Below are 57671 nucleotides of genomic sequence, written 5' to 3' on the forward strand. Positions count from 1 at the left end.
TTCCCAAGGGCTCAAAAGTCTATTATCACGTTACGAAACTTTGCGTCATCAATCTTAATTGAACCGCCGTATACCGAACGGTACGTACGGTGGTGTGAGAGGTCGGGAGTTAATCACTCCCTCCTACTCGATTTATGGAATGCTTTTTGCGATTATCATATTTATGGACTATGCGCTCTATAGAATACGTTGAGCGCTCTATGCGAAATGTTAAGCGCTCTATGCGACACGCTAACCGCTCTATCGCACGTGTCGACCGCTCTATGCAGACGTTCAACCGCTCATACGCTTATTCCGTTCGACTCAATAATCCAGCATTCATTCCCGCCAGGCGCCCTGTCACCAGGGCGGCGGTAATATTATAGCCGCCCGTATAGCCGTGAATATCTAAAATCTCTCCACAGAAGAACAATCCGATTTTTTTACGTGATGCCATCGTCTTTGGTTCTACTTCTTTTACTGAAACGCCGCCGCCCGTAACGAATGCCTTCTCAATCGGTTGCGTGCCTGTAATATGTACAGGGAACGTCTTAAGAAGTTTTGCGAGTGTACGTATAGCCTCACGCTTAATATCTATGCCAATTTCGGTTTCCTCGATTTCCGCTTTCTTCAATAAAAATAGCAACCAACGTTCAGGTACGAGACCTTTCAATGAGGTTTTTACTTGTTTCTTAGGTTCGTCTTTTAAAATTTTTGCGATAGTTTGTGTCAATTGTTCTTCATGTTGATCAGGTAGTGAATCAATTTGCAGCAAGACAGGCTGTTTGCCGTTTTTCATCTGCTCTTTGACCACATATTGGCTGCAGCGTAAAATCGCTGGTCCACTTAATCCGAAATGGGTGAAGAGCATGTCCATCTGATGGGTAACAAGCGTTTTCCCTTTTTTATTCAATACAGACACTTTGACGTCACGTAACGCCAGACCTTGTAAATCTTTCGAGACAATAAATGGTTCGCGCGACAGTAACGGAACTTCTGTTGGATACAATGTCGTTACGGTATGGCCCGCCCGTTCAGCCCAAGGGTATCCGTCACCCGTGCTGCCTGTTTGTGGAACGGCTTTGCCTCCGACTGCAACGACTACTGCATGAGCACGTACTTCTTCACCGTCTTCTAACCGAACACCGAGAACCTTTTCATCATCCATTAATAATTTCTGTACTCGGCTTTCCAATCGTATGTCCACACCTAGTTCATCCATCTGGTTTAATAGGGCGTTGATGACATCTTTAGACTTATTTGAAACGGGAAACATCCGTCCGTGATCTTCTTCTTTTAACGGAACGCCAAGGCCTTCGAAGTAGTGGATGATATCCTGGTTGTTGAAGACAGAGAACGGTCCATATAAAAACTTTCCGTTTCCCGGAATATGTTTAATGATTTCTTCTTGTGACAGTCGATTTGTGACGTTACAGCGACCACCGCCTGAAATGGCTAGTTTATTGCCGAGTTTACGTCCTTTTTCAATCAATAAAACCCGCTTTTTTTGTTCGGCTGCTGCAATGGAGGCCATTAACCCTGAAGGTCCGCCACCAATTACGATTACATCATACATTGTAGAACCACTCTTTCATTTCATTTTGTCTTTCATTATACACCATATGGGCATCGTTGCTTTTTGATTTGGACTTGAGATAAAGATTGTGCAAAAGCGTGTCGAGGGGTAAACTATACAAGAATCTCTTTAGGAATGGAAGGAATCAATTATGGCATCAAATTTATTGAAAGGCACGGCCATTTTAACGATTGGCTTATTTTTATCGAAGGCACTCGGCTTACTCTATGTAATTCCGTTTTATGCAATCGTTGGAGAAAAGAGTGTCGGTCTCTATCAATATGCATACATACCTTACAATCTAGCACTGGCGGTCGCGGTATCCGGGGCTCCGCTCGCCATTTCAAAGTTTGTCTCTAAATACAATGCGTTAGGCGATTATGCGACCGGACGGAAATTAATGAAATCGGGCATGCTCGTCATGTCTTTAACGGGCCTGCTGTCATTTCTTGCGTTGTTCTTCCTAGCGAATCCGATTGCGGAACTCGTCATCAAAGATGAAGAACAGATTTTCACGGTTCAAGATATTGCAACTGTCATTCGTTGGGTCAGCTTTGCTTTGCTGGCAGTACCGTTACTTAGTATCGCCCGTGGATTTTTGCAAGGTTATCAAAAGTTCGAACCGACTTCTGTTTCCCAATTAATTGAACAGATTGTACGCATCATTGTTGTGCTTGTCGGAGCTTTTGTGGTCGTCAATGTACTGGATCTATCGCCGAAAATCGCTGTCCAGTTTGCCGTGTTTGCTGCGTTTATTGGAGCACTCGCCGGGTTATGGAGTCTTTACTATTACTGGAGAAAATATCAGGATGAATTTAATTATTTGTTATCGAATAGTCCGCCAGCGAGTTCGGTGTCGTTGAAACAAATTTATACGGAAGTCCTCGCGTACGTATTACCATTTGTATTGGTCGGAACGATTAATCCAATTTATCAATTCGTCGACATGATCACTTTCAACGGCGCTATGAAATCAATCGGCCTTTCAAGTGTATCTGATTTATATTTAACAAAGCTGAATTTTTTAACACATAAGATCGTGATGATTCCCGTGATGGTCGCAACTGGATTTTCTATGGCGCTCATCTCCATTATCACAAAGGATTATACGTCTAACAATCAAAAGGGCGTCACACGATCACTCGATCAAACGTATCAGATCATGCTGTTCTTGACGATTCCAATGGTGATTGGGTTAATTGTTTTAAACAGTGAAGTCTATCAATTCTTATATGAGTACGATGTAGCGGGAGCGAGTGTCTTGGCTTCCTACGCACCGGTAGCGATTCTATTTGCGATGTTCACCGTAACGGCTGCCATCTTGCAAGGAATTGATCATCATAAATGGATTGTCTTCACTTCATTGCTCGGATTGCTAGTGAAAATGCTCATCAACATTCCGCTGATTAAATTGTTTGAAGTGAACGGCGCAATTATCGCCACCGCCATTGGCTACTCGGTAGCAGTGTGTATCAATTTGTACGTCATTAAAAAAGCCTTGAATTATAAATCTGAAATGGTCATCAGACGCTTGTTTTTAATATTGGCTTTCAATGCAGTAATGTTTGCTGGTGTTTGGCTGACGAATAAAGGCTTGAATATGGCGCATATTCCAGTGGGACGTTGGCAAGCTTTGTTGTATGTCATGATAGGATCAGGTGTTGGAATGGTGATTTATGGATTCTTGGCTATCAAATCAGGACTAGCACAACAATTATTTGGAGATCGTCTAACACGTATGATGAGACGCTTTGGACTTGGAGGATAATTAAATGAGACTGGATAAATTATTATCAAATACAGGCTATGGTTCACGTAAAGAAGTTCGACAACTCTTGAAAAAAGGAATGATTCGGGTCAATGGGGCAGTGATGAAAGATCCTGCCCAGCACGTGGATCCAGATTCAGACGCGATTTCATTGCTAGGTGAAGAAGTCGTCTATAGAGAATTCATCTACTTGATGATGCATAAACCGCCCGGCGTCTTATCTGCGACGGAAGACAACCGTGATCAAACAGTCGTTGATTTGCTTGCAAGCGAAGATCGGCATTTCGAACCGTTTCCGGTAGGTCGCTTGGATAAAGACACAGAAGGATTATTGTTACTGACAAATGATGGGAAACTGGCGCATAATTTATTGTCACCGAAGAAAGAAGTGCCAAAAACGTATTATGCGAGAGTGGCTGGAATAGTAACAGAAGAAGATGCAGAAGCTTTTGCGCGCGGGGTGATTTTAGATGATGCCTATGAAACGAAGCCTGGCATTCTACACATATTGCATTCTGCTGAAGAGTCGGAGATTGAACTGACGATTACAGAAGGTAAGTTTCATCAAGTGAAGCGGATGTTTGAAGCGGTAGGGAAAAAAGTGGTGTATTTGAAGCGGTTAACGATGGGACCGCTTGAATTGGATCCAGAATTGGAACTAGGTGAATACCGTGAGTTAACAGAAGCGGAATTGCTACAACTAAAAGAAGTAGATCGTTCCAGGCAAAAAGGCTGATGCAAAAGCATCAGCCTTTTTGCGTTGTAAATTTGTATATAGGAGGCTACATCAGGAAGATAATTTCACTTTCTTGGACGTCGTCGTCCATTCGCCGCGGACTGAGCTCTTAATCAATTCATTGTACTCCAGAACATTTAAGTCACGTTGTGCAGTGCGGGGTGAAATATTGAATTCCTCCGCCACGGCCTCCGTTGTTACTTTTCCGTTATCCCGAATGAACAGATAGACATCTTTGATACGAATTAACATGCGATCGGTAGCTGGGTTCATTTAAGAAACCACTCCTTCATCTTCATATTTTCACGCCAACATTTCAAAGGAAGATTGTTGGGGTATTCTTTGATATTACCTTTCCTGATTCGCTCCTTTTATCTACGCTATGCCAGAATAATAAGTGAATGATTCTGACAATAGTAGTATAACGTATTTTATATAAAAGCGCACATGTTTTCGCTTATACTTTTGAATAAATTAGAATAAATAGTTTACTAGTTACCGAGTTAGCTGTTCTTAAGAGATGAATAGAAAAAATGGCTCTCACTCTAATAAGGTCTAATTGATTTTATGTCATAAACATGTGAAAATAGAAAAAGAGGAAACTGGCGGTAATTTGGCTTGAGGTTTCATATAGGAAGGGTGGCGGTTGTGTGATCTATTTCAAAGATGGGGAATACCTAACAGAAGATAAAATGAACGTCTCGGTGAATGACCGTGGGTATGTTTTTGGCGATGGCGTCTATGAAGTAATTAAAGTATATGATGGCGCATTGTACACAGCGAAAGAGCATTTGGAGAGATTACTTGAGAGTGCAGAAAAAATTCGTGTGAGCCTGTCGTATACTATCGATGAGCTACTCGAAATCGTACAAAGGCTACAGTCGGATAATCAAATATCTGTCGGACATATTTATATACAAGTCACTCGCGGTGTGGCGCCACGTGCGCATCATTTCCCGGAAGACAGTGTCCCTGTCATGATTGGCTATGCCGTAGAAAATGCACGTCCTATGCAATTTCTTCAACAAGGCGCTGCGATGAAGTCTGTTGAAGATATGCGTTGGCTTCGTTGTGATATTAAGAGTTTGAATCTCCTCGGCAATGTCATGGCGAAACAAGAGGCGTTTGATCATGGATGTCAAGAAGCGTTGTTCGTACGGGACGGGTTGGTACGTGAAGGCTCTTCTTCCAATGCGTTTGGTATTAAGGACGGTATCCTGTATACACATCCTGCTAACCATTTCATACTTAACGGAATTACTCGTCGTGTCGTGTTGCAAATAGCAGAGAAGTTAGCGATTCCAGTTAAAGAAGAAGAATTCACATTGCCACAAGCGTTAGAAATGGATGAATTTTTCTATACGTCTACGAATGCCGAAATCACACCGGTTATCACTATAGATCAGCAACCTATAGGACAAGGAGTTCCGGGGCCGTTGACGAGAAAGTTACAAGAAGCATTTGAGGGACAAATTCCGAAGTTAGTGGCGGCTGGTCATCATAAGGAAAGAGAATCAAATGGCCCAGCTAATTAAACTTGCGGATTATATTTCGCGGTACGAGAATGATCTAACCCGTTATCCGACACAATTCATCCGTCTGAAGCGCTACCAATGGAAACGTATTAAAAAACAATGGGAGCACGGTGTGGATATATATGCGGAGCAAGCGGCTACTTTTTCTAAGGATGTGGAAGTGCCTTCGAAATGGTATACGGTATTATTCAAAAAATGGCGTAAACAACCAGATGTGGAATTGACACAAGCGCCCGCTATTTCTGAACAAGCGGTAGAAGATCAAGAGAATGATTGGGATTTTCAAGCTTCTATTTCAAGTCAACCTTCGAATGTTGAACAGTTAAAAAAGGCTTATCGTGATCAATTGTTTCAATTCCAATTAAAGTGGGCTAGTTCTACATTGTATGACCGATCCCGTGTAGATCCAAAGTATTTCTCTGATCCATTGTTGAAGCAACTGACACTGCGTTTACCTGATAGCTTCTTGTTGCTTTATTATCCAATCGTCAAAGTCAATAAGGCACCTGTCGAGTTGGACATCATCTTATTAGCTCCTACTACATGCTATTGCATCACAGTGCTAGAAGATGAAAGAATGGCTGCGTACATAGGTAGTGGCGAAAGGTTTTGGCTGAAGAAGTTCGGTGAAGAACAAGCGAAGGTGCTGAATCCAACGATAGCGCTTAGTAGAATGGAGAAAGTAGTTTCATCATTTTTCAGAGCAGCGAAAGTGGAAATCCCGATCAAGAAGCTGATTGTATCGAGAAATGGCTATATTGACTATCCTGGTACTCCGTTTGAGGTTACAACCATTGATCGCAAAACATATGACCAATGGCTGACAAAGTTATGCAGTAATCCAAGTCCCATGAAACATACGCAATTTAAAGCCGCACAAGCAATATTGGATCATGCACAAACTACAGCGATGAGTCGGTTGTTTGATGCAGAAGAAATCATAGAAGAGCAATAGAAAAGAATTTACTGAAAAAGAGAGAGTGTACTGATTATGCGTTTACGAAATAAGCCTTGGGCTAAAGATTTCATGGCGGAGCATCCGGATGTATTGATTTTGGATCCGGAAGGCAAAAAGAAACGTTGGACTGAAGAATTCGGGAACGATGCGCCAATCCATATTGAAGTGGGTACAGGTAAAGGTCAATTTATCATTGGAATGGCATTAGCTAATCCGGAGATTAACTATATTGGCATCGAACATTTCGATAATGTCATTGTATCCGCCTTAGAGAAAGCGATTGAAGCGGAAAAACCTTCGAATCTACGTTTGATGCGTGTTAATGGAGAAGAGTTGGAATCCATTTTCGCGGATTCGGAAATTCATCGTGTCTATTTAAACTTTTCTGATCCATGGCCAAAAGATCGCCACGAAAAGCGTCGATTGACACATCCGAACTTTTTAGCGAAATATGAAGGTGTTTTGAAGACAAATGGAGAAATTCACTTTAAGACAGATAATCGTTCGCTGTTTGAATATTCTCTCGTTTCCATGACGAATTATGGGATGAAATTACTATCCGTTTCACTCGATTTACATGCAAACATGCCTGAAGACAATGTGTTAACCGAGTACGAAGAAAAGTTTTCAAGTAAAGGTCAGCCGATTTATCGTCTGGAAGCACAATATCAAAGCGAATTCTGATCGATAAGAGATTAAAAGCTGTTGGACATTGTACTTTTCTGCTGGAGCTCTAGGGCTCATTGGAAAAGTACAATGTCCATACAACAGTTACTAAAGGAATGTAGGGAGGAATTATTTTGGATCAACTAACTTTTCATGATATGAAACTAACGTGGTTAGACGGAGGCGTAAACTTTTTAGACGGAGGTGCGATGTTCGGTGTCGTTCCGAAGGCTCTATGGTCAAGGCGCTATGAAACAGATGAAAACAATTTAATTGAACTACGAACAGACCCCATCCTCATTCAATATCAAAATAAAAATTATTTAATTGATTCCGGTATCGGAAAAGGTAAGTTGGACGACAAGCAAAAGCGTAACTTGGGTGTCCGTGCCGAAACGCGTGTAGAGGAAAGTTTAGAAGAGCTTGGCATGACGCCTGATGATATTGATGTTGTGTTAATGTCCCATCTTCATAATGATCACGCGGCAGGTTTGACACAGTGGGATGATGATCAGCTGGTGTCTGTATTTAAAAATGCCAAGATCTATACTTCACAAGTTGAGTGGGATGAAATGAGAGAACCGAATATTCGCTCACGCAATACGTATTGGAAAGAAAACTGGGAGCCAATTCAAAGTCAAGTTGAGACGTTTGAAGAGGAGATTGAAGTAGCACCAGGTATTAAGATGATTCATACGGGCGGTCATAGTGACGGCCATTGTGTAATTAAGCTAGAGCAAGGCGGCGAGACGTTAATTCATATGGCGGATATTATGCCGACGCATGCACATACGAATCCTTTGTGGGTACTTGCGTATGATGACTATCCAATGGACTCGATTTTTGCAAAAGAGCGCTTAATGAAGGAAGCGCTTCCAAATGAGTATGGGTTTATTTTCTATCATGATGCGGTGTATCGCATGGCGAAGTTTAGTGAAGATGGGAAGACTATTGTAGATAGCTTGCCTCGTACTCGGTGAGAATCTGACGTTTGGGTTTAAGTACGAGGTAAAGTTCAAGTTATTGGTGAGCTAGAGGGCGCCGTTGATCTACGTTCCAGGCGGACGCTTTCCGCGGGCACGGCTTCAATCTCCTCGTCACTGCGTTCCTGCGGGGCTTTCAGCTCGTGCTGTTCCCGCAGGAGTCGCCGCCTGTAACGAAGATCAACTAGTATTGTTTTCTTTCTTTAGAACGCTGATTTTATAGTAGTGATTAGAGATAAAAGGCAAACCCTAAAATTCGTAGGGTTTGCCTTTTTGCTTAGGAAAATACTATTTGAATAAATAGTAATCCAGCCAAATACTACCTGAACTGCTTTTCTCACGAATCTTAGAGAAGCGTTATACGATTCGCACTCAACATGCATCCAAATAAAAAAGGCCATCGCAAGAAGTGGAAGCTTCTTGGATAGCCTCTTCGGTTAAATTAAGAAGTTGATTACTGACGAACTAGCTCAACGACAGTACCTGTTTTCGCATCGGCTGCGAATTCAAATTGCTCTAGCTTGCCGTCTTTCATGCGAGAAACGCCACCACGGTAAACATCCATAGAAATCACGTGATTTGTGTAAGGTTCTGGTTTCATAACAATCCACGAACCGTCGATTGGTCCTTCTTCTTTAAATGCATCTTTTACTTTTTTCAATACGTTATCAGCAGGTACTTCTTCATTGTAACGATTAAATGCCTCATTCACTACTACGCCTGCAGCAACACCAGTTAAAATTCCAGCTAAAAAGTCTTTTACTCTCATGGCTAATTGCAGCCTCCTTCGCAAATCTTTTCTTATAGTGTAACATAGTTTAAAAGTACATGGCGATTCAAAAGCGTTTCCAATTTTACTAATCGGCAGAATATGGCACTTTTGTGTAAAGTACATTCTTAACCTAATTAGTATTCATCTGTTTACTATGTGGATATACTACACATAGACAATAAAAAAGTGAGGGATTTAGATGAAAAAAGAAACATTGGAGTTATTTCGTACATTGACTGAACTTCCGGGAGCACCAGGTAATGAATACCGTGTCCGGGCTTTTATGCGCGAGCAGTTGGGACAGAACTCGGATGAGATAATTCAAGATGGTCTCGGTGGCGTGTTTGGTGTTCGGCACGGAAAAGAAGACGAGCCGAAAATTATGGTTGCTGGACATATGGATGAAGTCGGCTTTATGGTAACAGGTATTACAGATAACGGAATGCTTCGTTTTCAGCCGTTAGGAGGCTGGTGGAACCAAGTATTATTGGCACAACGAGTCCAGATCATCACGGAAGATGCGGAAATTCCCGGTGTGATCGGTTCGATTCCACCGCACTTGTTGAGTGACGCAGAGCGCAGCAAACCAATGGATATCAAAAACATGCTGATTGATGTTGGCGCTGACGACAAAGCAGATGCTGAGCGTTTCGGCATTCGTCCCGGTCAGCAAATCTTGCCGATTTGTCCGTTCACACCGATGGCTAATCCAAAAAAGATTATGGCCAAAGCATGGGATAACCGCTATGGTTGCGGTCTTGCCATAGAGCTTTTACAAGAAGTAAAAAATGAGACGTTGCCTAATACATTGTTTTCAGGTGCAACTGTTATGGAAGAAGTCGGCTTACGTGGCGCGCAAACGGCAGCACGTATGATAGATCCTGATCTATTCTTCGCACTCGATGCAAGTCCTGCAAATGATGCAAGTGGCGATAAAAAAGAATTTGGTCAATTGGGCCAAGGAACGTTGTTACGTATTATGGACCGCTCGATGATCACACACCGTGGTATGCGCGAATTCATTTTAGATACTGCTGAAACTCACAATATACCGTACCAATACTTTGTATCCCAAGGCGGTACGGATGCAGGGCAAGTACATGTAGCCAATAACGGCGTGCCAAGTGCTGTCATCGGTATTTGTTCTCGTTACATCCATACTGCGGCTTCCATTATCCACACAGATGATTATGCAGCAGCGAAAGAATTAATTACAAAACTAGTAAAAGCATGTGATAAAACAACTGTGGAAACTATTAAACAAAATTGCTAAACGACTAGAAATGAAATGAGGATGTGGAATGGAATTTGTTCTGGGCTCTGAAAATCAGGCGAAAAAACGTGCGGTAGTTCGGGTCGTTGAACGTTACGTGGAGAACAGTACCATTTCTTTTGCGTCCGTTCAGTCAGGCGTCAGCGCACAGCCGATGAGTGAGGAAGAAACGCGGCAAGGTGCCATCAATCGTTCGATCACTGCAGCAAAGAATGCTTTCGGTATAGGTTTAGAAGGCGGGGTTCATATGCTTTCCGGCACGATGTATCTCTGCAATTGGGGCGCCCTCACCACGCCGGAAGGCAAAATGTTTACTGCCGCGGGCGCACAAATCCCTTTACCGGACGAATTAGCTGATGAAATTCGCCGTGGCAAAGAGCTAGGTGATGCAGTGGATACCTATTTCAAAAAGCAAAATGTACGCACGTCAGAAGGGGCTATGGGTATGTTGACGGCACAACTTGTACCAAGGGATGCGTTATTTGAACATATCATGCAATTATTGATTGGCCAGCTCTTGTATAGCACGTCGCTACAAAGCTGACGATTGCAATAGCGTCGGGGTGCGATTAGAATAGGACTGATAGAAAATTGAACGAAAGTAGAGAAGGGGGGAACCTGAATGTTGCGAAGTGGAAAGGTTTTCTTGCTGTTGCTACTGGCTGTCGTGTTGGTAGGATGTAATCAGAAAGTGGAAGTCCGTACTGACGATGCATTTGTTTCAGCGAAAAAAGTATTTGAACTAAATAGCAAGAAACCAAATCAAACGGTGGGCGATATTGAATTCTATAAACCGCCAACTCTACGAATGGATAAAGAATCAACTTCCCAAAAGATTGTTTTAACTAAACGAAATGATTCATTTTATCTAACAGTTAATCCGAATGAAAAGAAAAATAGTCAAGTCTATTATGACGTACTGTTAACGGATGAACCGGATGATTTAGTAGGTGCACAAACATTTTCTAAAGATGAAGCATTTGGCTTTGTTGCGGTCATACAAAAAGGTGAGAAACAAGTAGAGTTAATCGCTAACGTAGGCGGAGCGAAAGTTGAAACTGTGACGGATGAAGAAAATACCAAAGCGTATTTAGAAATGATGATGGAAATTGCTCGTTCGGTTCAACATGACGACCAGTAAGTAATTTTGAGTAGTGAAGGAGAGGGTTAACGAATGGAAGCTGAAGATTTGGTAGAAGAACTAAAGAAACGCTTACCTAAAGAGAACTTTGATTGGCAATTTGACCGTCGGGCTGACAAATTGCGGATTGTCCACCATACTCTTCATAAAGGCATGGATATTTCATTACCTGAAATTCTATCCAAGTATGAACAGAAAAACGAACGTGCAATCGATGAAGTGGTGTATACCGTCCTAGAGACATTTCGCGCCATGGAGCAAGAACAGGCAAAAGGCTTCGCAGGAGAAAATACAATTTATCCTGTCATCCGTTCGACTTCATTTCCAACTGAAAGTTCCGCAGGACAAGCTTTCTTAACGAAAGAGCATACAGCCGAAACACGAATTTTCTATGCGCTAGATTTAGGAAACACGTATCGCCTGATTGATCAAGGGATGCTGTCCGATCTGCAGATGACAGAACAGGAAATTCAGGAAGTCGCAATGTTTAAAGTGAAGTCGTTACCGACAACGTATAAGCAAGATGTCGTCTCTGATAATATATTCTACTTCATCAACAATAACGATGGCTATGATGCGAGCAGAATATTGAATCAGCCATTTATGAGAGAAATGGAACAGAAAATACAAGGGCATATGGTCGTTTCCGTTCCTCACCAAGATGTGTTAATCATTGGAGATATACGGAATGAAACAGGCTATGACGTCGTGGCGCAGATCGCGATGCAGTTTTTCACAACAGGTGCCGTACCTGTTACATCATTGTCTTTCATTTATGAAGATGGTAAGCTTGAACCGATTTTCATTATGGCGAAAAATAGATTGGCAAGAAGGGATCAGAAAAAATGAATATATTTTATAATCCAGAAGGTGTTGGCGACGTATTGTTCGTTCAACTTACAACTGAAAGACCGGCAGCAATTATTGTTGAAAGAAAAAATAATGTCGCTTTGATTAAAAATGAAGAGACAGAAACTGTAATCGCGTTCAATTTATTTGATGCATCCAGTTATTTCACTGTTTCAACAGTAGGTCAAGTAGAACTGACAGAAGAGCTTGGCGAACAAATACAAGAAGCTTTAGAGAAAAATGACATTGCGTTAGAATTGGAATTGGACTTCACTCCGAAATTCGTTATAGGCTATGTTGCTGAAAAAGAAAAGCATCCAAATGCAGATAAATTGAACATTTGTCAGGTAGACGTAGGGGAGGAAACATTGCAAATCGTTTGTGGCGCCTCTAATGTGGAAGCTGGACAGAAAGTGGTCGTAGCAAAAGTAGGCGCTGTAATGCCTTCAGGTATGGTCATTCGTGATGCGGAACTTCGTGGAGTCGCTTCGTCTGGTATGATCTGTTCTGCTAAAGAACTCAATCTGCAAGATGCGCCCGACGCAAAAGGAATTCTCGTATTAGAAGATGATAAGAAAGTCGGAGAGGCTTTCGAAGGTACGTTGTAAATATATCCATAGGAAAAAGCTTTTGCATAAGCCTCATTAGGCTTGTAGCAAAAGCTTTTTTGTATTATTGTTACAAAGGGTTACAAATCATCATTTTATACAGAAAGAACATAGAACTGTTTGATTTCCTCCTAGGTAACCTGTTAAAATGAAATGATTGATATGAAAAGAGTGATATATTTGAGCTGGCTACGGAATATGAAAAGACGCCTTCAGCAAATGCAAGAAGGCACTGAAAAAAATAACCCATTATTTGAACAACCAACTACTGAAAATATTAATGATAAAAATAACCTAAACCAAAAACCAAACGAAGGTCTTGATGAAGATAAAAAAACAAACTTTCGGTTTCCGATAGTTTCTGACTACGAAATTTATGGATGGGAACCACAGATCCATCATGATGAATATACGAAAGACTATTTACTAGAAGATGAAGCAACAGAAGAAGCATTTGAAATACTTCCTTTGGAACAGAATGAACGTTGGCCAGGTCGTTATGAGCGAGGTGGAAATGTCTACCGTGCAGAAGCAAAAAGAGAATTTGCCCAAATCATTCCACCTACATCGAATCCATTGCCTCTACCGTTTACCGGAAGAAAGCAAGAACGTACAATGCACTCGGAGCCGCAACGGATTGAACCATATGAATCGCGACGTCCTGAACTAGAAGTACCATCTCGTCATCAAGAAGAACCTGTGAAAGTAGAGAGGCCTAAGATATTCAGAAAGCCATTTTCCCCTACGCACGTGCCTTCACCTATCTACGGATTGAACACTAGTTCTCCAATCAGTGAGGCTATGGAATCGGTCATAGAAAAGAAAGATGTGAAAGATCAAGAGTTACATGATCAATTTGAAGATCAAGACGAAGAATTGCCATTGTCCTTGATTTCCAACCAACAACCAAATAAAGCACCATTGTTTGCTAGTTCATCAGAAAAAAGACAGTCGGAGATGACCTCAGCGGAAGAACATACACAAGAAGTAGAAGAACCTAAATTGGAAGTATCTGAAGAACCTACGCAACTAGTGGAACAGACTGAAGAAATACAAGTGGAAGAGTCACTAGAAGTAACTATACACGACGATATACATGATGAAATCGAAGAAGCTGAAGTAACGATTGAGGAATCAGAAGAATCAAAAGAAGTCTTTGCACAAACGAGAAATATAGAGCAAGCGAAAACAGAAGTAGAAACAGAAGTAGAAATGTATGACGATGTTGCAACTGAAACAGAAGAAATTGTAGTAGATTCGGAAGCGCTTGTAACCGTTACGATAGAAGAAGAACAGGAAGAAGAACAAGAACAACAAGAAAAAGTAGAAATAGAATCCAATGAAGTAGAATTCGAAATGGATGATCAAGAGGGGCCAGTACAACCAGTTAAGAAAGAAAAAGTTGTGCCTTTTAATGTATTGATGCTTAAATCCGATAAAGAAAAATTAGCGGCTAGAGTAGAAGAACTCATTGCAGCTAATGCAGCGAAGAAAGAATTAGTAAAAGAAGCGTCAGTCGAAATCGATGCGGATCACCCTGTCGCGGAACAAACAGAATCGCTGGAATATACACAATCAGTACAGCTAGAACAACAGAAGAATAGTGTAGAAATGAACGTGGAAGAACAGGATTCCATTGAAGAACCAGAATCTATTGCAGTAGAATCTCACGTTGAAGTAACCGAAATGGTCGCTACAACTTCTGAAACGATTGTAGAAGAACCTGAAGAGGAAATCATCGAAGAAGAACCACCACATTACGGATTCCCGACGATGCAATATTTGGCACCTCCGGAAGAAGAAATCGTTGATGAAGAGTGGCTTGCGACGCAGTCCGCTACGTTAGAAGAAACTCTTTCGTATTTCGCTGTACAGGCGACGGTTGAACAAGCTGTGCAAGGTCCTGCCGTCACGATGTTTGAGTTAACGGTGATGCAGGGGACAAAAGTAAGTAAAATTCGAAATCTTACCGACGACTTAAAATTGGCGTTGGCGGCTAGAGATATTCGTATCCAAGCGCCGATTCCAGGTACAAGTATGATTGGTATTGAAATTCCGAATCGCAAAACACGTGCAGTTCGAATTTCAGAGGTTATTGATAGTGATTCATTTATGAAATCAGACTCGCCCCTTGAAGCTGTATTAGGGCTTAGTTTGACAGGGGAGCCGCAAACAATTGATCTACGGAAGATGCCACACGGAATGATTGCGGGTGCTACAGGCTCCGGTAAATCCGTTTGTATCAACTCTATACTGATCAGTTTGTTGTATAAAGCATCACATCATGATCTGAAACTATTGCTCATTGATCCGAAAATGGTGGAATTGGCACCATATAATGGCATTCCACACTTGTTAAGTCCGGTTATTACAGATGTAAAAGCGGCGACTGCGGCATTGAAATGGGCAGTTAATGAGATGGAAAGACGCTATGAACTATTCGCGCATTCCGGAGTACGTAATATTGAACGCTATAACGAAATGGTCATGGCATCACGACGTTTCTCTTTAAAGATGCCTTATATTTTAGTAGTGATTGATGAGTTAGCAGATTTAATGATGATGGCACCTGCGGATGTAGAAGTGTCGATCAGCCGAATCACTCAGAAAGCTAGGGCGTGTGGCATTCATCTAATCATCGCAACTCAGCGACCTTCTGTTGATGTCATTACCGGAACAATTAAAGCCAATATCCCAACTCGTATAGCATTCGCTGTGTCTTCACAAGTAGATTCAAGAACTATTTTAGATTCAGTAGGGGCAGATCGTTTACTTGGTAAGGGAGATATGCTGTATTTAGGCAATGGCCAATCGGCTCCTGTCCGTCTTCAGGGGACATTTGTCACGGATGATGAGATCGAGCGTATAATAGAACATGTTCGTAATGAAGCAGAACCAAATTACTTATTCGGCCAAGATGATTTGCTAGCAGCCGCGGTCCGAGAAGAGGAATCGGATCCATTATTTGAGCAAGCCTGCAACTTTGTCATTGAGCAGGGGAGTGCATCCACTTCGTCATTACAGCGCCATTTCAGCATCGGCTATAACCGGGCGGCAAAGTTAATCGACCGAATGGAAGCAAATCAATTTATATCTGAGCAAAGAGGGAGCAGACCGCGCGACGTCTTTTTGACTGAACAAGCATTTGAAAGCTTCATGAAATAATGAATGCATAGTTCCTATCTAAAGGTTTGGTCGAACGCATGGTATACTATGACAAGAAATAATCTTCTCGTCCATTTCGGGACAATTGAAGATAAAAAGTGGGATGAAAGAACTCCCGGGAGGTTTCAATATGACATTGTTACATTTTACTGGTATCAAAGGATCGGGAATGAGTTCCCTTGCCCAGTTGCTACATGACTCTTCGTATGAGGTTCAAGGTTCTGATGTGGAAAAGTACTTTTTCACTGAAGACCCCTTACATGAACGAAATATAAAAGTACTGCCATTTGATGAAAATAATATTCAGCCGGGCATGAAAGTGATTGCAGGAAACGCATTTAAAGATGATCATCCTGAATTACTACGGGCAGCAGAACTTGGTATAGAAGTTATTCGTTACCATGAGTTCTTAGGCGACTATATGGAACAATTTACTTCCATAGGTGTTACGGGTACACATGGCAAAACGTCTACAACGGGCTTGCTTGCGCATGTATTGGGTGGCTTTGCGCCAACTTCTTACCTAATAGGGGACGGTACAGGTAAAGGTACCGAGAATGCGGAGAACTTTGTATTTGAAGCGTGTGAATACAAACGACACTTTTTGGCCTACCATCCAGACTATGCCATCATGACGAATATTGATTTCGATCATCCGGATTATTTCACAAGTCTGGACGATATTTTGAGCGCTTTCGGACAAATGGCGAGTCAAGTAAAGAAGGCATTAATCGCTTGTGGTGACGACGACAATCTTCAGAAACTTCAATGTCAAGTTCCGATTGTCTATTATGGCTTGGATTCATCCAATGACTTTTACGCAGCAAATATTGAAAAAGATCAAAACGGCTGTTCGTTTGATGTGTTCATTCGAAATGAATTCTATCACCGTTTCACCATTGTATTAACAGGCGATCATGCTATTAGAAATGCGTTGAGTGTTATTACACTATGTCATTATGAAAATATTCCAGCTGACATTGTAAATGAACGCTTTGCGACGTTTACAGGCGTAAAAAGACGTTTTTCTGTCTTGGAAGTAGATGACCGTGTCATTGTGGATGATTATGCACATCATCCTACCGAAATCCGTGCAACATTGGATTCGGCACGTCAAAAATATCCGAATCGTGAAGTGATTGCGGTATTCCAACCGCATACATTCAGCAGAACAGCAGCGATGTTAGATCAATTTGCAGAAAGTCTGTCTGAAGCAGATCATGTGTACTTATGTGACATCTTTGGTTCTGCACGAGAGAAAGTCGGTAGTTTAACGATTCACGATTTGATAGATAAAATCCCTAATTCTCAACATTTGAAGATAGAAGATATGTCAGATTTAGCAGCGCATAAACATTCTGTCATTCTTTTTATGGGAGCCGGAGATATACAATTATATTTAAAACAATTTACTTCTGATATTACGAAAGAAGAAACAGCCTAATCTCTTTTATGAGAGGGCTGTTTCTCTTTTTTTTTAGGTTTTTTGGTTTCGATAAAGGATATCACCCAGTTATGTCGAACAGGAGTATAGGACGAAAAGTTTAGAAACTCTCAAAGAGGGGTAAAGTTTTCGTAAGAATATGCTCTAGGAGGATAACGTAAGTGATCAATTTACTTTACGTTGCAGCAGTGATTGCCGCAATCGCATTTCTTATTCTTTGTGTAAGTCTGGCTATGACACTGGGGTCGTTAAAGACATCTTTACAGAGTGTCTCGCATACAGTAGGTGACTTATCAAAGCAATTAGAGGGAGTGACAACAGAAAGTACACAACTTCTTCAAAAAACCAATCAGCTGGCCGAAGATTTACAAGGAAAAGCGGACAAGCTGAACACTGTGGTGGATGCGGTAAAAGGAGTAGGTGACTCGGTGAACACTCTCAATCAATCAGTTCATCGGATCTCGAGCTCAGTAACTACAAAAGCCGAACAAAACAGTGACAAAATCGCGCAAGTCGTACAGTGGGGAACCGTTGCAGTTAATCTATATGATCAAGTAAAAGAACGGCAACCTAAAACGTCCGCTGGTTGGACAGTATACAAATCGCGCTCCTAGTACAAGCATTTTCCTTTAAAACATACAAAAATAGTTAATTCACAGGAGGAAGAAAAAATGACAGAAAACAAACCGAACTATAACGACAACCAAGGTAACTACTCAAATACGTATGGCCAACCACAATATCCAGCGAACTACACGTATCGTTCAACTCATGATCTATATGATGAGGATAGCAACGGTACAGGTAGTTTCATTGCCGGCGCAATCATCGGTGGGGTAATCGGCGCTGCGACTGCATTGTTCTTAGCGCCGAAGACAGGCCGTGAAATGCGTGAAGATTTCACTACACAGGCTTCCCAATTAAAAGACAAGAGTATTGAATTGAGCTCAACGGCAAAAGATAAAGCGGTAGAGTTATCTAGCACAGCAAAAGACAAAGCAGTGGAATTTTCAAGTGCAGCAAAAGATTACACAGCTGACTTTACGGATACGGCAAAAGAAAAAACTGCAGCGTTCACTACAGCTGCAAAAGAGAAGACTTCTGAGTTGTCTCAAAACTTGCAAGAACAATCAGAACAGCTAGTTGACAAAGTGAAGTCTGTTAAATCAAAAACAAATGTTCCTATGGACGATGGTACTGTATCATCTGAAGGTGAAGAGGCAACTGATTATAAAAGTTCAAAAGAAAACAATGAAAAATCAGGGGAACTTTCAAAAGTAAAAGAAACAACAAACAAAAATGCAGATCAGGTTAAAACTGACAAATCTGCTAACCAAAAAAATGAGACTAAATCTCCTAATACAAATGCTTCTGCTAAAAAGAATACGAATCAATCTAAAGCTAACAACTCGTCTTCAAACAACAACAACAAAATTCATTCTAAATAATAGCGAAAACCTTCCTTCACGGGAAGGTTTTTTCTATGTGTACGATTAGTTAGAACAGCCATAAAGAAAAAGCTACGCCATGCGTTATTTCCGCACAGCGTAGCTTTTAAACAAATAGAATACGTAGTTGATCTCCACCGAATATCAATTCATTGAAGCCAATGGATTCGCCATTACGCATTAATTGATAAGCAGTGGTAGATTGAGACGGTAAGGAAAAATCAGTGAATGAAAATACATCACTGAATAGTATAGGAGAAGTGGGCAACGACTTGAACTCCACATGGTCGTTGGCTTGAACTTGGTAGTCAAGACTTGCTTGTTGTCCATTTACATAAACGGCAGTTCGTGGTTTTTTGATTGCCACAGGCTCATCATTAAATGTTACATCGGCACGCTCTTCTAGAACGATATCTAATTCTCTTGCTATTTCCTTTAAGGAAAGGGAGGCAGGTTGACGCGTTTCAATGATATCGTTTGCGTGAATTTGATAGTCAGCAGAGACTTCTTGTCCGTTTGCGATGTAGAGGGTCTCGCGTTTCTTTAGGCGGTGGGGAGTTCCGTTCCATGTCACAGTGAACGAATCTGTCCCTGAACGGATAGGAGACGTTAGTACGTTTTTTATTCGATTCGCCGGATTCACCGTCAGTTCATCCCGATCCGCAATCTCAGTATCCATTGTAACCGTCTTTCCATTGAGCAAAATTTCACCCGTAACTGTCTGCGTCACTCCGTCGAGCTGATAACGTATCGGTTCAGGCGCATCTACTAAGTCTCTGACAGTCGCTGTGGCGTCTGTGCCATCTTTACCAAACAATAGCTCTATGCGGTCATGATCGTTAACAGGATCCTTAGTGCTGGCTTCAGTGCCGTTTAATAGGATGGTTGTAGATGAGCCGTGCTCGCCAGGAAGTGTTCTCCATCGCCCGTTTACTTTGACAGTTAGTGCGAGTCCGGGTCTACCGTATAACTGACGAGCAGTAACGCGGGCGGCAAGCAATGTATCGCCCACTGTAAGCTCTTTTAGTTCAAATAATCGAATGGCTTGGTCGTTGACTGTTAAGGTAATGTAATGAATGGGAGCTCTTTGTGCTGCAATCGCAATACCGATTGGCGTTACGAGTGCAGGAGAAGCTTCGATTTGGTCTGAAAGTGTAACTCCTGAAAGCGCATCGAGACTTCGAATCGCCACGCGGTTCTCAGGAAGGTCTAGCTGCATACTCACTTCTTTCGTCAGAGTAGGAGTTAACCCACCACCTCCCACAATCATTACGGCTTGTGGGGAAGAGTTGAGATTCAATCGTTTGATTTCATTTGCGATCAACAGTGCTACATGTTTCACTGAAGGTTTAATTACATCAATTACTTCTTCTGAAGGGATTTCTTGTTCAAATCCTAAAATATCTTGAAATGTCAATATGTCTTGATTATGAATTTGTCGTTTCATTTGTTCAGCAATAGGAAAATCGAGCAAGTAATGTGCACTTAGCGCTTCGGTCATTTCGTCTCCCGCAACGGGTACCATGCCATATGCTGTCACGGTATTATCTCTAACAATCGCAATGTCTGATGTACCAGCTCCAATATCGACCAATGCGATATTCAATCTTCTCATGGAAGGGGGAACGAGCACATGAATAGCAGCGATTGGCTCGAGTGTTAAAGCCTCCATTTCCAAATCGGCACGCTTTAACGCGGCAAGTAAGGATTCTACAACGACTCGTGGTAAAAATGTAGCAATGACTTCTACAGTCGCTGATTTCCCTTTTTGATCAATCAGACTACCGATCTTTTCATCTTGTAATTTGTAGTATAAAACAGAATACCCTACGCAATAATAGTGATCATCCTCTTGTGATTGATGAGCGGATAGTAATATTTCTTGTGCATTTTGTACAGCGGCTAATTCCAATCGATTAATATCTTCATTGGACATTAATGTGCGATCTGAAATATCTACTGTCACAGTTCCTTCTGCTGTTTTCAATGAACGACCAGCTGCCGCAACACTGACGCGATGCAGAGGGCCATGAATGTGTTCCAGTTCTTCTTTTATTTCTTGAATTATAGACGCCACGCTTAAAATATTATGTATTTGTCCATCAATCATCGATCGCTCTTTATGTTCTTTAGAAATCAAGTCCACAATATGGAATGAATCGTTTTGTTCTTCTAGTACAATCCCTACAACGGTGCGAGTTCCGATGTCAAGAGCGAATAACTTAGTAGCCAGGATTTCCAACCTCTTTTCAAGTTTTTTTCTATGCGAAAATAGTGAATATATAATTATTCGATGAAATTGCGTGACTTTTCTAAGAGTATTCATTATACTAGGTCTATTATATAAAAATGTACCATAGATTCCGGTGTTAGAAAAGGAAGATATGTACGGGGAGGAGACAGGTATTATGAGCAAGCAAGATTTAGGTGAGTTGAGAGGCACTATCGATCAGTTGAACTTAGATATTCTAGAATTGATTAATGAACGTACAGGCGTTATCCAAGAAATTGGTAAGTTAAAAGAAAAGCAAGGTGTAAATAGATATGATCCGATTCGCGAACGCGAGATGCTCAACGTCTTAAAGAAGGCAAACCATGGCCCTTTACCAGACGGTATCCTTGAGCAGGTATTTAAATCTATTTTCATGTCGGCACTTGAAGTACAGCAAGATGAGCAGAAGAATGCATTGCTCGTATCCCGTACTAAAAAACCTGAAGACACGATTGTTGATGTAAACGGCCATAAAATCGGAGACGGACATCCATCTTTCGTATTTGGACCTTGTGCAGTAGAATCTTACGAACAGGTTTTGGCAGTAGCCAAGTCCATCAAAGCAAAAGGATTAACGATGATTCGTGGAGGAGCTTACAAACCACGTACATCTCCATATGATTTCCAAGGTTTAGGTCTTGAAGGCTTAAAAATTCTAAAGCGAGTTGCAGATGAAACTGGACTTTCTATCGTCACAGAAATCATTACACCATCGCACTTAGAGGAAGCACTCGAATATGTCGATGTGATTCAAATCGGTGCGCGTAACATGCAGAACTTTGAACTGTTAAAAGAAGCTGGAATGGTCAATAAGCCAGTCCTTCTAAAGCGCGGAATGTCTGCAACGATTTCTGAGTTCGTCAATGCAGCTGAATATATTATTTCTAAAGGTAATACGGAGATTATGCTATGTGAGCGAGGAATTCGTACATATGAGACGGCAACTCGTAACACGCTGGACATCTCTGCTGTTCCAATCTTGAAGCAAGAAACACATTTACCGGTATTCGTGGACGTTACACATTCCACTGGCCGTAAAGACTTATTGCTTCCAACAGCGAAAGCGGCAATTGCAGTAGGAGCAGACGGCGTTATGGCAGAGGTTCATCCGGATCCAGCCGTAGCATTATCGGATTCAGCGCAGCAAATGGATATTGAGCAGTTTGACAAGTTCTACGAAGAGATGACTCGCTTCATGAACACACACCAAACGATCTAAAACATCCAACACCGACCCTTTATTAGTAGAGGTCGGTGTTTTTCTGTATAGAATGACAGATTTCTACACAGAAAAACACAAAAATCCAGTAGAACACGGTATACTAGTAAAGAATAAAGACAGGAGGAGCAAAAATGGCTATCACTATTTACGATGTAGCAAGAGAAGCAAACGTATCGATGGCAACGGTTTCACGTGTAGTGAACGGCAATCAAAACGTGAAGCCGGCGACTCGCAAAAAAGTATTGGACTGTATTGAACGATTGGGGTACCGGCCAAATGCCGTCGCTCGTGGACTGGCTAGCAAGCGTACGACGACGATTGGAGTAATTGTCCCCGATATGTCCAAGAGTTACTATGCAGAACTATCCAGAGGGATTGCAGACGTTGCCACGATGTATGAGTACAATATTATCATTTCCAATTCGGACAAGAGTACCTCTCGAGAAGTGGAGTTGTTTGAAGATCATTTAGGCAAGCAAGTAGATGGATTGATCTTCATGAGTGATTCTATTTCACCTGAAGTACGAAAAGAAATGAAGACAGCGAACGTTCCGATCGTCTTGGCAGGAACATTGGATTTTGAAACCAATTTACCATCTGTCAATATTGATCATGAACAGGCCGCATATGAAGTAACAAAAAAATTGATCGACAATGGCCATAAGCGTATTGCATTTGTTTCGGGACCTTTTACGCGTGACATTAATCGTGTGTGCAAACGTGTTGGGTATATTCGTGCGTTGGAAGAAGCAGGGATGACGATCGATGAGTCATTGATCGTGGAAACCGACAATACGTATGATGATGCTTACGAGAGCTGGAATGTTCTAGGTAAGCTGTCTGATCCTCCAACGGCTGTCATGACAAGCAGTGACGAAGTTGCCGTGGGTATTATGAATGGTGTGCGTGATGCAAATCTTAGAATTCCTGAGGATGTGGAGATTATTTGTTTCCAGCACTCTATTCTTGCGCGTATTGTTCGTCCACAGTTGACCGCGATTGTGGTGCCTTTGTATGACCTCGGTGCCGTATCGATGCGTTTGTTAACGAAGTTAATGAACAAAGAAGAAGTAGAAGAGACAGAAGTTATTCTACCGTATTATTTGGAAGAGCGGCAATCGGTTAAGAAGTAGGTCGGAGTCGCTGCCTGTAACGTAAGTAATGCGTGTTTTGAATCAACAACACTCATACGTTGTTTTTAAAAAGGTATAAATGCAAAGAGCAACTTATCTGAGCGATAAGTTGCTTTTTATTATGATTTTCGGATGACGTGCAAAGCTCTCGTTAGCATTTGCTCATTTTTTTCATTGATGTCATATTTACGAGGAACTGGTTCATACAGATCTTCAGGATCTTCCCACGTCTCAATTAGTGAAACAGGTGACTCGGGTTGCCATTTATTTAGCCAGGCTTCTGGAAGTCGTCCAGTAGGTGTTGGGATGTCTTTCATAGTAAGCCATAGGTGCGACCACGCACGTGGTACTACGCGCCAGATGTCGTATCCGCCGCCGCCGATTGCAATCCATCTTCCGTCGCAGAATTCTTCCGCGATATCTTTTGCTAGTTTTGGAATTTCTTCGTAGATCTTCATGGTGCCATATAGATGCGTGAGTGGATCGAAGTAGTGTGCATCTGCTCCGTTTTGAGTAAGAATGACGTCGGGCTTAAAGTGTTCTGCCACTTCACGCAAGGCAGTCTTATAGATATGTAGGAACGATTCATCTTCCGTAAATGCGTCGATAGGGAAGTTGAATGAGGTGCCGTAACCCGCTCCATTTCCTCGTTCTGTCACATTGCCTGTCCCGGGAAACAAGTAGCGCCCTGTTTCATGGATAGAGAATGTACAAACATTCGGATCATCGTAAAACGTCCATTGCACGCCGTCGCCGTGATGCGCATCGGTATCCACATATAATACGCGAGCTCCATATTTTTGCTGTAAGTATTTAATGGCTACAGAACTATCGTTATAAATACAGAAGCCAGAAGCTTTCCCTTGGAAGCCGTGATGCAGGCCGCCGCCTAGGTTCAACGCATATCTTGAACGACCTTCCATTACTTCTTCAATCGCTGTAAGTGTACCGCCTACGAGCAATGCACTTGCTTCATGCATGCCAGTGAAGAAGGGTGTATCTTCCGTACCGATACCGTAAATACTACCGATATTTTCGCTGACATTACCTGTACTCGCCTTTTTGACGATTTCGATATACTTTGCGTCATGAGCGAGAAGCAATTCTTCGTCTGTGGCTGTGCGCGGAATGACGATTTCATGAGGCTCGATCGTATTCATTTCATCTAGTAAATCTTTTGTCAAAATGATTCGCTTTTGATTAAAAGGATGAGTATCCGAAAATTCATAGTTTAGTTGGTCAGGAGAAAAGATAAAACTCGCTTGTTTTTTCATACGCCCATCTCCGGTTCACTTGGCCATAGAACTTCGAATCCTTGCTTTTTCAATCCTTCGATGATCGGAAGGGGATTCATTCGTTTAATGCGGATAGCGAGAATTTTGTACTCTTCGTTATCTTGATAAGGATAGACAAGTACACTAAGCACGTTCGTATTGTGTTCGTGAAATACTTTAGATGCCTCATATAAAATACCGGGCGTGTTCGGCACGCGGATCTGAATGTGTGAACTGGGCTGATTGGCACCTGTTAACTCAATATAGTTATAGAGTAAATCTGTTTTCGTTAGAATGCCGACTAGCTGATAATTAGAAACAATGGGTAGGCAACCAATTTCATACGTATAAAACATTAGCGCAGCTTCCTCCGCAAAGTCCCGCGGATGGCCAATCAATAAGTCAGTTTTCATAATTTTATCAAGCGTGGTTTCATAAAGTGAAGGTTCCAATCTCTTCGAAATACTTGAAGGAGAAGCTTCTTTGACGTCACGGTCTGTAACGAGTCCTTCGATCTGCCCATCTTTCACGATGGGGATGTGGCGAATTCGTTTTTCTTTCATCAGTTGTACTGCATCTGCAATCGTATGTGTAGAATTAAGCGTAATCACGTCTGTTTTCATAATATCTTGTATTAGCATGATTATTCCTCACTTTCAGTAATTAACACGATTTTTGAAACGCACACGGTCAAAGCGTTCAATGGATTCTTGATCGACTCGTTTTCCGATTCTCGCCATTAGTGCATTGACAGGGTGGGAACAAATTTCAGGATCATCAGTGGAGAAGAATTCCAAGCCACCTGCACGCATCATTTTCTCCATCATTTTGCGATAATCCCATACTGTCAAACCAGTACCTTTTAAATCCCAATGCCAATAATATTCAGTCGTAATAATAATATAATCTTCCATCGCATCATCCAACATCGATAATTCCAGTAAGGATTTACCGATACGTGCGCCGCGATAAGCTGCAACTACTTCGACGGCGCCTAGTTCTATTAAATTGGCCATGTCTGCTTCATACCAGCGTTCGAGTGGATCGGGATAGAGAAACGTAACATACCCAACAATCCTATTATCGATTCTCGCTACGTTGATCCGACCTTCAGGAAACGCGGCGATTTTCACCAATGCTTCTTGTTGTTGTGTAGATGGACGAAATGCTTTCAGTCCTTCGTGAAATTCAAACGATGCCAGTCGTTCTGATGAAACAGGGCCTTCTATGACCAGTTCACCTTCGTTATGCGGGAATGTTCTGGAAAAGTAGGTCTTTTCATGTTTCACATAGTTCACCTCTTCCTAATATATCTACCCTTTGTACGCTCAAATACTCGCTGTGAGTTCGGTAATTGCTTCTCTGTGTTAAGTATACAATTTATAGTGAGGAAAAGTATATTATTATCATTAAATCACTGAATTGTCGGTAATTATCTATGTGTAGTAAAAAAAATGGTGAAGTTAGAAGGAAGAAGGGAGGAGGGGTTGTTATTCACTTTGATGAAATTCTTCATAAAAAGCCGGATGACAATTTAGAATGGTCATCCGGCTTGTTAGTTATTCTTTTGCTTCTGGAGCTGCATCCGGCTTTGGTTCCGGTGTCGCTTCAGGTTTAGTTTCGGGTGTAGGTTCTGGTGCAGTTTCTGGTTTTGCATCCGGTTTTGATTCAGACTTGGTATCCGGTTTTGCATCCGACTTTGCATCCGACTTCGTTTCTGGAGTTGTCGTACTTGGTTTAGCTCCAGTATTCGTATCTGATTTCGGCTCTGCTTTTGGTGCAGGTGCCGTATTGGTTACAGTGTTGGAAGGTCCCGAGAGTAAGCCAGTAATATCAACTGCGCGTACGTAATATGAACCATATCCGACTTTATACGATCTAGAAGCACCATCATGAACCGTACCGATTTTGGCACCGTTCTGATAAATGTAATAACCGATTACATCATTTGAAGACGAAGCAGTCCATGTAAGAACGGATCCATTTTGTCCTGTTGATACGGCTGCAGGTGGTACGTTGTCTGCAGGGAATGTGGATCCTGCAACAGTGCTTGCATATCCGCCACGACCTGCAAGCAGTTTGGAAGCATCTCCGCCTAAGCGTCCAAGCATCCGCTTACCATATTCAGAAGTTACGCCGATACCGCCGGACGTGACAAATTCACGAGGAGTAGAAGGTAATGCCTGATATAGTTTGCCATTCACTCGAACAGCTGCGGATGAAACGATACTGTCATCCACTTTCGTAGGAACCATCTTTTTAGAATTAAATAAATCTGATCTAACGAGTCCTGCCGATGCACAAGCAGCAGAAGGAGCAAGTCCTGAAATGCCACAGAATGAACGTGTTACGACGCCATTCGGGCGTTTAAACGTATCTCTTGCTTTAATGGTTTCTGGTATGACCGTATTGGCTACATTCATCAATTGTCCGTACAATCGTGCAGTCCGTTCTGATGGATGCATTTGACCGCTGTTGTAGCCGTGGTATAACGGCGTATTTCGATTTTTATAACCCATCCAAACACCAAGCGATACATTTGGATTATAGCCGACTAGCCAAGCATCTCCGTAATGCTGGGATGTCCCTGTCTTCGCAGCTAAATCGGGACGGAAATTCATTAAGCCAGGTAAACGTGCAGCTGTACCGTTACCTTTTAGTACATCACGCATCATATCGGTGATGATATAAGACGTTTCCGGACTAAACACTTCCACAGGTTCAGCTTTGTGTTCAAATACTATGTTACCTTTCATGTCTTCAATCCGTTCAATCATATACGATTCGATGAATTGACCACCGTTAGCGAATGTAGCGTAAGCATTTGTGTTTTCTTCTACAGTGACATCCATAGTACCTAATGATGCAGAAAGACCAATGCCTGCCTTATCGGTAGCATTTGCAAATTTCATTTTCTTTAGAAAATCAATAGGGTTTCTATCTATTATTTGGTCATATAGACGTATAGTAGATAAGTTTTGTGAACGTGCCAGAGATTCACGGGCTGGCAATACGCCGAACTCGCGGTCGAAATAGTTGCCGGGTGCGTAACTGCCTCTTCTAAACTTCACATCCACTAGTGGACTACCTGCACCAATTACACCGTATTCAATGGCAGGTGCATAAACCAGTAATGGTTTCATGGAAGATCCGTTTTGTCGGTAAGCTTGAGTAGAATGATTCAATGCTTCCAGTTCGTAATCACGTCCACCGACGAATGAAAGTACTTTCCCTGTATGGTTCTCGATCATCGACACACCGACTTGAACAGGATTTTCTTTCGTAATCATTTTACCTGATTCTTCATCCAGTGTTTCCGTAGTATACGTATAACCGTAGTACTGAAAGCTGTCAGCGACTTCATTCATTTTGTCATACAGCTCTTTGTTGATAGTAGAGTAGATACGATAGCCGTCTGTTCGCATGGAACGATCTGCCATGATTTCGTATTTTTCCTTAATCTTGGAATCTCCTTCAAAACGATCCGCGTCAATGCCATCTTTTTCAGCCAAAACTTCAGCTAAAATTTCAATTGTGCGATTTTGAATTTCCTGTGTGACATACGGATAACGTTCTGTAGCGCGACGTGAAGGTTGTCTGAAGTCTTTCGTCACATCATACGCAAGAGCTTCCTGATATTCCGCTTCCGAAATATAGCCTGCATCACGCATACGGAACAGTACGGTCTTCATCCGGTTTACACCATACATCAGCTTTTCGCGTTCCTTAATGCCTTGGTTCTTACTGTAGAAAGGCGTGTATGTATACGGTGCTTGTGGAATACCCGCAATATATGCAGCTTGCGGCAAACTTAAATCATTGGCTTTTATACCGAAAATCCCACGCGCGGCTGTTTCGATGCCTGCGATATTCTGCCCCATCACATCACGACCATAAGGAATGATATTCAAATAGGCTTCTAGAATCTCATCCTTCGTCATGAAGTGTTCCAAGCGCATAGCCAGCAAGATTTCTTTAGCTTTACGCTCATAAGAAACTTCGTTCGTCAAAATCTGGTTTTTCACTAACTGCTGAGTGAGTGTAGATCCACCCGTTTGACTGTCTGAGTTCGTAACATCTTGGAACACTCCGCGGAATATCGCTTTTGGCACGATGCCTTTATGCTCCTCAAAGTATTCATCCTCAGTAGCTAGCACGGCGTCCAGTGCATACTGTGAAACTTTATCCAGCGTAATTTGTCGGCGCTCGATGTCCGAGTTGATCTTGCCTAGATAAATACTGTCTGCAAAGTACATTTCAGATGTCTCTTCATAATTAAACACCTGATCCCGAAGTTCTTCTTTGGAACGTAACGGCTCTTTCGCAACAAGAGAAGCGAAATAACCTGCACCAACTGAACTCGCAAATACGGCCCCGATGACGGCGAAGATAATGAGTAATAAAAACAAGTTCCAAAGTACGCCGGTTCCGATGCGAAGTTTTTTGGCCCAAGGCTCTTTTTTCGCTTGTTCAAACTTATCTTCAAGTTGCTTAATTCTATTATTCTTTTCGTTGTTCAAAGTTTTCTCCCCCCAAAAATCTTACTCATTATATCACAGAATCAGAAGGAAATATGCAATAAATGTTGACTTTCATAGGAAGTTCGGTAAAATTGAACTCATACGAAATTACATGTCGAAAAAACCGAAGTAATGATAGTGAGTTCCGTTTAAGAGAGACAGCGGTTGGTGGAAGCTGTTCGGTGCACTATACATGAATTACAGTTTTGGAGTGTACGTTTTGCGCAACGTTACTAGCGCCTTAAAGCCGGAGAGTACTTACTCTCAAGCCGGGTGGTACCGCGTTATAATTAATCAACTAACGTCCCTGCATGATCATTTTTTGATCGTGTGGGGACTTTTTACGTTGAAAATAGGGGGATATAGAACATGTCGAATGAATTAATGGACGATTTACGTTGGAGAGGCTTGTTATACCAACAGACGAATGAAGAAGGTCTTGAGAAACTTCTAACAGACGAGAAGATTTCACTATACTGCGGAGTAGACCCAACCGCGGATAGTATGCACATCGGCCATATCGTACCGATGCTGACACTGCGTCGCTTCCAGTTACACGGACACCAGCCTATTCTATTAATTGGTGGCGCTACAGGAATGATCGGGGATCCATCTGGACGCTCTGAAGAACGCCAATTACAAACGACAGATCAAGTAGACGCGAATGTTCGTGGAATCAAAAAACAACTAGAGATGATTTTTGATTTCCAAACAGAAAATGGTGCGAAACTTGTAAACAATAATGATTGGATCGGTTCCATGTCATTGATCGAATTCTTGCGTGACTATGGCAAATTGCTAAGCGTCAATTACATGCTAGCAAAAGACAATGTTGCGTCTCGTTTAGATCAAGGAATTTCCTTCACGGAATTCTCATACATGTTGATGCAAGGTGCGGACTTCAACCACTTATATGATAACTATAATTGCCGTGTGCAAATTGGTGGATCAGATCAGTGGGGGAATATCACGACAGGCCTAGAAGTCATTCGCAAAAAGCATGACGAAGAAGTACAAGCATACGGATTTACGATTCCATTGGTAACAAAAGCAGATGGCACGAAATTCGGTAAATCTGCTGGCGGTGCGGTATGGCTCGATGCGAAGAAAACTTCTCCATATGAGTTCTACCAATTCTGGATCAATGCAGCAGACGCAGACGTTGTGAAGTATTTGAAAATCTTTACCTTCCTTAGCCGTGAAGAAATTGAAGCACTTGAAGTATCCGTACAACAAGAGCCACATTTACGTAAAGCACAGAAGACGTTAGCAGAAGAAATGACTCGTCTAATTCATGGTCAGGACGCACTTGATCAAGCATTACGCATTTCTGCAGCGCTATTTAGCGGAGATTTAAAAGCATTGACGGCTACTGAAATGAAAGATGCGTTTAAAGATGTGCCGACTGTCGAAATGGAAAAAGTCGATCAAAACATCGTGGATTTCATTGTGCAAGCAGGTGTATCTCCATCAAAACGCCAAGCTCGTGAAGACGTAACGAACGGTGCGATTTCCTTTAACGGAGAACGTATTACAGATACAGCGTTCACAGTAGGGGCAGAGCAACGTTTGGAAGACGCTTTTACCATTGTGAGACGTGGGAAAAAGAAATATAGTATGGTGAAGTTTGTTTAACTGGGAGTTAGTGAATTGAAAAAAGAGTATATGATGTACGCTATGACATTAGGGTTTCTTGGTTAGTATCAAGGATCGAAAATATGGTAAGTTTCGTAATTCATAATGGATGAAAAGGCATCTCTTCGGAGGTGTCTTTTTATATTAGAAATAACATACATAACTGATAGTGGGAATCATAAAAAGTGCCTATGTAAAACAGTCATATTCGTTTGAACGAACGAAGAAGTTGGTTACATAAGCACTGTAAAATAATACGTTTTTATTTAGTTAACAACTTTTTGATAATGCGAATATCTGTGTCGTGGTCGTTTAGTAAGCGCTGGGTTTTACGCATATCATCTGATTTTGCTTTGTTGTAAAAGATTTGTTCAGATAACGCATCAACTTTCTGATTGGGGACAATGGGGCTTATATCTAGTTCTGAAATTGCCTGTTTCATAAATTTTTGTTCCTCTTTGATAATAGAAATATCGGTCTTTAGTGTAGAAATATTTCGCTCCATATTGCTAACTTTGTCGACCAAGAGTTCAAGAAGTTCACGATCTGTCATAAAAACCCTCCTATTTTTTATATTTGTTTTTTATCTTACCATGTTTCTAATGACTTGTACAGAACGTACATTCCTATTTTTCTTTCTGAAGAAGTTATTTAGGAAACGACAACTGTGAATTGTTAAGAAAACACGAAAACTTAGTGCTCATATCCTCGCAAAAAAGGGTTTTCTTTCTTTATGTCGAATACTGTAAATAGAGGGAAGTGAGAAGTTTGAAAAAATACAGAGTACAATACCACTTTGCAGGCGCTGAAAGCATTTTAAGAACAGTTGAAGCAGCGAATCAAGAAGATGCTTTAGGAATCGCAACAAATTCTCGAAGCAATGATATTGTTTTTACCGATAGCAAAGGAACGTTATATTGTTTCTTTTATAGAGACGTACAATATGTTTCAGTTACGGAAGATAGAGCATAAACGGAAGAAATAATAATGCAGGACGTCCTTTCTCTAGGGACGTTCTTTTTGTTTGACTTATTTACTGATCATAATGAAGTCTTGCCTCCTAATATTTTGTAATAAAAAACAGTAAAATATAGTTGATTGCACGTTTCTAAGTGGTACAACGGACGTATCACATTGAAACGAAGGAGCGTACCAATATGAAACGACACACCGTATCACATTGGTATGGCCTATAACCAAAGAACTTATAAGAATATAAAGAATAAAGATATTGTCGAGAAGCATCTCGACGACGAATATTTCGTTGGTCATTATTTTTTGAGAAAAGTTTTCGCACCTAGTATCCTTTTTGCTTCTCAGCTCTATATAGTGTGCAAAGCTAACCTGGTGTTATTTTGTAACTTGAAACCAAAATCTACGTCTACGTTCAAAAGGAGTGGAAAATTATGAGAAAACGAATACTGCTATTTCCCGTTTTATTATTGCTGACAGCTTGCTCTTCCAATCCATCCAAAACGCTTCCGTCCCCGCAGAATACGATCATTGACTGGGTAGATTTTGTGAAATGGAATGATGCGACGTATGAAGCGAACTATGAAATGAACGAGCTTGAAAAGGACTGGGAAACTACTGGCGAAGTAGGAGAAGTAAAATATATGTTGGATGGCCATGCGGGAACGAATCATCAAACGAAAAATGGAGATGCAGCTTATTTGCAAAAAGGTACAAAATTATTTGCGATGAAAGGTTATGATCCGGCATTCCGAATTATAGCGGACGGTAAGGTATACGAAGTATCTGAATCTGATAAAGCTGAAACGGTTGGAGATTTTTTAGACATTAAAGGGAAAGTACAGCGAGTCATTTTGCAAAGTGAGCAAGATTTATCGTTCATTGGAGAGTTTACGGATGAGCATGCGGAGCAACTGATTGAAGAGTTGTTGGTTATGCCGTATGAACCAGAAAGACGTGCGACTGAAGGAAAGCGTGTGTTTTTCGGAATTGAATTAGTAGATGGGAGTTTGACTAGATCAGTTTATTGGCCGGAGACGGGTTATATTAATTATGGTGGGGTGGCTTCTCAAGAGATTAAAGACATATTTGAGGTTGAGATGGATAATTATGATTACTGAAGAAAATTGATAAATATAAAATAGGGTGAAGAGCGATTGTGATTGTTTAAACAAATTAGGAAAGTTTGGTATGCAGGTACTCCATATAAATGACTAACACCTTGGTCAAAGGGGATATAACTGAAAAAGAGCCATCCAAGGCTCTAGTGATATTCTTTAGATTTCTTTAGACATTCTTCAAAATGCAATACGATATCATTAAAGGAAAACTCGTTATCTTCAATGGTGTATACAATGATGTTTGCATCGCTATCGTATCTCTTATTGAAAACCGGCTTTACATGGTTATTCTGGATTAAAGCCTTAGCAAGTTCAACTGCCAACCTTTTATTGCCATCCAAAAAAGCACCTCCTAGGTGATTATATTTGAATGAATAGGAATATATGAAAGTCGTGCAATCGTTGAGGGATACGACGGAAGCATATAAGGAACTTCCATCGTAAAAATAAATCGTATAATAAGGTACCTGACATGGAGTTACTTCAATTGATGTGACCTCTAAAAGTTAGAGCCATTTAAGTGATTAAAAGAAGAGCAGTGGATTGTATAGAATAGTTTTCATCGCATCTTCAAGAAAATCATTCACACCCGACGCCATCGCCATCACGATCTAAGTGAGGACCGTATCCAGGATCATTAGAATATACAGGTGCAGCTCCTGCAGCTTTTGCTGCTGTACAATTCTGATAATATGATTGGCCTGTATTTGAAACAGAGTTATTAGAAGAGTAACCTGATTCGTTACTAGATAAACTTGAGACTGACGGTGAATTATTGCTTGCAATCTTATCTTTCAGAGTAAGAACTTCATCTGACAAATTCGAGTTTTTTGCCTTTAGATCAGTGATTTCCTTTTCAAACTCTTTACTTTTTACTTCATGTTTCATTTGCTTGTCCTTTAAATCTTTTGCTATTTTCTCTGAACTTTCCAGTTTCGTAGTTAAATTATCAACCTCTTTATTCGCACTTGTACTTTCTGCCAATAATTCTTTATTTTCTTCTTGGAGTTCTGTATACAACAAGTTTAATTCTTCATTCTTTGCAATCAAATCAATATTTTTCTGTTGAGCTTCTTCAAGATCAGCTTTAATATTTATATCTGTATAGACAGCTCCGACAATGAACAATATCAGCCCGCCAGTTAAGGCAGGGTAGAAGATCTTACCTGATAAAGTTCGTTTTCTATCTTTTATCTTTTTAAGTAAATGGTAGGCTAGATAGATTAATGAAAACATAAATATAAGCATACCTACTGCTGCAATTGCTAGCACATTATCACCTCAATTAGTATTTTTATAAGAATTAATAGCAACAAAAATATGATTACTCAATTCTGACTTATTAATTATACATCAAAAGCATTATTTATTTACGGTTAATTATGAAATTTATGTCAATACTTCCAATGGAAAGACAGGATGTATCATGATTATAGTTTTTTCTTAAAATCACTAGTGTCGCATTAAAACAGAGAAGAAGAGTGTTTAACTCTGAATACGCTTTAATTACTTTTTTACAAAACAGCTGACTACTTTTTACTTGAAGATAGAAGATTGTTGATGGAATGTTTCGAACGTATTCATGCGATGCTAGCGAACTTATATAGTAACTTTATTTAAAACACAAAAAACCCCGCCAACCGATATAAATATCTCAGCTGACGGGGTTTCCTTGTTATTTACGAGATTAATTTTGGACAGGATGAAAACCCTTTGATATCAATGGCTCTACGACTGCTAAATTAGAAACCTTCCCCAGAATCTCCCTCAAACGATTACAAAAAAGCTTCTTTCAGAGCGATATTGAATGCTTTCGCCGAAGCGACTTGCGGCTCTTTGAACAAGTGGCCATAAACTTGTAAGATAATTTCAGGAGTGTTAACTCTCTATCTGCAATAGTTTGGATAGGGGATGCGTTGACTAATTAAAATCGTGGTATGTGTATGATGTAATCCATGTGGTGTGATTTTCTTCAAATGTTTGAACCATAAGGAATGGATGAGGGGATGACAGAAGTGTATCTGGCAGGCGGTTTGAAGTTTCGATGTCCCGCTTGTGATAGGATTTCTACCAATCCTGACGAGTGTAACAGTTGAGAAGAAAGAGAAGATGATAAAATTTGCGACTGGAAAGTATATGGGCTATTTGGTGATTTAGGAGAAGGTGCTTATGTATACGTCAAGGATCAGTTAAAAAGAGGAAGAATGTTCATGCCTATAAGTTGAGGATTAAGGGAAGTTACTGCGTAGTTCAACTAGACAATACAGGGTTGAAACGAAAAAGAGAATTAACTCCTGTATTTTTCAAGCGCTTCATCTGAAATGTAGGAGAGTAGTTTGCTTATGTCATCTAACTCAAGCGCAGTCATTATTTTTGTTAAATGAGACAATGTGACTTTTTCAGTTTTATTCCCGACTAGATTGGATATCATTTCGGAGCGGATGAGGAAATGAGGAGTTGGATTGAGCAGTGGAGACCTGGGGTGTATGGGAATTGAAGATTTGACCAAATAAAAATAGACAGAGATTTCTCCCGTCGTAGCTGACATTATTGTATCACATGGAGAAAGCTGGCAAATATGTAAAAATTGTCAATTAATGCAAGATAGGTTAGAAATTGCTATAATGGCATTACCAATGAACTGTGTTGTGGTGATTTCGGAGGTGTTGCTAAGTTACGAGAGTTGCCGGAGCATGGTGAATATAAGATTGTGACGCATCGGGGTAAAGTCAGAAGGATGCGGATGGAAGAAGGGGAAGAGTTTTGAGTAATAAAAAACTTGAAAATAGTATGTTGTGGATATTGTGCATAGTATTATTGTCGTCAATTTTTACGATAGTATTTTTATTAGATTTAAGCATATTCCCTGTAATTACATTTGACTTTTCAGCTTCAGCGGCTCTAATTACTTCTGTGATTACACTATTTACCTTATTAGAAATTCGGAAGCAAAGAATAAAAACGTACGAACCTTCAATTGTGATTAAAAGGGAAACACATAAATATTCTTTTGAAAACTCCTTTTATAACCGAGTTGAAATCAGTTTGTTGAACATCGGTTATGGATCAGCTAAAAACATGCATATAAAATGGAAATATGAAGAAGTAGTGAATGACATTACTGACAGTGCTCATGATTTTAACAAAACCGTAATGGTAGTTGGAGAGGCGGTAGTGCATATTGAAAATGATAGGAAACAACATATTGATTATATTTTACCTATTAGTGTTGACTCAGAACCATATAAAATTCGAATTCCACTAATCCTTACTTATCACATTCTCAATAAATATATGGAGCTTTATGAAAAAAAAGATTTGAACAGAATCTCTGATTATAAAATACCTTTTTCCATTGTTTATTATGATATTAATGATGACAAACATGTATTGATGTATACGTTAAAAATCTCTATGAGCTATATCGATAAAGGCTCAAATATTATTGGGATAGATACCTCAGTATCTAGAGAATAAGTCCGCCCTGGCCAACCAGCGGACAACATTTGATTGCAGCATTGCGCTGCGTCATTTGTTGTCCTCTTTTTATTTCAAAAAAGGAGTGAATGATATGAGTCTAACAAAAAATATAATTTGAACCCTTGCATTAGTAGCGGTCTATAGCCTAGTGGGTTTTTTAATTGCTAAAGCGCTTATCTAATTAAGTTTGGCAACTACTGTACACACGGTTTTCGAAGTCAAATACACAACGATATGGGCACGCATTGTTCATTTTTGCTGCAACCCTAATTGTGTTCTTGCAAGGTTGGAGGGATGACGAATGAATAAAAGCATGAAAAATCAACTCGTTGAAAAAGAGTTCATGCAGCTTGTTAAACGAGAGATAGAGAAAAAGGATACTAGGACAAGTAATAAGCGCAATAAACGAAGTGACTAAGGTAATGAGGTGATGAAAAGTGGTGCATTACGAGGAGACGGAAGTGATGTAGATGACGAATTGGTATGAGATTCAAAGAGGATGGGAAACATCAAAGATTACTTTGGCTACATTAGCAGAAAAACATGATGTGAAACTAAAACATTGAAGAGTAAAAAAGTCGTGAAGCTAGGGTAAGAGGTGCATCTAAGCAAGGTGCAACTAGAAAGAAAAAGGTTGCAACCGAAAAAGAAGGATAAAGAGCCTGTGGTTGAGTCGGATAACCTGACTGATAAGCAACGGCCTTTTTGTATTTATTACATTAAAAGCTTTAATGCTACGAACACTGCTTACGTTGGGGGCAGTCGGCTACTAAGAAATGCTAAGAAATGCTAAGGTGGCTGACGAGACACGTAGGCTGAAAGACGAAATGCAACAAGGTATTTTCATCGATGCTCTGGACGTGCTCAGCAAGTGCATCCAGATAGCTTACGCTGATATCACTGACTATGTCATGTTTGGTAGCGTAAAACGTCAAGTCATTAACGAGGTGACGGGCAGACCGAAATTAGACGATAACTTCAAGCTGATCACGTACCGTGAAAGCTATGAACTTCCTAGCGAAACGCATCGATATGGTGCCTGATTACTTCAAGCGTCAATTAGAAGAGGAAAAGCTAAATATTGCTCATGCGAAGGTCTTTAGTTAGGACGATCAAGGAGAGTATGAGGATGATGGTTCAGTGAGGCTTTAAACGCTATGACTGTGGAGGTGTAGGGCGATGCTACTTCAAAAGAAATTGAAAAAAAAAGCAAAACACTTCTCTTTCCTTACGAATCGTAAACAGTTCAAGAAAAAACGGCACTATTCAAATTTAAGCCATTCTCTATAAAATAAAAACAAGTACTTACTTGGTGGAGAAACGACTCTCCAGTCAAAGAAATGGATGGCTTCATTTGTTATGGTTCGGTGCGTGCGGGAAAAACAGTCGGCATGTCATTGTCTTACATTATATGGGGGATGGAAACGTTTCGAGATGAGAACCTAGGTATGGCAGGTAAGACAATCGGTTCATTCCGCCGTAACGTGATTACACCTTTGAAGTGGGTTCTTAATGCTAGAAGTTACATAGTGAAAGACTATTGTTCTGAAAATATGTTGTCGATCAGCAAGAACGGTGTGACGAACTTCTTCTACGTATTAGGAGGAAAAAGGTTCACTTATGAAAGTTGGTCACGTCCAGTTAAACAGTGATATCGATAGTGCGGAAGAAACAAAGGCGGCTCCCTCAAATGCAGTAAAAAAAGTGAACGACAAGATAAATAATCGCTTAGATGAATCCATGCCGCTACGCTTTACGAATAATGGTAAATTAGATCGCTGGGGTTTTCGTATGGATTACGGTGACAGTCAATTTATTTATGAAGAGGTAATTGGTTAAAGGACGTTTTAAAAGTAGACACAAAAGAAAGATAAATCGAAATAAAAAAGTCGTTGACAAAATAACCACCAATTTTCCTATTCCAAAAGAAGTTGAATGGGGAGATGGTTTGTTCAAATCAAACAAAGCTCTAGTTCATCGTGATAATCTGCAAGTGCATGTGAAAAGGAAGTGTTTTTTAGTGGGGCTGTTAGGTTCTGCGTCGTCACCCGTGGAGTATTCTTTTCAGTTGGGGGGATATATGGTTTAACTTTACCCCCTAATTTGATTTATACTATTTTCTCTCCTTTTCACAGTGAGTTAATAGTAAAGAGTAATCTTCCAGTAGGGCACCCAGCGGTTGTAGTGCAGTATATTCTATTATAAAAGGAGCGAAATACATGAGAATCTTGCGGGAATACGAGGATGGGGAATATCTGATAACAGAATATACGAACGATGGAATTAATGTTTGTTCTACGGTCAAGGAAGCAAAAATTAAAGCAATTGAACTGATTGATGTAGAACCAACTATAGAAGAGAAGATACTGTATTAAAATTAATACCAAACTAAATTATTAGAAATGGGGATAATGTAAACGACACCATATCTATTAAATTTATCAATGCAAAAACTTACTCGAAGGCTGACATTAAAAGACGCATCAAAATGTTCTTTATGTTTAAATCAGTTGAGCGAAGCAGAATATCAAGAACTGATGACTTTGACCGTTGAGAGATATCCTGAAGAAGTAGCTTAATTTGACCATATTATTGTGCGGTGAAAAATTAAATTCAACATAATAAAGCGTTATTTTTTGACTGAAGAGAGTAAAAAGGAGGATGACTATCTTCTATATAGTATGGTTGAATAAGTAACTAATAGGAGATGGTGATAGGATGGAGTTCAAAAAAGTGTTCCAATTGTTCAATAAGTTACAAAGTGTAGTGGAAAAGGGGGGAGTTAAAAGAGAAGATGATGAACCATTTCTAAGATTTGAAGCTGGGAAAAGTACTTTAATTATTCAAGGATTTGATAACGTAAATGTTTTCAATGAGACAGTTGATTATCTATGGAAGAGTGATCAGGATATATTTGATACATTTACTCGCGTTACAATAAAAAATATATTAGTAGACCTGCTTAGTAGTTCTATAGAAGGTGAGGAAGTCACTTTAGATATAATCAAAAAAATGATTGCTGACCTAAAGGAAATTCTGGAAGAGAGTTTTGAGGTGCTCTATCCCGTATTTGGTGTAAACTATTTTAAGGCGGAACCTCTGGAAATTGGACCATACACTATTTACAATAAAAATATTCATAGGAGCGTTCTAATAAAGAAATACCCTTACAGTGAATCTATTCTATCTCTTGAGTTAGACGATGAATATTACGGCAGCGATGTAGTAATAAGTGTATACGAAAATGCAAGGGAGCTATCACGTGCGAATGAAAAAGCGTGTGTGAAATTCCGACAGTTTGAAGATACAATCCGATTTATGATAGGTGATTATAGCAAAAGGTACGATGTAGGAATATATAATTTCAACTCATATAGACGCACTAACAGCATTATTCTTTCTAAAACAAACGCAGGATTGAATAATAGTATGTCAGGGACTATTGATAGCATTAATTTACACCAATTCCCTATTGATGATGCCGAGTATGGACATGATAGGATATGGAGAATACTAGCGAAAACCAATCCAACTAATTTGGAAAAACGTATTATTACGGCAATAGAATGGGCTGGAAAAGCAATGAGAGACGAAGAGCCAGCGAGGGCATTTACTCAATATATATTTGGCTTGGAAGCACTATTACAGTTTCAACAAAAAGGTGTGTTAGTTTCTCCGTCAATTACTTATCAAATTTCGGAATTTGCTGCATTTATTATTACGGACGAATTAGAAAGCCGACTAGTAATTGAAAAAACGGTTAAGAAATTGTATTCTAAGCGATCTGCTATAGCTCATGGTGGTAGTAGTGATGTCGATGTTAAAGATGTTAATGAAGCTATGTATCTTTTAAAGCAAATAGTTATGATTTTACTGAAGGACCAAGATTTTAAGGGTTTTAATAGTATTGAACAAATAGGTGAATGGGTAAAAATTAAAAAATATTCGTAAACCGAATATCGATTTTTGATAAATTTAATCCTCTAAATAGGGACGTCCACCACGGACGTTCTTTTTTAATACACAAAAGTAATTGCACATTCGGGACATGATGCGACTACTCACAAAGATTAATTCTAAGCAAGCGAAGCGTATTAGGTCATTCTATTATATGTAAATGAGACAGAGCATATAGTCTATAAAGCCATAAGGAGGTATAGATTATGAATAAATCAGAGGTATCTCACGAAATCTTTTTGACGATTAGAAACCAACACTTATTTAGAGAGAGGGTTAAGAAAGATACCTCTTCGTTGCAGAAGCACTTGAAAAATTTGCTAAGTGCAAACGCTGTAATGAATAATACGCAAAAGGGATATTTTAATTTTTTACTTGATATGTCTGAAACTAAATATTACTTATCTTCTTCATCAGACGCTACTTTAATCCTTATAAATCGGGACTGGAAAAGTTTAGTCTTAATTAGATACTGTACCACTTTAAACAAAGCGACTAAAAGAGTATTAGGAAATCAAGCTAAATGCATAGAAATTGTAGAATTACATTCGGTAAAAAAAGGTCAAGGTTCTTTAATTATGGAGGACCTCATATCGCTTTCTGAGCGAATAAAATTACCATTAACCCTTTTCGCGGAAACAGAAAACTTAATAAAGTATTATAAAAGATTCGGGTTTATTAATCACGGGAATCTAGGTATTGATAATGAGTTTTTATTACTGAGGATCCCTTCTGATATCTGAAGAAGACTGAGTAAAGTAAAGTAAAGTAAAGTTGGTTTTCAGAACGTCCACATCGGACGTTCTTTTTTGTCATAAATGTGTAAAAGCTACTTCTTTTAAGTAATGGGATAGATACAGGTCAAGTACCTAGTATCTTAAAAGGAGTAGTATCTATGATTGAAATATGTGTTTCTATCACTACTGACGTAAAAGTAATATTTATTATTATTACACTTACTTGGGCTAAGAGAAAATAAAAGAATGAAGAACGTTCCAAACGGAGCGTTCTTTTTTGTATCTATTTATAAAGAGAAAAGTGTAGTTGGCTGAGGAATGACGAAGACAGAGGAGGCACTAGAGATGCTCGAAAGAAACGGTGAACTAATTCATCATGACTTTCCGCCAAGATTGGAGAAAATCAATAATGCGCAGAGGGATTTCAACACGCGGGTAGAGGCTGTCAAGGGAAAAGTCACTGAAATCAAGTCATCACAAACGAATTTAGAACTAACGGTAATGAAAGATGGGAAAGAAACTAGAGGAATCCTAAATAAGTTTGTGAACTATTACTTTTCCGCAGACAAGCAACCCTTGCAAACGGAGCGTGACGTGATCCGCGTAGATGAGCGCATTACACTTGAAAGTCTTTCCCTTCGCGAGAAAATAGTGTTAGGGATCGTTGGTGCGCCTGTGGGGGTGGATTGCTTGGCGGGATTGTCGCGTTAATGTAATTCATGAAATATAATGAAAATCAATTTTAAAGTAAGTTTCAGAAATCCGATATTTCTTGCTCAACTATTACTCACTGTTTTTGGTCCGGTGCATGTCTATTACGGATTGGTGCCAAAGGATATTACTTCTATTCCGGCTTTGATGGAGTTGTTGAAAGGTGCGTTTTCTAACCCATGTGTAATCGGTACTATGATTTATAGTTTTTATAACGCCGTAACGATCCGACGTTAGATGGATTTGGAGACAGCAAACAACAAACAACCATTAGATTATCAACGACCTAAAAAGGTGGGTGAATAATGAGAGCATCCGTATCCAATAAATCGCTAAATCCGAACGAGTTAATCAAACGTGCCTACCACGAGGGTATCAATATCCGAATTACAGCTAGACACCGTACTCATGTGGAGCAATAGTGGCTATACAATCAACGACGCACTATACCAGGTAATATTGTAACAAATGTGCGTCCTGGTCAATCTATCCATAACTTTGGGTTAGCTATTGATTACGTCTTGGTAAATGAGGACGACACTAACGTATCGTGGGTAGTCAACAAACAGTGGCGCAGGGGGTAATCGGTAAGCAACTTGGATTTCATTCCGTGATTACCCTCATTTAGATTTACAACGCGGTATGTCGTTAGCTAACTTGCGAGCTGGCAGACTTCCATCAATACCGTCTGTTCCTTCACGTCCATACCTTGGACAAGGCGACGCTGGCGCAGAGGTGTCAGCTATGCAACGAGCGCTAAATAGCGCTGGGTTACATAACTGACATTGACGGTTCGTTCGGACAAAGTACAGAGAGTACATTACGAGCGTACCAATCAGCAAATGGTTAAAAGTCAATGGATTGTATGAAGAAGTCGCAAAACATGCGTTGGGTAATCCTGACATAGTGGTAGCAGTCGATAATATAGGAGATGGTGATTCGAAATTTTCAAGTGGATCACTACGCAAAGAGCTAGTGTTCAGCCTGGGCAGTAAAGCGCACCGTCAGATGTCGGTTGACGCGGCTGTATCACAGGACTATAGCCAATCGCATGCAGAGAAGTTAGTAGATGGCGACCCACTGGCTTTGACCGCAGGAACCATTATAAAACTGATGAAGTCCGGTGCGTTGAAAGCTATTAATCAAAAGTTAAAGTGGACTTTTCTATAATGGATAGGCCGCTTTTTTACTAAAGAGTGTATTAGACTTAATCTGTCCATTGAAATAATATCCTCCACAACATCCCCCAGTTATTTCGCTTCGAACCTTATTTTACAAAGTTTCATAAAATAGAAAAAACCCTTGAAACCTAGCTGTTAAGCTGTTTCAAGAGTTTTAAATACTGACGTTTATTAAGTGTTCTAATTAACGAGAGTAGAATTCAACGATCAATGCTTCGTTGATTTCAGCAGCTAATTCGCCACGCTCTGGAAGGCGTACGAATGTACCTTTTTTCGTCTCTTTATCAAAAGTTACGAAATCTGGAACGAAGTTATTTACTTCTAGAGCTTCTTCGATAGCAGTCAAGTTTTGAGATTTCTCACGAAGAGAGATTTCAGAACCTGTTTTCACTGCGAATGAAGGGATGTCAACGCGCTTGCCGTCTACCAAGATGTGACCGTGGTTGACTAGCTGACGAGCTGCACGACGAGTGCGTGCAAGACCCATGCGGTACACAACGTTATCCAAGCGAGCTTCAAGAAGAATCATGAAGTTTTCACCGTGAATACCTTGCATTTTACCAGCTTTGTTGAAAAGTGTGCGGAATTGACGTTCGTTCACTCCGTACATAAAGCGTAGTTTTTGTTTTTCCTGTAATTGCATTCCGTATTCGGAAAGTTTTTTACGTTGGTTTGGACCGTGTTGTCCTGGTGCGTATGGACGCTTTTCAATTTCTTTACCAGTGCCTGTTAGTGAGATACCTAAACGGCGTGACAATTTCCAAGATGGACCTGTATATCGAGCCATGAGAGACTCCTCCTCTGTTGGTTTTATTTTGTTGTAAAATAAGACCAGATATGTTCAATCCATCTGCCATTCTATAATCTTGCAACTTCGCCCCTGCAGCCTCGAGGTTACGTGGTGCACCTTAAAAAAGGAATAGACTGGACAAAACAGAACACATAACTGCTGCGAATATTTTACACAAAGCATAGCATACCAAGTTATTGACTATTGGTCAAGCATTTCAGTTTTATAAGTTGCAGTAAAGTAAATCACTTCAGTTTTTAAAAATGATATTTACCTAGTACTGCAACACTTAGCAGATTTTCGTTACAGGCGGTGACTCCAGCTAGAACAGCGCGGGCTTGAAGCCGTGCCTGCGGAAAGCGCCCGCCTGGAACGGAAATCAGCGTTTCTTAACTAGTTATAGATTTCTTTATTCTATTTAAAATAGATTGAAGTAATTGCTCTTTCGTTTTGCAAACAATCGATGTACACTAGACTAAAGCGTTTTCATCATAATATGAATAAGCTATAAAAAGGAGGAATCAGCATGAAGAACACTAACAACTGGCACAAAGAGACGGCCGTGATTCATGAAGGATACGACAGTAAAGATCATCAAGGAAGTTTATCTGTGCCGCTGTATCAAACCTCAACTTATGTATTTGATTCGGCTGAACAAGGAGAGCGACGTTTTGTTGGTGAAGAAGCGGGAAATATTTATTCTCGTTTAGGAAATCCGACGGTCGCTGTGCTGGAAGAACGTATTGCCAAGATGGAAGAGGGCGCAGCAGGACTTGCATTTGCTTCTGGTATGGCCGCAGTTAGTGCGGTGCTCGTTCATTTGACAAAAGCAAATGACCATGTGATTTGTTCGCGTGGGATTTATGGTTGCACATTCGGATTCTTAAAAATATTAGAAGAGAAGTATAATATCACGCATGATTTAATCTCCATGAAAACGGAACAAGAAATCGAAAAAGCTGTGAAACCAGAAACTACATGTATATATATAGAGTCGCCAATTAATCCGACGATGGAGCTAGTTGATCTTGAAGCGGTAGTTAATGTAGCGAAGCGCCATAACTTGAAAGTAGTAGTGGATAATACTTTCTGCTCTCCTTACATACAAACACCTTTGACATTCGGTGTAGACTATGTACTTCATAGCGCAACGAAATACATTAATGGACACGGTGATGTGATCGCAGGGTTGCTCGTCGGTAAAGATGCAGACGAGATGGCAAAACTCCGTGGGACCGTGTTAAAAGACTTCGGTGGTATCATTTCGCCATTCGATGCGTGGCTATTGTTACGCGGTATTAAGACATTACCTATCCGAATGGAACGTCATTCAGCCAATGCCGAAATTATCTTTGAGTATTTACAGAAGCATCCGAAAGTAGAAGAAGTATTCTATCCATTTGACGATCAGCATCCGCAGTATGAGATTGCGAAGAAGCAGATGAAAATGGGTGGCGGATTGATTTCCTTTACAATCAAAGGCGGAAAAGAAGAGGCGCAGAAGTTGCTGAATCATTTATCGCTCGTCAAGTTGGCAGTGAGTTTAGGAGATGCAGAGACGCTAATGCAACATCCAGCGACGATGACACACTCTGCTGTGCCGAAAGAAGACCGTGAGAAGATGGGTGTGTCTGATACGTTACTACGCTTATCTGTAGGGCTAGAGCATATGGAAGATATTATGGCAGACTTGGATCAAGCATTTGAAGCGATCTAAATTGAAAAAAGCGAGCGTCCCCTATTGGGGAGCTCGCTTTTTATATAGGATAATAAATGTTACGTTTGACAACGATTATATGTGTTGATTTATATAGCATGTAGATTCTGATTGGACCTCTTTTGCCGCGGTCGTTGTTCTACTGGTTGTTTCCCTTAAGCAACGCAAACCCTACCTACTTTTGCGTCCTTGCGACCCTATAGTCGCGCCAGTGATGAATAAGTGTTCCGAATAAACATCTGCAGAACGCCATTTTTATGTCAGATCTGTTATCAATCCCAATCAATAACTATACATGAGTTACAGTTGTTTGTCAATAAGCTTCTACACTATCGGAATCGTAAAGTTTATAAATAAGTGAATAGGGAACAAGTTGAATAGAGCCTGTTGTATGCAGGAAAATTTATATTGGAGGGATTAGGATGAACGTAGAGATTGTAAACGAATTTCCTCATGAGTTTTTGAAGGAGCAAGCGGAGACATGCATCTCCATTTATCAACCGACCCACCGGTATCGACCTGAAAATCAACAAGACCCGATCAGATTTAAAAACTTATTACAGAAAGTGAATCAAGAGTTGTCGAAAAAACATGCAGTGAATGAAGTGAAGAGTCTATTGGCTCCTCTTGAGAAACTAGAAGGCGAGCGTCCTTTCTGGGCACATGCAGGAGATGGACTCGCATTATTCGCAACGAAAGATCGCATCATTGCCTATCGACTGCAACGTCCTGTACCTGAATTGGCGATTGTGTCGGACAGTTTCCATATCAAACCGCTTATTCGCGTATTCCAATCTGCTGATCGTTATCATCTGCTTGGTGTGAACAGACAAGAATTCAAACTTTTTGAAGGGAATCGATATGGTGTAGAGGAAGTAGAAATCCCTGAGGAATTAGCGAAAACCAAAAATGAAGCGATTGGAGATCAAGTGACCGAATCGCATTTGGGCGCTGGTAACACAGGTGGCGCTGCTGGAACGGCGATGTTGCATGGACATGGTGGTAAAAAAGATGAAATTGATATCGATATTGAGCGTTATTTCCGATACGTAGATCGAACGGTTGCAGAGAATTACTCTAAGCCGATGGAGATCCCTCTATATCTAGTAACACTTTCAGAATACCAGACGCAGTTCAAAGAGTTAAGTCATAATCCATACTTGCAAGCCGATGGAATTAAGTCCGACTTTGATGCCTTAAGTCTTGAACAGTTACGTAAAATGGCGTGGGAATTAGTAGAACCCACGTATTTACAGAAAACAAAAGACTTAGTGGAAAATTTTGAAAATGCTAAAGTGAGCGACCAAGCTTCCGAAAACATTGAAGAAATTGCTAAAGCGGCAAGTGAAGACCGAATCAGACGACTTATATTGGAAGACGATTATCAATATCCAGGTAGAATCAACCTAGAAACAGGAGAAATTCAGACGGAAAATCTGGAGGGATCTGCAGTGGACGATGTACTGGATGACTTAGCAGAAACCGTCTTTAAAACCGGAGGCGAAGTAGTGGTTCTTCCAAAAGAACGGATGCCTGTTGGAACAGGGGCAGCTGCCATCTTTAGATGGTAAGAAGAAAATCCGGCCCAGAGATATCTCTTGGCCGGATTTTCCTGTCATTTTTCTTGTTCGAAAACTTCTTTAGCTACAGTCAACGCGGTTTGTACACGTGGAAATCCGACGTAAGGAATGAGTTGCATCATGCTCTCCACGATTTCTGTTTTAGTAAAACCGACTGTTACTGCACGCTTTATATGCGTTTTTATTTGTGTAGTCGCTCCTTGCGTGACAAGTGAAGAGAGTGTCACTAATTGTCTTTGTTTACTATCAAGCCCCGGTCGCGAATAAATCTCACCATACGCGAACTCCACTATGTATTTCCGTAAATCTGGCGCCAATTCTTTTAATGCGTCGGCCGTCATCAGGCGTTCGGCTTCTTCCTCACTTACATACTCCTTAATCTTCTCTAAACCTGCTTCAATGCGTTCTGTTGACAATGAAATAACCCCCTGTTTTTGCTGTGTTATAAAGAAAGTATAGCATATTCTGACTATTGCTTTGTTTTTCAAGTTAGGAATTATGTAATTTCTATCAGTTTAAAACAAGATAATGGTTCGAAGGATGTGAAATTCATCGTTATTGTTTAATAATAGCTAAGAATAGGTATAGATGAATAGAGCAGAAAACAAATATATAATGGAGGTAATAATAAATGGATAAGTTTTTCCTAGAGAACGCAGTACAAGCTAAAAAGAAGATTGAAGAATTGGTAGGGCAAGGCTACACGCATGATGAGATTTATGTTTTCGCACATAGTGAAGATCGTGAAGACAAAATTTCAGACGCACTGGATTCAGAACAAGTAGGTATGGCAGAGATGGGCTTCCTCAATACAATGAAGAACATGTTCACCTCTCGCGGCGATACATTGCGCGCACAGATGCAAGCGATCGGCCTTTCAAAAACAGAAGCTGAAGAAGGCGAAAGTGAACTAGACAAAGGTAAATTATTGCTAGTTGCTAAAAAGTAAGACAGTAAATAAACCGGTTAAAGGAGATGACTCCTTTGACCGGTTTTGTTGTGTATACATACAGATTAGAAAGATGTAACTCCCGAGCCGTTCTCTGTCACATACTTTTTTCCTTAGCCATTGCCTCGTAATAAGCATCTACAGGAATGAACAACCCTACCTTACCATGCGTTTCCTCATCCAATGTAGCAAAGACAATGCCAATCACTTCGCCTTCTTCATTAATAACAGGACTCCCACTATTCCCTCTATAAACAGGAGCCTTGATCATCACAACAGGAATGTCCCAATCGGTTAGCTGTATGTAGTCAATCGTGTGACCTTTATTCGCTATTCCTGAAAAACTCAATGGATTTCCGATAAACGTAATGGGCTCATGATCGTAAAAAGTCGTTTTCTCCGCTAGAGTTAAGTGAGGAAGATCCGTTCCGTTGACCTCGAGTACTGCTAGATCGATGTCTGGAAACACGTGTGTGACATCTGCGGTAAATCGGTCGCCTTCCGGGAAAGAGACGATCATCGATTCATTTCCTTCTACTACATGAAAATTCGTTAGTATGGTACCTTGTTCATTAATGGAAAAGCCTGTACCTTTCGTATTTTCTGTGGCTACGACAACTACCGACTCTTTAAATTCTGCTATTTGTGGATCGGAAGATAACTCTGAAGATGCTTTTAGAAACTCCAATGCTGGAATGGAATATATCTGAAAAACGATAGCGAACGTACTGAGTGCTAACGTAGTTGCCATAATCCAAAACATCCACTTAGGAAAAGGACGATAGGTGCGGCGGACATTTTTTTCGGCTGCTGCTTTCTCTAAAGCTTCCCGTTGTGCTTCGAGTACGAGATCTTGCAGCTCATCATCGTCCAAATCTTCTTGATACGGATCTTTGCTATCCACTAGTACCACCTCTTTCTCGTACATAGTTTATCAGATAATGAATATGAAGGAAGCGAACGGAGATTTCGTAATAGAGGTTATTAGAAAGCTCTGAATAGTCTTGGAGAATAGTTAAAAGGAATCTGTTTTATGCTATACTATATATGAAGATAAAGGGCTATATAGATGGGGGTGCAAATATGACCAGATCCATTACAACACAAGCTGAAACGGTAGGAGAGGCGATCAAAGATGCGCTTAAAATTCTGCAATTGACAATAGATGACGTTCACATCCATGTAAAAAGACCCGCGGGCACCTCAATGTTCGGACTCAAAAGAGTGTTAGCAGAAGTAACAATTACTGAAAGAGAAAAAACGAATAGCATACAAGAAGAACTAGAAGAAATTCCTGCGGGTGTCCGTATTCATGATGGACAATTGGAAGTTCGATTTGGTAAGCAAGCCTATCCGATTATTGTGCCTACGCCTGGCGTCGAACTGCTGATCAACGGAATCGAATGTACAGGACGGACGATCTTAGAGCAGACAGATCGTGTAGAGTGTGAGGCAATTACCGAAGAAGTGAATACTCAACTCGTCATTCAACTGAGTGATGATCAGATGATTGCGACTGCTTTAGTGAAGCCTGGAAAAAGAATCACGCGTACATTGCAGAATACGTCTTGGAAACAAGTTCTCAAAATCCAAGCAATTGAAAAAGTACATGTATTCAACGAGTTGACGATAGATTCGCTAATGGAAGAACTGCATCGTATGGGGATTGATCCTTCCTATATGTCCATGAATGGTATTCAGCAAGCTGTAAATACACTTGAGTTCTCAGAATTTGTCGTTGCTCGAGGAATTCTTCCTATTGAAAGTCAAGATGCACGTTTGGACATTCATTTGAATTTCAAAAAGCCAGAAGGTGATGATGATGCTCCTATTGATTTCCGCGAGCATAACTTTATTCCGACCGTGAAAGCGGGTCAGCTGATAGCTACGTATATCCCAGCGGTACAAGGGGTCAACGGCATAAATGTACTAGGCGTAACGTATAAAGTGAAACCACCTAAAGACGTGATCGTCCGTCCAGGTCCTACTGTAGATAGTATACTGCATAAGCTCTATGCGAAAATTGATGGAAGACCCGTTATTGAGTGGCGCAGTAAACTCGCAAAGATTTATGTGAATCGAGAATATCGGCATGCTGCAGATGTCAGCTTGGAAAGCGGCAATATTCATTTTGAAGGAGATGTATGGATTGGCGGGAGTGTGCATCCTTCCATGTTCATTGCGGCTTCAGGCTTCATCACGATTATGAGGAATTGCACAAAGGCCTCCATTCGCGGAACCAAGTCTGTATTCATTCAAGGGAGTATTTTCTCATCCACTGTCACAGTAGGCATTCAGGAAAAGGTTATTACGATGATGATCAATGATTTGAAGGAAATTCTCGACTACTTACGCAATATCGACTCAGCGCTCGTTCAAATCTTTGCATTACGTGGTGAGGACCCTGTAGAGGTGCCGCCGTTTATATTGAAGCAAGTCATTCAGTTATTATTGGAGCAAAAATATGCGGCGTTTACAGACATGAATCGACACTTTATACAAGTAGTGAAAAATCATACGAGAAGATTGGATCAAGAATGGCTAGGTTTAGCTGAGCGTTTATATCAGTTATTTGTCGACCCACTTAGAGAGGAACATACGAATGTTCTCTATTTACGAAAATTGATCGAGAAAGCGAATCAATTAATTGAAATTTACGGTGAAGAAATTCGTCCGGAATCTGTATTACAAGCGGCCTTCGCATTGAATAGTATTTTGTACAGTAACGGAGATATCCATATCCGCTCAAAAGGAGTCTATAATTGTTCTCTTACAGCGCTTCAAGATATTACTATTAAAGGCGTATGTCGTGGCGGGGAAGTCATTGCGGGGAGACATATAGAATTGGATGAAACGGGATCGCCCGCAGGAGTGAAAACATGTATTCAGACAAATGCAGGAGGAATCATACAAATTGGAAAGGCATATCCCGGGACATGGATTCAAATTGGTTCGCAACACCATGAAATCTTGCAGATTCGCCAGCATGTAACAGCAAAATTAAATGAGGAAGGCCTTTTATCTATTAAGTAAATGAATAATTCGCCAAATTTACAAATAGAAAATGTGGAAATAGAGGAATTCATCTTGAAATATCCTAAGATATGATAAAAAGTTCGTAGTTTTTTAAAAAAGATGTGAATAGAAGACGAAAATGCTTTAAACATGTTACGATATACTATAATATCTAAAGTAGTCACTTTATGCGCGAAGTGTGGGATAGGGGGATCATAGTGAGATGATATACGTCATCATTCCATTAGTTATCATCATTGTTCTAACAGTGATGGCATTTCTGTCTAGGCGAAAGCATATACAAGAAATCAGTGAAATGGAACAAGAAAAATTACAAATTCAAAACGAGCCAATATTTGAAGAAATGACGAAAGTAAAGCAGTTGAACATGACTGGCGAAACAGAAGAAATGTTCGAGAGATGGCGCAATAATTGGACAGAAGTAGTAGATGATCGCCTTCATAATGTAGATATGCTTTTACTGGATGCTGAAGGGCAAGTTGATCGTTTCCGCTTTAAGAAAGCAACGGAAACAGAAAAACAGATCCGCGAAATCTTGAACGAATGTGAAAAAGAGATGCGAACGATCTTGCAGGAATTAAACGAACTGATCGGCAGTGAAGAAAGAAATCGGTTCGAAATAGAAACGGTAAAAGAACATCACCGTGCCGCGCGCAAAAAGATCTTAGCTCATCAGTACGCATTTGGACCGGCAGTGGAGTCTTTAGAGAAAGAGTGGGAGTCCTTCAATCCAAGGTTTGAAGAATACGACGCACTTATCGACAATGGCAACTACTTACAAGCGCGTGAAATTGTGATTGTACTAGGAGCAAAAGAAGAACGCTTTTCGTTTTTACTCGATGAGATTCCTGCATTACTTAATGAGTTGCAGACGAAAATACCTGCGGCTTTGCGAGAATTGCGTAAAGGAATTATCGAAATGGAAGGTCAGGAGTATTATTTAGGACACCTGAAAATGCCTTCTCGTTTCGAAAAAATCGAACAACAAATTGCGGATCTTCGACAGTTATTAGCACGCTTGGATGTGGAAGAAGTAGCAGCGGAAGTAAATGAAATTCATGACGAAATCGAATCATTCTATGATGTATTGGAAGAGGAAGTTAGTTCCCGTCATTACGTAGATGAGCATTTGGATCAAATGTTGGATCTGTTTGAAGAACTTCAATATGCGATTCCGGATACGATTGAAGAAGTGAAATTCGTTCAACAAAGTTACCGTCTTGATGAAAATGAAGTCGTTATTCCACAAATGGCATTGCAAAAATTGAACGCATTGGCGAAGCGAATTGAAATATTCATCGAACGTCAAGATGCGAAAAACTTGGCATACTCCGCTCAACAAATTGAGTTGCAAGAGCTAGTGGAAGAATTGGATGCCATTTCTGATGCGCATTCCAAGTTCAGTAGTCGTATTAAGAATCTTCGGATCGACGAAAATCTCGTACGTTCCCGCATTGTGACTCTTGCACAGCAACTTCAAATTGCGGATCGTAATTTACACCGTGCCAATATCCCGGGAATTCCCGATGATATGGAAGTGCAACTTGAAGAAGCAGATGAACAAATCTTCATTGTGAAGCAAAGTTTGGAAGAAGTGCCACTTAATATGGCGTTGGTTGAATCATATGTTGAAAAAGCAGATACAGTAGTCACTGATGTTTGTGCGAAAGCTGCAGATATGATTGAAAATGCATTGCTTGTAGAACGAATCATCCAATACGGTAACCGTTACCGTGCATCTCATCCGGACGTTCACACTAAATTGTTGAAAGCTGAAGAGTCCTTCATGCAATGCCGCTACTTAAGAGCATTGGAAGAAGCAGGTACTGCGGTGGAAGAAGTTGAACCAGGCGCCTTGAAAAAGATTCAAGGTATGATTCAAGTTAAAGTATAATTATATTCCGACAAAGCCACCGGTTTTCCGGTGGCTTTGTTTCGCTCATTCATATAGAAAGGAGAGAGTACGTATGTATTTTGATCATAGCGCCACAACCAAGCCGGATGAAAGAGTTCTCCGCACGTTCATGGATGCTTCCGAAACGTATTTTGCCAATCCTGCATCGCTACATGCGGAAGGAAAACGTACAGAAAAATTATTGGAACGTGCGCGAACACAACTGCTTGGAACAATCGGACTAGGATTGACGGAAGGAATCTTTACTTCAGGCGGAACAGAATCCAATAATCTTGCCATACTAGGTTATGTATACGCCAACCAACATAAAGGTCGTCATCTAGTTACGACATGTATCGAACATCCTTCTGTATTGAATGTTTTCAAGGAATTGGAAAAACAACACTTCATTGTGGATTATCTAACTGTAGATGAAGAGGGAAGAATTTCATTGGACGAACTCCAAGCGAAGTTGCAAAAAGATACGATTTTAGTTAGTATCATGCATGTTAACAATGAAATTGGTACGATTCAGCCCATTGAGGAATGCGCGAAAATCATTCATTCATCTTCACGTGCAATGTTCCATTCCGATTGTGTGCAAAGCTTTGGAAAACTCTTGCTTACTGATTTTACGGATGGTCCCGATCTTGTTTCATTATCGGCCCATAAAATTTATGGAATAAAAAATAGTGGATTTCTAGCGTATCGTCACAATATACGACTGCAACCCATGGTCTTTGGTGGCGGACAAGAACATAAATTGCGTAGCGGAACCGTATCGGTGCCACATGCGGCGGCACTTGCGAAAGCGGCCCGTTTACTTGTAGAAGAAATAAATATGCAGCAGTTCCAGCAATGGCGCCATGAACTGGTTGCGTTTTTCTCGGAAATAGATGAATGCAAAGTATTGGCACCAAACGCGAGTGCACCTTATATACTATCCGTTGCATTTGCACGGATAACAGGGGAGATAGCGATTAACTTCCTGCAACAACAGGGAATAATCGTCTCGACTTCAAGTGCTTGTTCATCCAAGAATTCGGATGTAAGCCACGTGGTTGAAGCGATCCATGTACCCCGAGCGTTTGAAAAAGGCGTCATTAGAATTAGCTTAGGTAAAAATCAAACAAATGAAGAAATTGAACAATTGAAAGTAGCGGTTCGTCAATTAGTCGAGCTGATTAGAAAAGGAGTGGGGAAATGAACTGGAATACCATTTTAATTCGATATGGTGAAATGTCGCTAAAAGGAAAGAATAAAAGTAAATTTATACGTAAACTAAAGGCGAATATAAAAGCCGCTTTGTCCGATTTGGGAACTGTTACGATGCGTGCAGAACGTGACCGGATGTTCATTTATGCAGAAAAACCTGAAGAACTAGATCGTGCTGTTGAAATATTGCCGTCGATTTTTGGCATTCAATCATTCAGTCCGATTGTAATTTGCGAACCTACAGTTGAGGATATTAAAGAAACTTCATTAAAAGTTCTAGGTAAAACGGAAACTGCTGGCAAGACATTTAAAGTAGATGTCAAACGTACAGACAAACGTTTCCCACTCAATACAGGGGAATTGCAACAAGAATTGGGTGGTCATGTATTGAGGGCGTTCCCTGATTTGATCGTTCAAATGAAGAAACCTGAAATTTTATTATATGTAGAGATCCAGCAAGAAGCAGCATATATCTCTTCACACACCTATAAAGGCGCAGGTGGCATGCCAGTTGGCTCCAATGGCCACTCATTGCTATTATTGTCGGGAGGAATCGACAGTCCAGTAGCAGGCTATATGATGATGAAGCGCGGAGTGTCATTTGATGCCATTCACTTTGCCAGCCCGCCGTTCACGAGCGATTTGGCGTTAGAAAAAGTGGAAGACATTGTCAGACAACTAACGAAATTCGGCGCAGTCATTCGCTTGCATGTTATTCCGTTTACGGAGTTGCAACAAGCGATTGTTAAACAAGTACCAAGCAATTTGTCGATGACGACTACAAGACGAATGATGATGAAAGTTGCTGAACAAGTACGGAAAGACACGAATTCCCTTGGTTTGATCACAGGTGACAGCCTAGGGCAAGTAGCAAGCCAGACACTGGAAAGTTTGACAGCTATTAACGAAGTCACGAATACACCTATCTTGCGTCCGCTCATCGCAATGGATAAATTAGAAATCATCCAGATTGCTGAAAAAATTGGCACGTACGATATTTCTATCCGTCCATATGATGATTGCTGTACCGTATTTACGCCACCGAGCAATAAAACGAAACCGCAAGTTGAAAAAGTGGCGTATTACGAAAGCTTCCAGGAGTTTGATGACATGGTGACGGAAGTCGCAAGCCGACGTGTTACGACGATTCCGAGCAGACAGACAGAAGAAGACTTCGAAGACATGTTGTAAAGAAAAAATTACCTATTATCTTCCTTGCATGATATTTTGAAAAGTGACCATTCTAATGTCACAAGGAGGTGAACGACATGCCAAGTAGCAACAACAACAACTCAAACCAATTGTTAGTTCCCGGAGCGCAACAAGCACTTAACCAAATGAAGGAAGAAATTGCTTCTGAATTTGGAGTACAACTTGGGCCAGATTCCACATCGCGTGCCAACGGATCCGTCGGCGGAGAAATTACAAAGCGATTAGTGCGTCAGGCTCAATCACAAATGAACAATTCTAATCAGCAATCGTAAGACATGGGATGCCTCGGAAGCCATAGTGCTTCTTGGGGCATCTTTTTTGGATTGATTTTAAGTTAAAGGGGTGAGTTCAAGTGCTAAATGGAATAAGATAAGTGAAGCGATGATTAGTGTGATGGGATTGAAGCGTCCCCTCCGAAGCGCCAATCCCACCCCAACAACAGTGCAAGCTTCATCATTCATTCCAACTAGCATACCGAAAAACCCGGTATACTATACGTTTCGTACCAGTATAATGAAGAAAAGTATATAAAGTTTTGAAATTTCACCATTCTATTTGTATACTTGTAGTATTACGCAAAAAGGGGGAATGGAAATGAACCGAGAAGAACTACTTGCGCCCGCTCGCTACAATATTGTTTCGGAATTCGAAAAATACGCAACGGGTGATGGCAGAAAAGCATTAATTTATGTAGATGCGCAAAATCAAGAACAGCAAGTAACGTATGACGAACTCATCCAAGCAGCTAACCGTACAGCGAACGTGCTGACATCGAATGGCTTGAAAAAAGGGGATGTAGTGCTGGTCATGGTGCCGCGCATGATTGAAGCGTATAGTGACATACATTGGTGCACTAAAGGCAGGACTTGTTGTAATCCCTAGTTCTGAAATGCTACGTTCCTCCGAAATTGAATATCGAATTGAACACAGTAACGCAAAAGCAATTATTGCATTTGATGCTTTTACTGATCAACTTGAACACGTAGAAAATCTTGAAAAAGTGACAGTCTATATTATCGGTGAAGCAAAAGAAGGGGAAGTCTCCTTGACTGCACAAGAAAAGAATGCTTCGTCAGAGTTTACCGCTTGTGATACCGCTAGTGACGATATGGCGTTTCTGTCGTATACATCTGGTACGACAGGCAAGCCGAAAGGTGTAGTACATACACATGGCTGGGGATATGCACACTTACGAACGACTGCACCCAACTGGTTAGGTATTGAAGAACATGATATTGTATGGGCTACAGCGGCACCAGGATGGCAGAAGTGGATTTGGACACCGTTCTTATCTGTTCTAGGAAGCGGTGCGGTAGGTTTTGTCTATAGCGGTAAATTCGATGTAGATAAATACTTACAGTTCCTGGATGATTACCAAGTCAATGTTCTTTGTTGTACGCCGACTGAATACCGATTTATAGCAAAAGCTAAAAATTTAGATGCGTTTTCACTAGCCTCTTTGAAAAGTGCTGTCTCAGCGGGAGAACCATTAAATCGTGGTGTCATTGATATTTTCGAAAAGCAGTTTTCGCTTTCTGTCCGTGATGGATATGGACAAACAGAGAATACGTTGCTTGTTGGTACGATGATTGGAATGGTAGCGCGTCCTGGATCAATGGGTAAACCTACACCGGGAAATATCGTAGAGGTCATTAATGAGGAAGGTAAACCGGCAGACGTAGGTGTAGTGGGCGATATTGCCGTTCATAAATCAACACCTGCACTGTTTCAAGAGTACTTAAATGACCCTGAACGCACGAAGATGCAATTTAGAGGGGATTATTATATTACCGGAGACCGAGCGAAAAAGGATGAAGAAGGCTATTTCTGGTTTGAAGGGCGAGGCGATGATATCATTGTGAGCTCGGGTTATACGATTGGACCGTTCGAAGTGGAAGATGCTTTGATCAAGCATCCTGCAGTTCGTGAGTGTGCGGTAGTAGCAAGCCCTGATCCTGAACGTGGAAACGTCGTGAAAGCATTTGTCGTCTTGCGCGATGATACGGTAGAATCAACTGAGAAACTCGTAAAAGAGTTGCAAAATCATGTCAAAGAACTGACGGCACCTTATAAATATCCTCGTAAGATTGAGTTTTTAGAAGAGTTGCCAAAAACATCTTCAGGAAAAATCATGCGTATTGAGTTGCGTAAAAAAGAGCAAA

Annotated in this window: 54 protein-coding genes and 2 pseudogenes (1 of these 56 running past the window's edge); 42 read left to right on the forward strand and 14 right to left on the reverse strand. The window is 40.6% G+C overall.

The window, feature by feature from the left end; translation table 11 throughout:
* Positions 1-289 precede the first annotated feature (289 nt).
* Positions 290-1555 carry a BaiN/RdsA family NAD(P)/FAD-dependent oxidoreductase gene (locus tag CSV67_RS00005; protein WP_099629594.1) on the reverse strand — a complete coding sequence of 422 codons (1266 nt, stop codon included), beginning with the start codon at positions 1553-1555 and terminating at the stop codon, positions 290-292.
* A 151-nt stretch (positions 1556-1706) separates the two neighbouring features.
* Between CSV67_RS00005 and CSV67_RS00010 the strand changes: the two genes are divergently transcribed.
* Both CSV67_RS00010 and CSV67_RS00015 read left to right on the forward strand, forming a co-directional pair.
* Positions 1707-3323 (forward strand): putative polysaccharide biosynthesis protein, encoded by a 1617-nt coding sequence (locus CSV67_RS00010; RefSeq protein ID WP_099629595.1) that lies wholly within the window; start codon positions 1707-1709, stop codon positions 3321-3323.
* A gap of 4 nt (positions 3324-3327) precedes the next feature.
* Positions 3328-4059 carry a pseudouridine synthase gene (locus tag CSV67_RS00015; RefSeq protein WP_099629596.1) on the forward strand — a complete coding sequence of 244 codons (732 nt, stop codon included), beginning with the start codon at positions 3328-3330 and terminating at the stop codon, positions 4057-4059.
* Between the two features lie 51 nt (positions 4060-4110).
* Here the strand turns inward: CSV67_RS00015 and CSV67_RS00020 are convergent, their stop codons facing one another.
* Positions 4111-4332, reverse strand: coding sequence for a DeoR family transcriptional regulator (locus CSV67_RS00020; protein WP_099629597.1), 222 nt, complete (start codon positions 4330-4332; stop codon positions 4111-4113).
* Between the two features lie 377 nt (positions 4333-4709).
* On the opposite strand from CSV67_RS00020, the gene dat reads away from it, so the two are divergent.
* The 4 genes from dat (at position 4710) to CSV67_RS00040 (ending at position 8198) form a co-directional block, all read left to right on the forward strand.
* Positions 4710-5594, forward strand: coding sequence for a D-amino-acid transaminase (gene dat / locus CSV67_RS00025; protein ID WP_099629598.1), 885 nt, complete (start codon positions 4710-4712; stop codon positions 5592-5594).
* Positions 5578-6549 (forward strand): nuclease-related domain-containing protein, encoded by a 972-nt coding sequence (locus tag CSV67_RS00030; protein WP_099629599.1) that lies wholly within the window; start codon positions 5578-5580, stop codon positions 6547-6549. Before dat ends, CSV67_RS00030 begins: the two co-directional genes overlap by 17 nt.
* 36 nt (positions 6550-6585) lie before the next feature.
* On the forward strand, positions 6586-7236 hold the full coding sequence (trmB, locus tag CSV67_RS00035) for a tRNA (guanosine(46)-N7)-methyltransferase TrmB (RefSeq protein WP_099629600.1): 651 nt from the start codon (positions 6586-6588) through the stop codon (positions 7234-7236).
* 116 nt (positions 7237-7352) lie between these two features.
* Entirely contained in the window at positions 7353-8198 is an 846-nt protein-coding gene (locus tag CSV67_RS00040) for a YtnP family quorum-quenching lactonase (protein ID WP_099629601.1), read from the forward strand.
* A gap of 457 nt (positions 8199-8655) precedes the next feature.
* Here CSV67_RS00040 and CSV67_RS00045 read toward each other — a convergent pair whose 3' ends face one another.
* Complete coding sequence (locus tag CSV67_RS00045) at positions 8656-8970, reverse strand: peptidase M4 (RefSeq protein ID WP_029052835.1); 315 nt, start codon at positions 8968-8970, stop codon at positions 8656-8658.
* Positions 8971-9172: 202 nt separating this feature from the next.
* Between CSV67_RS00045 and CSV67_RS00050 the strand changes: the two genes are divergently transcribed.
* The 9 genes from CSV67_RS00050 (at position 9173) to CSV67_RS00090 (ending at position 18901) form a co-directional block, all read left to right on the forward strand.
* Complete coding sequence (locus CSV67_RS00050; protein WP_099629602.1) at positions 9173-10246, forward strand: M42 family metallopeptidase; 1074 nt, start codon at positions 9173-9175, stop codon at positions 10244-10246.
* A gap of 28 nt (positions 10247-10274) precedes the next feature.
* The gene (locus CSV67_RS00055) at positions 10275-10790 is read left to right on the forward strand and encodes a DUF84 family protein (protein ID WP_099629603.1); all 516 of its coding nucleotides are present in this window, start codon (positions 10275-10277) and stop codon (positions 10788-10790) included.
* Positions 10791-10868: 78 nt separating this feature from the next.
* Positions 10869-11387: a hypothetical protein gene (locus tag CSV67_RS00060; RefSeq protein ID WP_099629604.1), complete on the forward strand. Its 519-nt coding sequence runs from the start codon at positions 10869-10871 to the stop codon at positions 11385-11387.
* 33 nt (positions 11388-11420) lie between these two features.
* The gene (locus CSV67_RS00065; RefSeq protein WP_099629605.1) at positions 11421-12236 is read left to right on the forward strand and encodes a DUF1444 domain-containing protein; all 816 of its coding nucleotides are present in this window, start codon (positions 11421-11423) and stop codon (positions 12234-12236) included.
* Positions 12233-12844 (forward strand): YtpR family tRNA-binding protein, encoded by a 612-nt coding sequence (ytpR, locus tag CSV67_RS00070; protein WP_099629606.1) that lies wholly within the window; start codon positions 12233-12235, stop codon positions 12842-12844. Before CSV67_RS00065 ends, ytpR begins: the two co-directional genes overlap by 4 nt.
* 198 nt (positions 12845-13042) lie before the next feature.
* Entirely contained in the window at positions 13043-16009 is a 2967-nt protein-coding gene (locus CSV67_RS00075; RefSeq protein WP_233192510.1) for a DNA translocase FtsK, read from the forward strand.
* Positions 16010-16139: 130 nt separating this feature from the next.
* Entirely contained in the window at positions 16140-17453 is a 1314-nt protein-coding gene (gene murC, locus CSV67_RS00080) for a UDP-N-acetylmuramate--L-alanine ligase (protein WP_099629607.1), read from the forward strand.
* A 161-nt stretch (positions 17454-17614) separates the two neighbouring features.
* The gene (locus tag CSV67_RS00085; RefSeq protein WP_099629608.1) at positions 17615-18067 is read left to right on the forward strand and encodes a DUF948 domain-containing protein; all 453 of its coding nucleotides are present in this window, start codon (positions 17615-17617) and stop codon (positions 18065-18067) included.
* 57 nt (positions 18068-18124) lie between these two features.
* Positions 18125-18901, forward strand: a complete 777-nt coding sequence (locus CSV67_RS00090; RefSeq protein ID WP_099629609.1) for a YtxH domain-containing protein — start codon at positions 18125-18127, stop codon at positions 18899-18901.
* A 106-nt stretch (positions 18902-19007) separates the two neighbouring features.
* Here CSV67_RS00090 and CSV67_RS00095 read toward each other — a convergent pair whose 3' ends face one another.
* Entirely contained in the window at positions 19008-21143 is a 2136-nt protein-coding gene (locus tag CSV67_RS00095) for a cell division protein FtsA (protein WP_369803114.1), read from the reverse strand.
* Between the two features lie 166 nt (positions 21144-21309).
* On the opposite strand from CSV67_RS00095, the gene CSV67_RS00100 reads away from it, so the two are divergent.
* Positions 21310-22392: a bifunctional 3-deoxy-7-phosphoheptulonate synthase/chorismate mutase gene (locus tag CSV67_RS00100; RefSeq protein WP_099629610.1), complete on the forward strand. Its 1083-nt coding sequence runs from the start codon at positions 21310-21312 to the stop codon at positions 22390-22392.
* A 134-nt stretch (positions 22393-22526) separates the two neighbouring features.
* The gene (gene ccpA / locus CSV67_RS00105; RefSeq protein ID WP_099629611.1) at positions 22527-23528 is read left to right on the forward strand and encodes a catabolite control protein A; all 1002 of its coding nucleotides are present in this window, start codon (positions 22527-22529) and stop codon (positions 23526-23528) included.
* 119 nt (positions 23529-23647) lie between these two features.
* On the opposite strand, the gene CSV67_RS00110 is transcribed toward ccpA, so the two are convergent.
* From CSV67_RS00110 to CSV67_RS00125, 4 genes are all read right to left on the reverse strand, one after another.
* Positions 23648-24802 (reverse strand): acetoin utilization protein AcuC, encoded by a 1155-nt coding sequence (locus tag CSV67_RS00110; protein ID WP_099629612.1) that lies wholly within the window; start codon positions 24800-24802, stop codon positions 23648-23650.
* Positions 24799-25443 carry an acetoin utilization AcuB family protein gene (locus CSV67_RS00115; protein ID WP_099629613.1) on the reverse strand — a complete coding sequence of 215 codons (645 nt, stop codon included), beginning with the start codon at positions 25441-25443 and terminating at the stop codon, positions 24799-24801. Before CSV67_RS00115 ends, CSV67_RS00110 begins: the two co-directional genes overlap by 4 nt.
* 15 nt (positions 25444-25458) lie before the next feature.
* Positions 25459-26091, reverse strand: coding sequence for a GNAT family N-acetyltransferase (locus CSV67_RS00120; RefSeq protein WP_099629614.1), 633 nt, complete (start codon positions 26089-26091; stop codon positions 25459-25461).
* A 270-nt stretch (positions 26092-26361) separates the two neighbouring features.
* On the reverse strand, positions 26362-29322 hold the full coding sequence (locus tag CSV67_RS00125; RefSeq protein ID WP_099629615.1) for a transglycosylase domain-containing protein: 2961 nt from the start codon (positions 29320-29322) through the stop codon (positions 26362-26364).
* 369 nt (positions 29323-29691) lie between these two features.
* Between CSV67_RS00125 and tyrS the strand changes: the two genes are divergently transcribed.
* The gene (gene tyrS / locus CSV67_RS00130) at positions 29692-30957 is read left to right on the forward strand and encodes a tyrosine--tRNA ligase (RefSeq protein WP_099629616.1); all 1266 of its coding nucleotides are present in this window, start codon (positions 29692-29694) and stop codon (positions 30955-30957) included.
* Between the two features lie 262 nt (positions 30958-31219).
* Here tyrS and CSV67_RS00135 read toward each other — a convergent pair whose 3' ends face one another.
* Positions 31220-31510: a hypothetical protein gene (locus CSV67_RS00135; RefSeq protein WP_099629617.1), complete on the reverse strand. Its 291-nt coding sequence runs from the start codon at positions 31508-31510 to the stop codon at positions 31220-31222.
* Positions 31511-31725: 215 nt separating this feature from the next.
* Between CSV67_RS00135 and CSV67_RS00140 the strand changes: the two genes are divergently transcribed.
* On the forward strand, positions 31726-31929 hold the full coding sequence (locus CSV67_RS00140) for a hypothetical protein (protein WP_099629618.1): 204 nt from the start codon (positions 31726-31728) through the stop codon (positions 31927-31929).
* A 434-nt stretch (positions 31930-32363) separates the two neighbouring features.
* On the forward strand, positions 32364-33050 hold the full coding sequence (locus tag CSV67_RS00145; protein ID WP_099629619.1) for a hypothetical protein: 687 nt from the start codon (positions 32364-32366) through the stop codon (positions 33048-33050).
* A 143-nt stretch (positions 33051-33193) separates the two neighbouring features.
* On the opposite strand, the gene CSV67_RS00150 is transcribed toward CSV67_RS00145, so the two are convergent.
* Together CSV67_RS00150 and CSV67_RS16740 are read right to left on the reverse strand one after the other, a co-directional pair.
* Positions 33194-33391 (reverse strand): hypothetical protein, encoded by a 198-nt coding sequence (locus CSV67_RS00150; protein ID WP_099629620.1) that lies wholly within the window; start codon positions 33389-33391, stop codon positions 33194-33196.
* A 238-nt stretch (positions 33392-33629) separates the two neighbouring features.
* Positions 33630-34322, reverse strand: coding sequence for an excalibur calcium-binding domain-containing protein (locus CSV67_RS16740; protein WP_199173091.1), 693 nt, complete (start codon positions 34320-34322; stop codon positions 33630-33632).
* A gap of 1438 nt (positions 34323-35760) precedes the next feature.
* Between CSV67_RS16740 and CSV67_RS17090 the strand changes: the two genes are divergently transcribed.
* From CSV67_RS17090 to CSV67_RS00210, 13 genes and pseudogenes are all read left to right on the forward strand, one after another.
* On the forward strand, positions 35761-35817 hold the full coding sequence (locus tag CSV67_RS17090) for a hypothetical protein (RefSeq protein WP_369803121.1): 57 nt from the start codon (positions 35761-35763) through the stop codon (positions 35815-35817).
* A complete protein-coding gene (locus CSV67_RS00160) occupies positions 35814-36527 on the forward strand; it encodes a hypothetical protein (RefSeq protein WP_099629621.1) in 714 nt (237 codons plus the stop codon). Before CSV67_RS17090 ends, CSV67_RS00160 begins: the two co-directional genes overlap by 4 nt.
* Positions 36528-37194: 667 nt before the next feature.
* Positions 37195-37323 carry a terminase small subunit gene (locus CSV67_RS17095; protein ID WP_369803122.1) on the forward strand — a complete coding sequence of 43 codons (129 nt, stop codon included), beginning with the start codon at positions 37195-37197 and terminating at the stop codon, positions 37321-37323.
* Position 37324: 1 nt separating this feature from the next.
* Entirely contained in the window at positions 37325-37573 is a 249-nt protein-coding gene (locus CSV67_RS16750) for a terminase small subunit (RefSeq protein WP_199173093.1), read from the forward strand.
* 243 nt (positions 37574-37816) lie between these two features.
* A pseudogene (locus CSV67_RS00170) lies at positions 37817-38140 on the forward strand (PBSX family phage terminase large subunit); the annotation flags it as partial.
* 10 nt (positions 38141-38150) lie between these two features.
* Entirely contained in the window at positions 38151-38369 is a 219-nt protein-coding gene (locus tag CSV67_RS00175) for a phage tail protein (RefSeq protein WP_099629623.1), read from the forward strand.
* A 380-nt stretch (positions 38370-38749) separates the two neighbouring features.
* The gene (locus CSV67_RS16590) at positions 38750-38905 is read left to right on the forward strand and encodes a hypothetical protein (protein WP_158232850.1); all 156 of its coding nucleotides are present in this window, start codon (positions 38750-38752) and stop codon (positions 38903-38905) included.
* Positions 38906-39248: 343 nt separating this feature from the next.
* A complete protein-coding gene (locus tag CSV67_RS00185; RefSeq protein ID WP_099629625.1) occupies positions 39249-40481 on the forward strand; it encodes a HEPN domain-containing protein in 1233 nt (410 codons plus the stop codon).
* Positions 40482-40693: 212 nt separating this feature from the next.
* Positions 40694-41230, forward strand: coding sequence for a hypothetical protein (locus tag CSV67_RS00190; RefSeq protein ID WP_099629626.1), 537 nt, complete (start codon positions 40694-40696; stop codon positions 41228-41230).
* A 312-nt stretch (positions 41231-41542) separates the two neighbouring features.
* Positions 41543-41935 (forward strand): hypothetical protein, encoded by a 393-nt coding sequence (locus CSV67_RS00195; RefSeq protein WP_143560667.1) that lies wholly within the window; start codon positions 41543-41545, stop codon positions 41933-41935.
* Between the two features lie 18 nt (positions 41936-41953).
* A complete protein-coding gene (locus CSV67_RS00200; RefSeq protein ID WP_099629628.1) occupies positions 41954-42172 on the forward strand; it encodes a phage holin family protein in 219 nt (72 codons plus the stop codon).
* 538 nt (positions 42173-42710) lie between these two features.
* Positions 42711-42785, forward strand: coding sequence for a peptidoglycan-binding domain-containing protein (locus CSV67_RS17100; protein WP_369803123.1), 75 nt, complete (start codon positions 42711-42713; stop codon positions 42783-42785).
* Between the two features lie 11 nt (positions 42786-42796).
* Positions 42797-43105: a hypothetical protein gene (locus CSV67_RS00210; RefSeq protein ID WP_099629629.1), complete on the forward strand. Its 309-nt coding sequence runs from the start codon at positions 42797-42799 to the stop codon at positions 43103-43105.
* A gap of 195 nt (positions 43106-43300) precedes the next feature.
* Here the strand turns inward: CSV67_RS00210 and rpsD are convergent, their stop codons facing one another.
* A complete protein-coding gene (gene rpsD / locus CSV67_RS00215; RefSeq protein WP_099629630.1) occupies positions 43301-43903 on the reverse strand; it encodes a 30S ribosomal protein S4 in 603 nt (200 codons plus the stop codon).
* Between the two features lie 529 nt (positions 43904-44432).
* Here rpsD and megL point away from each other — a divergent pair.
* Positions 44433-45623, forward strand: a complete 1191-nt coding sequence (gene megL / locus CSV67_RS00220) for a methionine gamma-lyase (protein ID WP_099629631.1) — start codon at positions 44433-44435, stop codon at positions 45621-45623.
* 422 nt (positions 45624-46045) lie between these two features.
* Complete coding sequence (locus CSV67_RS00225; protein ID WP_099629632.1) at positions 46046-47194, forward strand: baeRF3 domain-containing protein; 1149 nt, start codon at positions 46046-46048, stop codon at positions 47192-47194.
* A gap of 44 nt (positions 47195-47238) precedes the next feature.
* Here CSV67_RS00225 and CSV67_RS00230 read toward each other — a convergent pair whose 3' ends face one another.
* The gene (locus tag CSV67_RS00230) at positions 47239-47619 is read right to left on the reverse strand and encodes a carboxymuconolactone decarboxylase family protein (protein ID WP_199173094.1); all 381 of its coding nucleotides are present in this window, start codon (positions 47617-47619) and stop codon (positions 47239-47241) included.
* 215 nt (positions 47620-47834) lie between these two features.
* Here CSV67_RS00230 and CSV67_RS00235 point away from each other — a divergent pair, with 215 nt between their 5' ends.
* A complete protein-coding gene (locus tag CSV67_RS00235; protein ID WP_099629633.1) occupies positions 47835-48152 on the forward strand; it encodes a YflT domain-containing protein in 318 nt (105 codons plus the stop codon).
* Positions 48153-48249: 97 nt separating this feature from the next.
* Here CSV67_RS00235 and CSV67_RS00240 read toward each other — a convergent pair whose 3' ends face one another.
* Complete coding sequence (locus CSV67_RS00240) at positions 48250-49056, reverse strand: S1C family serine protease (protein ID WP_099629634.1); 807 nt, start codon at positions 49054-49056, stop codon at positions 48250-48252.
* A 179-nt stretch (positions 49057-49235) separates the two neighbouring features.
* Here CSV67_RS00240 and CSV67_RS00245 point away from each other — a divergent pair, with 179 nt between their 5' ends.
* The 6 genes and pseudogenes from CSV67_RS00245 to mbcS all read left to right on the forward strand — a co-directional run.
* A complete protein-coding gene (locus CSV67_RS00245; protein ID WP_158232851.1) occupies positions 49236-51185 on the forward strand; it encodes a flagellar assembly protein A in 1950 nt (649 codons plus the stop codon).
* 205 nt (positions 51186-51390) lie between these two features.
* On the forward strand, positions 51391-53082 hold the full coding sequence (ezrA, locus tag CSV67_RS00250) for a septation ring formation regulator EzrA (RefSeq protein ID WP_099629636.1): 1692 nt from the start codon (positions 51391-51393) through the stop codon (positions 53080-53082).
* Between the two features lie 73 nt (positions 53083-53155).
* On the forward strand, positions 53156-54289 hold the full coding sequence (locus CSV67_RS00255) for a cysteine desulfurase family protein (protein WP_099629637.1): 1134 nt from the start codon (positions 53156-53158) through the stop codon (positions 54287-54289).
* Positions 54286-55488 (forward strand): tRNA uracil 4-sulfurtransferase ThiI, encoded by a 1203-nt coding sequence (thiI, locus tag CSV67_RS00260; RefSeq protein WP_099629638.1) that lies wholly within the window; start codon positions 54286-54288, stop codon positions 55486-55488. Before CSV67_RS00255 ends, thiI begins: the two co-directional genes overlap by 4 nt.
* A 77-nt stretch (positions 55489-55565) precedes the next feature.
* The gene (locus tag CSV67_RS00265) at positions 55566-55781 is read left to right on the forward strand and encodes an alpha/beta-type small acid-soluble spore protein (protein ID WP_099629639.1); all 216 of its coding nucleotides are present in this window, start codon (positions 55566-55568) and stop codon (positions 55779-55781) included.
* 322 nt (positions 55782-56103) lie between these two features.
* Positions 56104-57671 (forward strand): annotated as a pseudogene (mbcS, locus tag CSV67_RS00270) (acyl-CoA synthetase MbcS) (it continues 11 nt past the right edge of the window).

Origin of the sequence: Sporosarcina sp. P2, from assembly GCF_002743255.1 — a bacterium.
Taxonomy (GTDB): domain Bacteria; phylum Bacillota; class Bacilli; order Bacillales_A; family Planococcaceae; genus Sporosarcina.

What these genes read in the sequence shown, in the direction of transcription:
- CSV67_RS00005 (WP_099629594.1), bottom strand. Translation starts at nt 1,555, where the DNA reads ATGTATGATGTAATCGTAATTGGTGGCGGACCTTCAGGGTTAATGGCC.
- CSV67_RS00010 (WP_099629595.1), top strand. Translation starts at nt 1,707, where the DNA reads ATGGCATCAAATTTATTGAAAGGCACGGCCATTTTAACGATTGGCTTA.
- CSV67_RS00015 (WP_099629596.1), top strand. Translation starts at nt 3,328, where the DNA reads ATGAGACTGGATAAATTATTATCAAATACAGGCTATGGTTCACGTAAA.
- CSV67_RS00020 (WP_099629597.1), bottom strand. Translation starts at nt 4,332, where the DNA reads ATGAACCCAGCTACCGATCGCATGTTAATTCGTATCAAAGATGTCTAT.
- CSV67_RS00030 (WP_099629599.1), top strand. Translation starts at nt 5,578, where the DNA reads ATGGCCCAGCTAATTAAACTTGCGGATTATATTTCGCGGTACGAGAAT.
- trmB (WP_099629600.1), top strand. Translation starts at nt 6,586, where the DNA reads ATGCGTTTACGAAATAAGCCTTGGGCTAAAGATTTCATGGCGGAGCAT.
- CSV67_RS00045 (WP_029052835.1), bottom strand. Translation starts at nt 8,970, where the DNA reads ATGAGAGTAAAAGACTTTTTAGCTGGAATTTTAACTGGTGTTGCTGCA.
- CSV67_RS00050 (WP_099629602.1), top strand. Translation starts at nt 9,173, where the DNA reads ATGAAAAAAGAAACATTGGAGTTATTTCGTACATTGACTGAACTTCCG.
- CSV67_RS00055 (WP_099629603.1), top strand. Translation starts at nt 10,275, where the DNA reads ATGGAATTTGTTCTGGGCTCTGAAAATCAGGCGAAAAAACGTGCGGTA.
- CSV67_RS00060 (WP_099629604.1), top strand. Translation starts at nt 10,869, where the DNA reads ATGTTGCGAAGTGGAAAGGTTTTCTTGCTGTTGCTACTGGCTGTCGTG.
- CSV67_RS00065 (WP_099629605.1), top strand. Translation starts at nt 11,421, where the DNA reads ATGGAAGCTGAAGATTTGGTAGAAGAACTAAAGAAACGCTTACCTAAA.
- ytpR (WP_099629606.1), top strand. Translation starts at nt 12,233, where the DNA reads ATGAATATATTTTATAATCCAGAAGGTGTTGGCGACGTATTGTTCGTT.
- CSV67_RS00075 (WP_233192510.1), top strand. Translation starts at nt 13,043, where the DNA reads ATGAAAAGACGCCTTCAGCAAATGCAAGAAGGCACTGAAAAAAATAAC.
- murC (WP_099629607.1), top strand. Translation starts at nt 16,140, where the DNA reads ATGACATTGTTACATTTTACTGGTATCAAAGGATCGGGAATGAGTTCC.
- CSV67_RS00090 (WP_099629609.1), top strand. Translation starts at nt 18,125, where the DNA reads ATGACAGAAAACAAACCGAACTATAACGACAACCAAGGTAACTACTCA.
- CSV67_RS00100 (WP_099629610.1), top strand. Translation starts at nt 21,310, where the DNA reads ATGAGCAAGCAAGATTTAGGTGAGTTGAGAGGCACTATCGATCAGTTG.
- ccpA (WP_099629611.1), top strand. Translation starts at nt 22,527, where the DNA reads ATGGCTATCACTATTTACGATGTAGCAAGAGAAGCAAACGTATCGATG.
- CSV67_RS00110 (WP_099629612.1), bottom strand. Translation starts at nt 24,802, where the DNA reads ATGAAAAAACAAGCGAGTTTTATCTTTTCTCCTGACCAACTAAACTAT.
- CSV67_RS00115 (WP_099629613.1), bottom strand. Translation starts at nt 25,443, where the DNA reads ATGCTAATACAAGATATTATGAAAACAGACGTGATTACGCTTAATTCT.
- tyrS (WP_099629616.1), top strand. Translation starts at nt 29,692, where the DNA reads ATGTCGAATGAATTAATGGACGATTTACGTTGGAGAGGCTTGTTATAC.
- CSV67_RS00135 (WP_099629617.1), bottom strand. Translation starts at nt 31,510, where the DNA reads ATGACAGATCGTGAACTTCTTGAACTCTTGGTCGACAAAGTTAGCAAT.
- CSV67_RS00145 (WP_099629619.1), top strand. Translation starts at nt 32,364, where the DNA reads ATGAGAAAACGAATACTGCTATTTCCCGTTTTATTATTGCTGACAGCT.
- CSV67_RS00175 (WP_099629623.1), top strand. Translation starts at nt 38,151, where the DNA reads ATGAAAGTTGGTCACGTCCAGTTAAACAGTGATATCGATAGTGCGGAA.
- CSV67_RS16590 (WP_158232850.1), top strand. Translation starts at nt 38,750, where the DNA reads ATGAGAATCTTGCGGGAATACGAGGATGGGGAATATCTGATAACAGAA.
- CSV67_RS00185 (WP_099629625.1), top strand. Translation starts at nt 39,249, where the DNA reads ATGGAGTTCAAAAAAGTGTTCCAATTGTTCAATAAGTTACAAAGTGTA.
- CSV67_RS00190 (WP_099629626.1), top strand. Translation starts at nt 40,694, where the DNA reads ATGAATAAATCAGAGGTATCTCACGAAATCTTTTTGACGATTAGAAAC.
- CSV67_RS00195 (WP_143560667.1), top strand. Translation starts at nt 41,543, where the DNA reads ATGACGAAGACAGAGGAGGCACTAGAGATGCTCGAAAGAAACGGTGAA.
- CSV67_RS00200 (WP_099629628.1), top strand. Translation starts at nt 41,954, where the DNA reads ATGAAAATCAATTTTAAAGTAAGTTTCAGAAATCCGATATTTCTTGCT.
- rpsD (WP_099629630.1), bottom strand. Translation starts at nt 43,903, where the DNA reads ATGGCTCGATATACAGGTCCATCTTGGAAATTGTCACGCCGTTTAGGT.
- megL (WP_099629631.1), top strand. Translation starts at nt 44,433, where the DNA reads ATGAAGAACACTAACAACTGGCACAAAGAGACGGCCGTGATTCATGAA.
- CSV67_RS00225 (WP_099629632.1), top strand. Translation starts at nt 46,046, where the DNA reads ATGAACGTAGAGATTGTAAACGAATTTCCTCATGAGTTTTTGAAGGAG.
- CSV67_RS00235 (WP_099629633.1), top strand. Translation starts at nt 47,835, where the DNA reads ATGGATAAGTTTTTCCTAGAGAACGCAGTACAAGCTAAAAAGAAGATT.
- CSV67_RS00245 (WP_158232851.1), top strand. Translation starts at nt 49,236, where the DNA reads ATGACCAGATCCATTACAACACAAGCTGAAACGGTAGGAGAGGCGATC.
- ezrA (WP_099629636.1), top strand. Translation starts at nt 51,391, where the DNA reads ATGATATACGTCATCATTCCATTAGTTATCATCATTGTTCTAACAGTG.
- CSV67_RS00255 (WP_099629637.1), top strand. Translation starts at nt 53,156, where the DNA reads ATGTATTTTGATCATAGCGCCACAACCAAGCCGGATGAAAGAGTTCTC.
- thiI (WP_099629638.1), top strand. Translation starts at nt 54,286, where the DNA reads ATGAACTGGAATACCATTTTAATTCGATATGGTGAAATGTCGCTAAAA.
- CSV67_RS00265 (WP_099629639.1), top strand. Translation starts at nt 55,566, where the DNA reads ATGCCAAGTAGCAACAACAACAACTCAAACCAATTGTTAGTTCCCGGA.